The 56,845-nt window shown below is 71.1% G+C and carries 48 protein-coding genes and 3 pseudogenes; 23 read left to right on the forward strand and 28 right to left on the reverse strand.

Annotated features, from left to right (window positions below; translation table 11 throughout):
* Positions 1-1,755, reverse strand: a 1,755-nt coding sequence (locus ACWC1K_RS37080) for a DUF1996 domain-containing protein (RefSeq protein WP_450837298.1), incomplete at its 3' end; no start/stop codon positions are given.
* A gap of 171 nt (positions 1,756-1,926) precedes the next feature.
* On the opposite strand from ACWC1K_RS37080, the gene ACWC1K_RS37085 reads away from it, so the two are divergent.
* Positions 1,927-2,781 carry a class I SAM-dependent methyltransferase gene (locus ACWC1K_RS37085; RefSeq protein ID WP_450837299.1) on the forward strand — a complete coding sequence of 285 codons (855 nt, stop codon included), beginning with the start codon at positions 1,927-1,929 and terminating at the stop codon, positions 2,779-2,781.
* 124 nt (positions 2,782-2,905) lie between these two features.
* On the opposite strand, the gene ACWC1K_RS37090 is transcribed toward ACWC1K_RS37085, so the two are convergent.
* Both ACWC1K_RS37090 and ACWC1K_RS37095 read right to left on the reverse strand, forming a co-directional pair.
* Positions 2,906-4,267, reverse strand: a complete 1,362-nt coding sequence (locus ACWC1K_RS37090) for a cytochrome P450 (RefSeq protein ID WP_450837300.1) — start codon at positions 4,265-4,267, stop codon at positions 2,906-2,908.
* Between the two features lie 140 nt (positions 4,268-4,407).
* Complete coding sequence (locus ACWC1K_RS37095) at positions 4,408-5,187, reverse strand: maleylpyruvate isomerase N-terminal domain-containing protein (RefSeq protein ID WP_450837301.1); 780 nt, start codon at positions 5,185-5,187, stop codon at positions 4,408-4,410.
* A gap of 345 nt (positions 5,188-5,532) precedes the next feature.
* On the opposite strand from ACWC1K_RS37095, the pseudogene ACWC1K_RS37100 reads away from it, so the two are divergent.
* From ACWC1K_RS37100 to ACWC1K_RS37110, 3 genes and pseudogenes are all read left to right on the forward strand, one after another.
* Positions 5,533-6,411 (forward strand): annotated as a pseudogene (locus ACWC1K_RS37100) (chitinase); the annotation flags it as partial.
* A gap of 76 nt (positions 6,412-6,487) precedes the next feature.
* A pseudogene (locus ACWC1K_RS37105) lies at positions 6,488-7,309 on the forward strand (ThuA domain-containing protein); the annotation flags it as partial.
* A gap of 134 nt (positions 7,310-7,443) precedes the next feature.
* Positions 7,444-9,174: a dolichyl-phosphate-mannose--protein mannosyltransferase gene (locus ACWC1K_RS37110; protein WP_450837302.1), complete on the forward strand. Its 1,731-nt coding sequence runs from the start codon at positions 7,444-7,446 to the stop codon at positions 9,172-9,174.
* Positions 9,175-9,198: 24 nt separating this feature from the next.
* On the opposite strand, the gene ACWC1K_RS37115 is transcribed toward ACWC1K_RS37110, so the two are convergent.
* Positions 9,199-9,831, reverse strand: coding sequence for a GNAT family N-acetyltransferase (locus ACWC1K_RS37115; RefSeq protein WP_450837303.1), 633 nt, complete (start codon positions 9,829-9,831; stop codon positions 9,199-9,201).
* 217 nt (positions 9,832-10,048) lie between these two features.
* On the opposite strand from ACWC1K_RS37115, the gene ACWC1K_RS37120 reads away from it, so the two are divergent.
* The 3 genes from ACWC1K_RS37120 (at position 10,049) to ACWC1K_RS37130 (ending at position 16,494) form a co-directional block, all read left to right on the forward strand.
* Positions 10,049-12,586, forward strand: coding sequence for a SpoIIE family protein phosphatase (locus ACWC1K_RS37120; RefSeq protein ID WP_450837304.1), 2,538 nt, complete (start codon positions 10,049-10,051; stop codon positions 12,584-12,586).
* A 104-nt stretch (positions 12,587-12,690) separates the two neighbouring features.
* Positions 12,691-15,495, forward strand: coding sequence for a SpoIIE family protein phosphatase (locus ACWC1K_RS37125; protein WP_450837305.1), 2,805 nt, complete (start codon positions 12,691-12,693; stop codon positions 15,493-15,495).
* 150 nt (positions 15,496-15,645) lie between these two features.
* Positions 15,646-16,494 (forward strand): chitosanase, encoded by an 849-nt coding sequence (locus tag ACWC1K_RS37130; RefSeq protein WP_450837306.1) that lies wholly within the window; start codon positions 15,646-15,648, stop codon positions 16,492-16,494.
* Positions 16,495-16,548: 54 nt separating this feature from the next.
* Here ACWC1K_RS37130 and ACWC1K_RS37135 read toward each other — a convergent pair whose 3' ends face one another.
* The gene (locus ACWC1K_RS37135; RefSeq protein WP_450837307.1) at positions 16,549-17,481 is read right to left on the reverse strand and encodes a CU044_5270 family protein; all 933 of its coding nucleotides are present in this window, start codon (positions 17,479-17,481) and stop codon (positions 16,549-16,551) included.
* Positions 17,474-18,100, reverse strand: a complete 627-nt coding sequence (locus ACWC1K_RS37140) for an RNA polymerase sigma factor (RefSeq protein WP_450837379.1) — start codon at positions 18,098-18,100, stop codon at positions 17,474-17,476. The genes ACWC1K_RS37135 and ACWC1K_RS37140 overlap by 8 nt, the downstream gene beginning before the upstream one ends.
* Positions 18,101-18,322: 222 nt before the next feature.
* Here ACWC1K_RS37140 and ACWC1K_RS37145 point away from each other — a divergent pair, with 222 nt between their 5' ends.
* The 4 genes from ACWC1K_RS37145 (at position 18,323) to ACWC1K_RS37160 (ending at position 22,649) form a co-directional block, all read left to right on the forward strand.
* Positions 18,323-19,687, forward strand: coding sequence for an FAD-dependent oxidoreductase (locus ACWC1K_RS37145; RefSeq protein WP_450837308.1), 1,365 nt, complete (start codon positions 18,323-18,325; stop codon positions 19,685-19,687).
* A 141-nt stretch (positions 19,688-19,828) separates the two neighbouring features.
* A complete protein-coding gene (locus tag ACWC1K_RS37150; RefSeq protein ID WP_450837309.1) occupies positions 19,829-21,007 on the forward strand; it encodes an FAD-dependent oxidoreductase in 1,179 nt (392 codons plus the stop codon).
* A 72-nt stretch (positions 21,008-21,079) separates the two neighbouring features.
* On the forward strand, positions 21,080-22,045 hold the full coding sequence (locus tag ACWC1K_RS37155) for a DUF1152 domain-containing protein (protein ID WP_450837310.1): 966 nt from the start codon (positions 21,080-21,082) through the stop codon (positions 22,043-22,045).
* A 112-nt stretch (positions 22,046-22,157) separates the two neighbouring features.
* Positions 22,158-22,649, forward strand: coding sequence for a lamin tail domain-containing protein (locus ACWC1K_RS37160; RefSeq protein ID WP_450837311.1), 492 nt, complete (start codon positions 22,158-22,160; stop codon positions 22,647-22,649).
* Between the two features lie 43 nt (positions 22,650-22,692).
* Here the strand turns inward: ACWC1K_RS37160 and ACWC1K_RS37165 are convergent, their stop codons facing one another.
* Positions 22,693-23,694 carry a hypothetical protein gene (locus ACWC1K_RS37165; protein ID WP_450837312.1) on the reverse strand — a complete coding sequence of 334 codons (1,002 nt, stop codon included), beginning with the start codon at positions 23,692-23,694 and terminating at the stop codon, positions 22,693-22,695.
* Positions 23,691-24,059 carry a PadR family transcriptional regulator gene (locus ACWC1K_RS37170; protein ID WP_450837380.1) on the reverse strand — a complete coding sequence of 123 codons (369 nt, stop codon included), beginning with the start codon at positions 24,057-24,059 and terminating at the stop codon, positions 23,691-23,693. The genes ACWC1K_RS37165 and ACWC1K_RS37170 overlap by 4 nt, the downstream gene beginning before the upstream one ends.
* A 304-nt stretch (positions 24,060-24,363) precedes the next feature.
* Here ACWC1K_RS37170 and ACWC1K_RS37175 point away from each other — a divergent pair, with 304 nt between their 5' ends.
* Positions 24,364-25,533 (forward strand): hypothetical protein, encoded by a 1,170-nt coding sequence (locus ACWC1K_RS37175; RefSeq protein ID WP_450837313.1) that lies wholly within the window; start codon positions 24,364-24,366, stop codon positions 25,531-25,533.
* A gap of 119 nt (positions 25,534-25,652) precedes the next feature.
* On the opposite strand, the gene ACWC1K_RS37180 is transcribed toward ACWC1K_RS37175, so the two are convergent.
* Positions 25,653-26,690, reverse strand: a complete 1,038-nt coding sequence (locus ACWC1K_RS37180) for a hypothetical protein (protein WP_450837314.1) — start codon at positions 26,688-26,690, stop codon at positions 25,653-25,655.
* Between the two features lie 240 nt (positions 26,691-26,930).
* Between ACWC1K_RS37180 and ACWC1K_RS37185 the strand changes: the two genes are divergently transcribed.
* The 3 genes from ACWC1K_RS37185 to tgmB all read left to right on the forward strand — a co-directional run bounded on the left by ACWC1K_RS37185 (position 26,931) and on the right by tgmB (position 28,555).
* On the forward strand, positions 26,931-27,221 hold the full coding sequence (locus ACWC1K_RS37185; protein WP_351482550.1) for a YkvA family protein: 291 nt from the start codon (positions 26,931-26,933) through the stop codon (positions 27,219-27,221).
* 132 nt (positions 27,222-27,353) lie between these two features.
* Positions 27,354-27,545: a putative ATP-grasp-modified RiPP gene (gene tgmA / locus ACWC1K_RS37190; protein WP_450837315.1), complete on the forward strand. Its 192-nt coding sequence runs from the start codon at positions 27,354-27,356 to the stop codon at positions 27,543-27,545.
* A gap of 17 nt (positions 27,546-27,562) precedes the next feature.
* Positions 27,563-28,555, forward strand: a complete 993-nt coding sequence (tgmB, locus tag ACWC1K_RS37195) for an ATP-grasp ribosomal peptide maturase (RefSeq protein WP_450837316.1) — start codon at positions 27,563-27,565, stop codon at positions 28,553-28,555.
* Positions 28,556-28,564: 9 nt separating this feature from the next.
* On the opposite strand, the gene ACWC1K_RS37200 is transcribed toward tgmB, so the two are convergent.
* Positions 28,565-28,783 (reverse strand): hypothetical protein, encoded by a 219-nt coding sequence (locus ACWC1K_RS37200; RefSeq protein WP_450837381.1) that lies wholly within the window; start codon positions 28,781-28,783, stop codon positions 28,565-28,567.
* A 151-nt stretch (positions 28,784-28,934) separates the two neighbouring features.
* Positions 28,935-29,174: a DUF5133 domain-containing protein gene (locus tag ACWC1K_RS37205; protein WP_450837317.1), complete on the reverse strand. Its 240-nt coding sequence runs from the start codon at positions 29,172-29,174 to the stop codon at positions 28,935-28,937.
* Positions 29,175-29,344: 170 nt separating this feature from the next.
* On the opposite strand from ACWC1K_RS37205, the gene ACWC1K_RS37210 reads away from it, so the two are divergent.
* Positions 29,345-29,680, forward strand: a complete 336-nt coding sequence (locus tag ACWC1K_RS37210) for a hypothetical protein (RefSeq protein ID WP_351482556.1) — start codon at positions 29,345-29,347, stop codon at positions 29,678-29,680.
* A 31-nt stretch (positions 29,681-29,711) separates the two neighbouring features.
* Here the strand turns inward: ACWC1K_RS37210 and ACWC1K_RS37215 are convergent, their stop codons facing one another.
* Together ACWC1K_RS37215 and ACWC1K_RS37220 are read right to left on the reverse strand one after the other, a co-directional pair.
* Positions 29,712-30,083: a hypothetical protein gene (locus ACWC1K_RS37215; protein ID WP_450837385.1), complete on the reverse strand. Its 372-nt coding sequence runs from the start codon at positions 30,081-30,083 to the stop codon at positions 29,712-29,714.
* Positions 30,084-30,121: 38 nt separating this feature from the next.
* Positions 30,122-30,979, reverse strand: coding sequence for an aldo/keto reductase (locus ACWC1K_RS37220; RefSeq protein WP_450837318.1), 858 nt, complete (start codon positions 30,977-30,979; stop codon positions 30,122-30,124).
* Positions 30,980-31,238: 259 nt separating this feature from the next.
* On the opposite strand from ACWC1K_RS37220, the gene ACWC1K_RS37225 reads away from it, so the two are divergent.
* The gene (locus tag ACWC1K_RS37225) at positions 31,239-32,132 is read left to right on the forward strand and encodes a Gfo/Idh/MocA family protein (RefSeq protein ID WP_450837319.1); all 894 of its coding nucleotides are present in this window, start codon (positions 31,239-31,241) and stop codon (positions 32,130-32,132) included.
* A gap of 648 nt (positions 32,133-32,780) precedes the next feature.
* Here ACWC1K_RS37225 and ACWC1K_RS37230 read toward each other — a convergent pair.
* Positions 32,781-33,425, reverse strand: coding sequence for an AAA family ATPase (locus ACWC1K_RS37230; protein WP_450837320.1), 645 nt, complete (start codon positions 33,423-33,425; stop codon positions 32,781-32,783).
* Complete coding sequence (locus tag ACWC1K_RS37235) at positions 33,418-33,747, reverse strand: hypothetical protein (protein ID WP_450837321.1); 330 nt, start codon at positions 33,745-33,747, stop codon at positions 33,418-33,420. Before ACWC1K_RS37235 ends, ACWC1K_RS37230 begins: the two co-directional genes overlap by 8 nt.
* A gap of 110 nt (positions 33,748-33,857) precedes the next feature.
* On the opposite strand from ACWC1K_RS37235, the gene ACWC1K_RS37240 reads away from it, so the two are divergent.
* On the forward strand, positions 33,858-34,970 hold the full coding sequence (locus tag ACWC1K_RS37240) for a PP2C family protein-serine/threonine phosphatase (RefSeq protein WP_450837322.1): 1,113 nt from the start codon (positions 33,858-33,860) through the stop codon (positions 34,968-34,970).
* On the opposite strand, the gene ACWC1K_RS37245 is transcribed toward ACWC1K_RS37240, so the two are convergent.
* Positions 34,942-37,212 (reverse strand): MMPL family transporter, encoded by a 2,271-nt coding sequence (locus ACWC1K_RS37245; protein WP_450837323.1) that lies wholly within the window; start codon positions 37,210-37,212, stop codon positions 34,942-34,944. The two genes, ACWC1K_RS37240 and ACWC1K_RS37245, sit on opposite strands and share 29 nt — an antisense overlap.
* A gap of 120 nt (positions 37,213-37,332) precedes the next feature.
* On the opposite strand from ACWC1K_RS37245, the gene ACWC1K_RS37250 reads away from it, so the two are divergent.
* Positions 37,333-37,539, forward strand: coding sequence for a hypothetical protein (locus ACWC1K_RS37250; protein ID WP_115911539.1), 207 nt, complete (start codon positions 37,333-37,335; stop codon positions 37,537-37,539).
* Between the two features lie 10 nt (positions 37,540-37,549).
* Here the strand turns inward: ACWC1K_RS37250 and ACWC1K_RS37255 are convergent, their stop codons facing one another.
* The gene (locus ACWC1K_RS37255) at positions 37,550-38,680 is read right to left on the reverse strand and encodes a sulfite oxidase (protein WP_450837324.1); all 1,131 of its coding nucleotides are present in this window, start codon (positions 38,678-38,680) and stop codon (positions 37,550-37,552) included.
* A 268-nt stretch (positions 38,681-38,948) separates the two neighbouring features.
* Between ACWC1K_RS37255 and sthA the strand changes: the two genes are divergently transcribed.
* Positions 38,949-40,352: a Si-specific NAD(P)(+) transhydrogenase gene (sthA, locus tag ACWC1K_RS37260; RefSeq protein WP_450837325.1), complete on the forward strand. Its 1,404-nt coding sequence runs from the start codon at positions 38,949-38,951 to the stop codon at positions 40,350-40,352.
* 10 nt (positions 40,353-40,362) lie between these two features.
* Here the strand turns inward: sthA and ACWC1K_RS37265 are convergent, their stop codons facing one another.
* A complete protein-coding gene (locus ACWC1K_RS37265; RefSeq protein WP_450837326.1) occupies positions 40,363-40,866 on the reverse strand; it encodes a DUF5709 domain-containing protein in 504 nt (167 codons plus the stop codon).
* A 347-nt stretch (positions 40,867-41,213) separates the two neighbouring features.
* Between ACWC1K_RS37265 and ACWC1K_RS37270 the strand changes: the two genes are divergently transcribed.
* Together ACWC1K_RS37270 and ACWC1K_RS37275 are read left to right on the forward strand one after the other, a co-directional pair.
* A complete protein-coding gene (locus tag ACWC1K_RS37270; RefSeq protein ID WP_450837327.1) occupies positions 41,214-42,686 on the forward strand; it encodes an APC family permease in 1,473 nt (490 codons plus the stop codon).
* Positions 42,687-42,697: 11 nt separating this feature from the next.
* Positions 42,698-43,657, forward strand: coding sequence for a hypothetical protein (locus ACWC1K_RS37275; protein ID WP_450837328.1), 960 nt, complete (start codon positions 42,698-42,700; stop codon positions 43,655-43,657).
* A gap of 21 nt (positions 43,658-43,678) precedes the next feature.
* Here ACWC1K_RS37275 and ACWC1K_RS37280 read toward each other — a convergent pair.
* From ACWC1K_RS37280 to ACWC1K_RS37300, 5 genes and pseudogenes are all read right to left on the reverse strand, one after another.
* A pseudogene (locus ACWC1K_RS37280) lies at positions 43,679-44,020 on the reverse strand (HoxN/HupN/NixA family nickel/cobalt transporter); the annotation flags it as partial.
* 147 nt (positions 44,021-44,167) lie between these two features.
* The gene (prcB, locus tag ACWC1K_RS37285; protein ID WP_450837329.1) at positions 44,168-45,022 is read right to left on the reverse strand and encodes a proteasome subunit beta; all 855 of its coding nucleotides are present in this window, start codon (positions 45,020-45,022) and stop codon (positions 44,168-44,170) included.
* A gap of 706 nt (positions 45,023-45,728) precedes the next feature.
* A complete protein-coding gene (locus ACWC1K_RS37290) occupies positions 45,729-48,065 on the reverse strand; it encodes a glycoside hydrolase family 65 protein (RefSeq protein WP_450837330.1) in 2,337 nt (778 codons plus the stop codon).
* Complete coding sequence (locus tag ACWC1K_RS37295; protein ID WP_450837331.1) at positions 48,062-48,814, reverse strand: HAD family hydrolase; 753 nt, start codon at positions 48,812-48,814, stop codon at positions 48,062-48,064. Before ACWC1K_RS37295 ends, ACWC1K_RS37290 begins: the two co-directional genes overlap by 4 nt.
* A 54-nt stretch (positions 48,815-48,868) precedes the next feature.
* Entirely contained in the window at positions 48,869-49,264 is a 396-nt protein-coding gene (locus tag ACWC1K_RS37300; protein ID WP_450837332.1) for a YybH family protein, read from the reverse strand.
* Between the two features lie 106 nt (positions 49,265-49,370).
* On the opposite strand from ACWC1K_RS37300, the gene ACWC1K_RS37305 reads away from it, so the two are divergent.
* On the forward strand, positions 49,371-50,024 hold the full coding sequence (locus ACWC1K_RS37305) for a nucleoside/nucleotide kinase family protein (RefSeq protein WP_450837333.1): 654 nt from the start codon (positions 49,371-49,373) through the stop codon (positions 50,022-50,024).
* Here ACWC1K_RS37305 and ACWC1K_RS37310 read toward each other — a convergent pair.
* The 5 genes from ACWC1K_RS37310 to ACWC1K_RS37330 all read right to left on the reverse strand — a co-directional run bounded on the left by ACWC1K_RS37310 (position 50,014) and on the right by ACWC1K_RS37330 (position 56,826).
* The gene (locus ACWC1K_RS37310) at positions 50,014-51,846 is read right to left on the reverse strand and encodes a hypothetical protein (RefSeq protein ID WP_450837334.1); all 1,833 of its coding nucleotides are present in this window, start codon (positions 51,844-51,846) and stop codon (positions 50,014-50,016) included. The genes ACWC1K_RS37305 and ACWC1K_RS37310 overlap by 11 nt on opposite strands.
* Before the next feature lie 13 nt (positions 51,847-51,859).
* On the reverse strand, positions 51,860-53,566 hold the full coding sequence (locus ACWC1K_RS37315) for a hypothetical protein (RefSeq protein ID WP_450837335.1): 1,707 nt from the start codon (positions 53,564-53,566) through the stop codon (positions 51,860-51,862).
* Positions 53,567-53,568: 2 nt separating this feature from the next.
* Positions 53,569-54,471 (reverse strand): carbohydrate ABC transporter permease, encoded by a 903-nt coding sequence (locus tag ACWC1K_RS37320; protein WP_450837336.1) that lies wholly within the window; start codon positions 54,469-54,471, stop codon positions 53,569-53,571.
* Positions 54,468-55,379: a carbohydrate ABC transporter permease gene (locus ACWC1K_RS37325; RefSeq protein WP_450837337.1), complete on the reverse strand. Its 912-nt coding sequence runs from the start codon at positions 55,377-55,379 to the stop codon at positions 54,468-54,470. Before ACWC1K_RS37325 ends, ACWC1K_RS37320 begins: the two co-directional genes overlap by 4 nt.
* 115 nt (positions 55,380-55,494) lie before the next feature.
* A complete protein-coding gene (locus ACWC1K_RS37330) occupies positions 55,495-56,826 on the reverse strand; it encodes an ABC transporter substrate-binding protein (RefSeq protein ID WP_450837338.1) in 1,332 nt (443 codons plus the stop codon).
* Positions 56,827-56,845 lie beyond the last annotated feature (19 nt).

Here is a 56,845-nt window from a genome sequence, read left to right on the forward strand (position 1 = left end):
GGTGGTCGTGGGCTGCGCGTTCTGGTCGCCGGATCCGCTGCCGGAGTTCCCCTTGCCGGACCCGTCGCCCGAATGCCCCTTGCCGGACCCGTCGCCCGAGTTGCCGTTGTCGTCGTCGGCGGGCGGCGTGGTCGGAGCGTCGGTGGGCTGGGCGGTCGGCTGCTGGGTGGGCTGGTCAGTGGCCGTGGGCTGTTCGGTGGGCTGTTCGCTCGGCTGGTCCGTCGGCTTCTCGGTCGGCTGCTGGGTCGCTCCCCCGCCGGAGCCCGGGTCCTCGCCGGTGCCCGCGCCGCACTCACGGCCGCCGTTGATGCAGGACACGACCTCCTTCATGAGGCCCTCGTCGAAGACGTTGATGAAGTCGCCGTGGTCGGTGACCGGCTTGTGCAGCTGCTCGGGGAAGGAGTCCACCGCGAACAGCGGGGTCGTACGGCCGCCGTCCTGAAGGCTCGGCGCCTTCACGTCGTAGACGATGCGCTGCACCAGCTGCGGGATGGCCTTGAAGCCGTTCTGGCAGTTGCCGGAGGCGTCGGCGAAGGCCACGTGGGTGCGGTGGTTGGCGCTGTCGATGTTGCGTCCGTCCCAGCAGCTCTGGAACCGGAAGGTGCGCACCACGTCGCTGCCCTGCGGGCACAGCGGGTACTTGTCCTTGAGCTGCCGGTCCTCGAAACCGGTGCAGCTCCAGGAGGCGTTGGCGTTGGCCGGCCCGTTCACGAACGCTTTCGCGTCACCGGTGATGATGCGCAGCAGACGGGGCATCTCCGTGACCTGGCTGCGCGGGCTGCCGATGAACGTCATCGTGACCTGCTTGGGCGTCACGATCTGGCCGGCGTTGCCCTCGATGCCGCCGCCGGGCGAGTTCGCGTCCTTGTCCTGGCTGCCGTTCTGCAACCGCAGCACCGGCCAGTAGTACGTGGACTTGTCGCCCGGGTTCTCGCAGCTGGTCTGGGCGTTCGCGAGGTCGTCGTCGCTGGCGAAGGCATTGTTGGACTGGTTGCCCACGTAGTCGTGGAAGTGGTGGGCGCCATTGGTGACGCCCGGGGCGACGATCACGTTGTCGGAGTTGCGCAGGCCGTTCTCGTTCACACCGCAGCTGGTGGTGAAGGTGCCCTTGGAGGCGAAGGACTTGAGGTCCGGCGCCGGGGCATTGGGCTGCACCGTGTTGATGTCCTGGTAGTCCCCGACGACCGGCCCGTTGCCGGCCTGGCCTCCGTTGCCGCCCTGCTGACCGCCGCCGTTCTGCTGACCGCCGCCGTTCTGCTGGTCGCCTTCCGAACCCTGGCCGCCGTTCTGGTCGTTCCAGGTGCGCATCGAACAGTCCGCCATGGAGCCGAGACCGTCGGGACGCCCGCCGGCCTGGTCCATGGCGTTGCCGATGCGGTCGAGGGACTCGCTCCGCTGCTCCTTGAGCGGCTTCATGACCTGGTCGTCGGTGTAGTCGCTGTCCTGGCGCTGTTCCGGCGTCGCCGCCTGCAGCCGCTGGTAGGCCTCCGCTATCTGCTGGTCCATCGAGGCGAGTTCCTTGTCGACGTCGCCCCGCGCCTGGTCCGGCACCTGGGTCAACTTGCTGCCGACGTCCGGGCAGTCGATCGTGCCTGCGGCGGCACTGCGCGTCTGTGCGTCCGTGCCCGAACCGCCCTCCGTCGCGGAGGCGTAGACATTGACCGCCACCAGCCCGCCTCCGCCCAGCATCAGCGCGAATGCCGCAAAGGTTGCGCGGCGCGGGCCTGTTGGGCGTCTGCGCGTGTTGCGTCCCACGAGAGTTCTCCTACGGATCACGGCGGTCGGGCATGGAAATCCCTCGCCACATACGGACGGCGGAACCGGCGTGTTCAAGCACCCCACAGATTCATACGAACCTCTCAGAAAGCGCGTGCCCCCACATCCCCACACGTGGCGCAAACCGGGACAGCACGGCACAGTGGAAGCGTGGCCGGACAGGAATTCGACGTGTGGACCGCCGGGGACGCGTACGAGCGGTACATGGGGCGGTGGAGCCGTCTGGTGGCGGAAGAGTTCGTGGCCTGGCTGGCGTGTGCGCCCGGGGCTCAGTGGCTGGACGTGGGCTGCGGTTCGGGAGCGTTGACGTCGGCCGTGGCGCGCCGGTGCGGGCCCCGGACGCTGCTCGGGGTGGAGCGGTCCGCCGGGTTCGTGGCCGCGGCGCGGGCGCACGGGTCCCCTCCCGCGCTCTTCGCCCGGGCCGACGCCCAGGCCCTTCCCGTGGGCGAGGCCGCGGTGGACGTGGTCGTCAGCGGGCTGGTCCTCAACTTCCTCCCCGAGCCCGCTGCCGCGGTCGCCGAAGCCGCGCGTGTGGTGGCGCCCGGCGGGCTGGTCGCCGCGTATGTGTGGGACTACGCCGAAGGCATGGGGTTTCTACGGCACTTCTGGGAGGCCGTGACCGTCGTCGATCCGACGTCGGCGGCCGAGTTGGACGAGGGCCGCCGTTTCCCGCTGTGCCGACCGGCCCCCCTGCGGCGGCTGTGGAGCGAGGCCACGCTGGTCGAGGTGGAGGTCACGCCTCTCGAAATCCCCACCCGCTTCATCGACTTCGCCGACCTGTGGGATCCGTTCCTGTCGGGGCAGGGCCCCGCCCCCGGTTACGTCGCCTCGCTCGCTCCGGCCGCCGAGGAGCAACTGCGGGAAACGCTGCGGGAGCGAGTGCCGACTCGCCCGGACGGCTCGATCGGGCTCCGGGCACGCGCCTGGGGCGTGCGTGGCCGCAAGGCGGGAGCCGCCGGCCGGCGGTCGGCCCGCGATGCCGCTGTTCGCCGCGCGGCTCAGTGACCCGCACGCCGTGGCCCCGCATCTCCCCGATGAAGGGTGCGGCCACGGCGGCGGATCGGCGACGCGTGCACCGCGCGTTCCGGCACCGCAAAGGGGGAAGGCCTGTCCGCGGTGGTCCGTCGTGTCAGCCGGCCGCGAACTCCCCGCGCTCCCGCACGGTCATCACCATCTTCCCGGGCCGTGCGGTGGCCCGGCCGACGGGGCGGACGATCTGGCCCGGCGCCAGCTCCAGCCGCACCCGGCGAAGAATCGTGGCCAGGCTCGTGGTGAGCTCGGTCATCGCGAACCTGTCCCCCATGCACTTGTGCTTGCCCGCGCCAAAGGGGAGGAAGCCGCCCGGCGGGGGCTTCTGCTTGTCGTCCAGCCACCGGTCCGGATCGAACTTCAGTGGTTCCGGGTAGTACTCCGGGTCACGGTGCAGGGCGTGCTGGCAGTACGCGAGCTCGGTGTCGGCGGGCAGGGTCCACTCCCCGAGCCGGGTCTCGGTGAGCGTGCGCCGGGTCACGATCCACCCCATGTGATGCAGCCTCAGGACCTCCGTGATGACCCGGTTCAGGTACGGCAGGCCGGTGATGTCGTCGAAGGTGATGGGCCGGTCGCCGAGCACCTCGTGGAGTTCGGCGAGGACACGGGCCTCGATGTCCGGGTTCCTGGCGAGTTCGTACATGGCCCAGGCCAGGACGGTGGCCGTGGTCTCCGTGCCGGCCACCGCGAGAGTGAGGATCTCGGAGCAGATCTGCTGGTCGGTCAGCGGAAGGCCGGTGTTCTCGTCCTTCGCCTCCATCAGCATGGAGAGCATGTCGCCGGTGTTGTGCCCGCCGGCGCGCAGGTCGGCGACCGCCCTGCTGACGGTGGTGTGCACGGCGTCACGCGCCCGCATGAAGCGGCGGTTGTACGGCAGCGGCAGGCGCTCGACCCAGTCGGGCAGGACGAGGCGCACGCCCACGCCGTCCATCACCACGACGATGTTCTGCTGCAGCCGGCGGAAGGTGTCGGCGTCGAGGCTGCCCGAGAAGATGGTCTGGGTGAGCATGTCCAGCGACAGTTTGACCATCGTCTCGCGGACTTCGAGGCGTTGCCCCGGCTGCCAGCTGTCGACGGCCTCGGTCGCCTGCCCACGCATCACGTCGACGTAGCCGGCGATCTCGGCGCGGCCCAGGGCGGGTTGGAGCTGACGGCGCTTGCGGACGTGTTCCTGCCCGGCGACCGTGATCACCGATTCGCCCAGGAGCTGGCCCATCTTGTCGAACAAACGGCCCTTGTCGAGTGTGGGGGCGAGCTCGGTGAGCATCGTCCTGATGAGGGCGGGCTCCTGCACGACCAGCGTGCGGGTGCCCGGTTGCAGGGTGATCTCGACGAGCGGGCCGTAACGCCGGCGAAGCGAGGTGGTGAAGGCGAGGTTGTCGTGCAAGAGCTGTATCGCGTGACCGAGCAACGGGAGTGATCCCGCCGCACGCGGTATGGGGGGAGGCGCTACAAGCGTCACGAGGCGTCATGCTCCCTTCAAGGTAAACAATTCGCCTTCATGCTGCCCAGCCGCGCACCTGGGGCAATCCGACGTGCCGCGTGTCCTCCGCCACGCCCCTGCGGCCTGCCCCTTCTTGTGCCTCCAGCCAGTACCCGGTCCTATGCCTCCAGCCAGAACCCGGTGCGCTTCAGCCACCGTTCGAGCAGTTCCTCGTCACCTCCGGTGACCACGGCGGGCGAGGGGCGGCGGTAGAGGAACAGGAGCAGGTCCGTCACGGGCCCCTTCGCGGTCGCCGCGGCCGCCGCGCGCCCGCTGTGCCACACGGGCCGGTCGCCGCCGAGGTCGACGTGCCACTGCCCGGCTCCGGTGGCTTCGAACTGGAGCGTACGACCGGGGCCGAGCAGGCCGGCTGCTCCCGCCCGGGGCTCGTACGCCTCGGGGACCGTCGCGAACTCCATCCACTCCTGCACCGCGTCCACGGCCAGATCGTCGTCGAGCGTGAATGCGGCGCCGGTCGCCAGCGCGGCATCGGCGCGGTGCACGACGGTCTCGTGCGTCATCCTCCTGGCCCAGAAGAACGAGGTGTTCCGCTCGTGGGCCGGCGTCCACACCCGCGCGTCGGGGCCGGCATCGCGCAGGGTGGCACCGAGTCGCGCGGCCCCCTCGGCGAGCCAGCCGTCCAGTGCGCCGTCGTCCAGTTGGGCGTATGCGGCCGGGTCGTCGACGGGGTCGGCGGGAACGGGTGCGGCGGCTCGCGTCCGGACCACCTCCTCCGCCCAGCGGTGATCCCCGCCCACGTGCCGCAGCAGCCGGCCGAGATCCCAGCCGGGACAAGTGGAGACGGGGGTGCTGGTGTCGGCTCCTTTGATCTGTGCTCTGAGCAGGTCGGTCTGAGTGACGATTTCGCGACAGCAACGGTCGAAGGTCAGCGAAGTCATCCGCTCATGATGGGCGAACCGGCCCCTTCGTCGCACTCGGATTCCGCGTGCACTCATTTCTTGAAGAGACAAAGAGGACTCGTGTCACCGGGACTTCACCTCTTGACGTGTTTGGTTCAGACCTTTAGGTTCCCGGTCACACAGCTTCACGAGTACGCCCAGCGTTCATCCATGTGAACCCCTGTGCTGCTTCCACACCCCCCTCCCTTGTCGGCGAAAGGCTGTGACCCCCCACCCATGAACCCCCAACCCCCCACCCACGGCGCCGCGTTGCGCGCCTGTCTCGCCATAGCCCTGACTGCCGTGTCCGCCGGAGCCCTCACCGCCGCCCCCGCCGGCGCCGCCCCGGTCGCCGCTCCCATGGCCGTCGCGCCGTACCTCTACAACGGCTGGGGCAGCCCGCCCGACCCGGCCACCATCAGCAGCGCCACTGGCGTCAAGTGGTTCACCCTCGCCTTCGTCCTCAGCAACGGGCACTGCAATCCGCAGTGGGACGGCAGCCGCCCGCTCACCGGTGGCGTCGACCAGCGGACCGTCACCACCGTGCGCGCCGGCGGCGGTGACGTCATCCCCTCCTTCGGCGGGTACAGCGGCAACAAGCTGGAGAGCTCCTGTTCCAGCGCCGGGGAGCTGGCAGCCGCGTACCAGAAGGTCATCAGCGCCTACCGGCTCAAGGCGATCGACATCGACATCGAAGCCGACGCCTACAGCAACCCGACCGTGCAGCAGCGCACGGTGGACGCGTTGAAGACCGTGAAGGCGAACAACCCGGGCCTGAAGGTCTACGTCACCATCGGCACCGACCAGAGCGGGCCCGACACCAGCCTGATCAAACGGGCGGCCGCGTCCCGTCTGTCCGTGGACGCCTGGGCCATCATGCCGTTCGACTTCGGCGGCGCCGGCAAGAACATGGGGACGCTGACCCTGAAGGCGGCCGAGGGCCTCAAGTCCGCGCTCAAGAGCGCCTACGGCTACGGCGACGACCAGGCCTACCGGACCATGGGCATCTCCTCCATGAACGGGATCACGGACCAGAACGAGAAGGTCACCGTCGCCGACTTCCGCACCATCCTCGGCTACGCCCGGCAGCACCACCTCGCCCGGCTCACCTTCTGGTCCGCCAACCGCGACCGTCCCTGCACCGGCGGCGGCGCGGACAGCTGCTCCGGCGTCGCCCAGCAGGCCTGGGACTACACGCGTGTCTTCGCCCAGTACACCGGCTGAACTCCCCTGCCCCCACACAGAGCCACCGACGTGGCCCGCCTCCTCGACCACCCCTGACTGGAGGGGAGTTCATCCGATGCATGCCATCCGAACCGGTGCCGTACGCATCCTCGTGCTTCTTGCGATCCTGCTGACGGCCCTGTCCGCGCCGCGCGCCCAGGCGGCCTCCCAGCCGTTCAAGGTGCTCGCCCTCTACAACGGCACCTGGGACGCTGCCCACATCAGCTTCGTCCACGAGGCCAACGACTGGTTCCCGAAGCGGGCCGCACAGAACGGCTTCACCTACACGGCGAGCAACAACTGGGATCTGCTCGCAGGCGGCAAAGTCAGCGGCTACCAGGTCGTGCTGTTCCTCGACGACCTCCCGCAGTCCGCCGCCCAACGCACCGGATTCGAGCGCTACATGCGGGACGGGGGCGCCTGGATGGGCTTCCACGTCTCGGCCTTCACCACCGACGCGCGAAGCTGGCCCTGGTATCACGACCAGTTCCTCGGCAGCGGCACCTTCAAGTCCAACACCTGGGGGCCGACGACCGCGGTCCTGCGCGTCGAGGACCGTACGCACCCGTCGACCAGGAACCTGCCCGCGACCTTCACCTCGTCCGTCAGCGAGTGGTACAGCTGGTCGAACGACCTGCGCCGCAACCCCGACATCAAGATCCTCGCCTCGGTCGACCCGAGCAGCTTCCCGCTCGGCACCGACCCGGACCAGAGCTGGTACAGCGGCTATTACCCGATCCTGTGGACGAACACCAAGTACCGGATGCTGTACGCCAACTTCGGCCACAACGCGATGAACTACGAGACCAACACCACCCTGTCGTCGACGTTCGCGAGCGAGACACAGAACCGCTTCCTGCTCGACGGACTGAAGTGGCTGGGCGGTAGCGCGAGTTCGCACCTGCACGCGCACTCCTGAGCCGGTGCGCGAGGGGCCCCGACCGCCGCGCGGGTGCGGTCGGGGCCCTGCACCACGCCGCACCCCCCCGGGGGCCGAACCTGAACCGCACTGGCGTTCCCTACGATGACCCGGTGACGAGTGACACCCCCACACGGTCCGACGTCGACGAAGACGCCCCCGCGACCGCCCCACCCGAGGCGACCCCCTGGGCACAGCGGCTGCGGCGGTTCGGGTACGCGGCAGCCCCCCGGACCGACACCCGGACCCGGCTGGTGCCGCCCTTCCCCGAACCGGCCACGAGAGTCTGGGAGTTGGTGGGGCTCGGCCCTCGAACAGCCCGCCGTCTCGCGCACTCCCTGCACTGGCTGGGACCGGTTCTCGTCGCCGTGCTGGCGGGCGCGCTCCGGTTCTGGCAGCTGGGCCGGCCACGGGCCGTCGTCTTCGACGAGACGTACTACGCCAAGGACGCCTGGGCGATGCTGCGGCTCGGCTACGAGGGCAGCTGGCCGGACCGCAAGATCGCCGACCCGCAGATCCTGGCGCACCCCCAGGTGATCCCGCTCTCCGACACCGGCAGCTTCGTCGCGCACCCGCCGATGGGCAAGTGGGTGATCGCCCTCGGCGAGGGGATGTTCGGACTCGACCCGTTCGGCTGGCGGTTCATGACGGCGGCGCTGGGCACCCTGTCCGTGCTCATGCTGTGCCGCATAGGGCGCCGGCTGTTCCGTTCGACGCTGCTCGGCTGTCTCGCCGGTGCGCTGCTGGCGGTGGACGGCCTGCACCTCGTGATGAGCCGCACCGCCCTGCTCGACCTTGTTGTGATGTTCTTCGCGCTGGCGGCGTTCGGCTGCCTGCTGGTCGACCGGGACAAGGCACGGGCCCGCCTGGCCGCGGCCCTGCCCGTCGGCGACGACGGCTTCGCACGTCCCGACGCGTACACGGGCGAGCAGGTCGGCATGGGCGTGCGCCCGTGGCGGCTCGCGGCCGGCGTTCTCCTGGGACTGGCCGCCGCGAGCAAGTGGAACGGCCTCTACTTCCTCGTCTTCTTCACGGCCCTGACTCTCCTGTGGGACGTCGGCGCCCGCCGCGTGGCCGGGGCGGGCCACCCGTACCGGGCGGTGCTGCGCAAGGACCTCGGCTTCTCGGCGCTCTCCCTGGTGCCGGTCGCCGTGGTGACGTATCTGGCGACCTGGACCGGATGGTTCCTGTCCGACGACGGTTACAACCGGCACTGGGCGGACGGCCGCGGCGGCACCTGGTCCTGGATACCGGCTCCGCTGCGCAGCCTGTGGCACTACGAACACGCCGTGTACGAGTTCAACATCGGCCTCCACGCCCCGCACCGCTACCAGTCCAATCCGTGGAGCTGGCTGGTCCAGGGGCGCCCCGTGGCGTTTTATTACGAGTCGCCCAAGCCCGGGCAGCAGGGCTGTCACGCCGCGACCGGCTGCTCGCAGGAGATCCTGGGGCTGGGCACTCCGCTGCTGTGGTGGGCGGCCTGCGGCGCGCTGCTCTACCTGCTGTTCCGGTGGGCGCTGCGCCGCGACTGGCGCGCGGGCGCGGTCCTGTGCGCGGTCGGCGCCGGATACCTTCCGTGGTTCAACTACCAGGACCGTACGGCCTTTTCCTTCTACGCCGTCGTGTTCGTGCCCTACCTGTGCCTGGCCGTCGCCATGATGGTCGGCGCCCTGCTGGGGCCGTCGGGGGCGAACGAGCGGCGCCGGCTGGTCGGCGCGGTGAGCGCGGGCGTGCTGGTGGTGCTCATCGCATGGAACTTCATCTACTTCTATCCGCTGTACACGGGCACGACGATCCCGTACGGCGACTGGCGGGCCCGGATGTGGCTGGACACCTGGATCTGAAGCCGTGGCTGACGTGCCCGGCCGTCACAGCGTGTCCAACTCGCCTGTCGAGCGGCCGAGATACGTGACCGGTCCCGGGTCCGGCACGTCGATCCGGTGGAAGCCCAGTCGGTCGTAGAAGGCTCTGGCCGGGGTGTTGGCCGTGACCATGGAGAGGTGCACGGCGGCGACGCCCCGGTCGTGCAGGGCCCGCAGGAAGGTCCGCATCAGCTCGCGGCCATGACCACGGCCCTGCCATGCGGGGAGCAGGTCGATGTGCAGATGGGCGGGGTGGTCGGCGGCCTCGGGGACGATCATCCGTTCCGGGTGGTGCAGCAGGGGGATCATGTGTTCGTCCGGGGTTCTCGGCGGTCCGGAGGGCTCCGGGTGACGGTCGGCGACCAGCGGCAGCCACTTCGTGCGGAAGGCCTCGACGAAGCGGGGCGTGTCCGCGGTGCCGAGGATGTAGCCGACCGCCCGGCCGTGCCCGTCGTCCAGGACGAAGGCCAGCTCCGGCTCCAGGACGACGTAGGGGGCCGCGAAGATCGCCGGGAAGATGGCGGGGTCCGCGTAGACGGGGCGGCTGTCCTGGCCGTTGTGCGCGGTCCGGATGCAGATGTCGTCGAGGGCTTCGCGGTCCTCGCAGCGGTAGGGGCGGATGGCGGGCGTCGCAGTCACCGCAGCATCCTGCACGCCTGGGAGCGCTCCCACAAGGTCCTGTACGGCTCCGCGCCGCTCTCGCAGGCGCCGAGGCAGCGAATGGCCGTCGTGCATGCGGCACCCGGGAGTCGTGATTCGTGCGCGAAGACTGGGACCGCCCAGGTGCGCCACACGTCGGTCGTGGCGCATTCTTGCTGTGTCGCCCGCTGGACGGCGTACGGACGAGGTAGGGCCGATGACTCGCGCGGAGTACGCACACCGGACGCCCGGGCAGCTGGCCGCACTGCTGATCGACGCCTCGACGGAGGCGATCGGCGCGGCCGGCGGGCACTCGGGCGCGGTCTATCTGCGCTCCGGCACGCCCGGGCTGCTGCGGCTGGCGGTGCTCGCCGGGCTGCCCGGCCCGCTGTTCCGGCCCTGGTGGCGGCTGCATGTGGACCGCCCGTTCCCGGTGGCCGACGCCTACCGGCTGGGCGTGCAGGTGGTCCTGCCGAACGCGGCGGAGACGATGCGCCGCTATCCCCAGTTCGCGGCCGGGCTGCCGTTCCAGTTCGGGTCGATGCACGTACCGATCGGCTGCGGATCGACGACCTTCGGTGTGCTGAGCGTGCTGCGGCCCTCCACCACGGACGCCACCGAGCTGCTCCACCACCGCGACCGCATGGTGCGGCTGGCCGAGGACCTGGGCAGGGCCCTGCGCCGGCTGGAGGACGGCGGCAGGTCGTCGGTCGCCTGGGACGGGGAGCCCGTGAGCGTACGGCCGCCCGGCGCGCGCCCGCCCGCGGGGCGTGCCGGGGGCTTCGCCTGGGATCCGGTGACGGACGTCGTGACCGTGGACGAGCGGCTGCCCGCCCTGCTGGGGGTGCCGATCGACGCGTTCGCCACCTCCGTGGAGGCGCTGGCGGACGCCGTGGCCCCGGCCGAGACCCACCGTGTGCTGGCCGCGCTGCGGGAGACGGCAGCGGGAAGACCGCCGCCCCTGCCGCTGTATGTGCGGGCCGAGGACGGCGCACTGCGCCTGGTGGAGCTGTGGAGCCCGTACGCGGCCCCCGCCCCGCCCGGCACTCCGTCCGGCGCGCATCCGGTCCGTGGTTTCATCGTCGATCCCGGTCCCGGTGCGGCGGCCGACGCCGCCGCCGATCTGCTGCCCGACGGGGTGCTCTGCCTGGACCGGCTGGGGCTGGTCCTCTACGCCAACCCGCGCGCCGGACAGCTGCTGCACGCCTCCCGGACGCAGCTGCTCAGCCGCCCCCTGTGGGAGGCCGTTTCGTGGCTGAACAACCAGCCCGCGTTCGAGGACCATCTGCGCAGCGCGCTGCTCTCGCCGGACCCGGTGCGCTTCCATGTCGCGCGGCCCGCCACGGACGACGCGCAGGAGGAGGGCCCGTCGTACGAGGGCGCCTGGCTCGACGTCTGTGTATACCCCGGCCCGGAAGTGCTGGCCTGCACCTTCCGCCCGGCGAACCGGGTGGCGGACGCGGCCGCCGACCTCACCCGGTCCCCGGCCGCCGCCACCTCGGCCGGGGTCCCGTCGATGGCCCCGCTGTATCGCCCCATCGTGCTCGCCATCGCGCTGACGGAGGCGGTCACCGCGCGGCAGGTGGCCGCCGTGGTCATGCGGGAACTGCTGCCCGCGTTCGGCGGCCGCCGCCTCGCCATCTATCTGCTCCAGGACCGGCACCTGTACCTGGCCTGGGAGAACGGCTTCCCCAAAGGGTTCCTCGCCCCCTTCGAGGGCGTGAGCCTGGACGCCCATCTGCCCGGGGTCGAGACGCTGACCAGCGGCCGGCCGATCTTCTTCGATTCGATGGAGCAGCTGGCCGCCGCCTATCCGGGCATTGCGCTGGACGCGGACGAAGGGGCCCGCGCCTTCCTGCCGCTGATCGCCTCCGGGCGTCCGGTGGGCTCCTGCATCCTGGGCTTCGACGGTTCACGCAGCTTCAGCACCGAGGAGCGCACGGCACTCACCGCGCTCGCCGGTCTGATCGCCCACGCCATGGAGAAGGCCAAGCGCTACGAGAGCGAGGCGGCGCTCGCCCGCGGACTGCAGCAGGCCCTGCTCCCCCGCCGGCTCTCGGCCCACCCGCAGGTGGAGACCACCGGCCGGTATCTGCCCGGCACCCAGGGCATGGAGGTGGGCGGTGACTGGTACGACGTCGTGGAGGCGGGGGACGGTCTGGCGCTGGTCATCGGCGATGTGCAGGGGCACGGCGTGCAGGCAGCCGCCACCATGGGTCAACTGCGCAGTGCGGTCAGGGCGTTCGCGCTCGGTGACCGGCCTCCCGACGAGGTGATGAGCGGCACCAACCATCTGCTGATCGACCTGGATCCCGGACAGTTCGCGAGCTGCTGCTACATCCGGCTGGACCCGGCCTCGGGCCTGGCGCGGGCGGCCCGCGCGGGACATCCGCCGCCGCTGCTGCGTCACCCGGACGGCCACACCGAGGTGCTGGACCTGCCCGGCGGGGTGGTGCTCGGGGTGGATCCGCACGCCCAGTACCCCGTCGCCGAGCTTCGGATCGAGCCCGGCGCCGTCCTCGCGCTGTACACGGACGGGCTGGTCGAGCGGCCCGGTGTCGACATCGACGAGGGCATCACGGCCCTGCGGGTGGCCCTGGCGAAGTTCGGCGCGCCTGCCGTCCGTCCGGGCCGCCGTCCGCTGGCCGGGGTCGCCGACCGCCTCACCGCGACGGCCCGGCACTCCGCGGACCGTCCCGACGACATCGCGCTGCTTCTCGCCACGCGCCGTGCGGCGCACGGGAACCGGCAGTGAAACCGTCCACCGCCCGTGACATCGGCATGCGGACAGGGGGCGATCTCCGTCACCCGCTGTGACGCCTCTCGCCTCACGCGGCCCGGCAGTGTAGACATGGGCACATGGTCCGACTTCCGGACCGCTCCGGGACCCGGTCGCACCGCCGTCCCGGCGGTCCCCGTGCCCGCCGCGCGGCCGATCGCGCCCACGCAGCGCACGGGCGGCGCACGACACGGACGCCGCACAGTGCGCCCACCCGCCGAAGTGGACGCCCGGGCGAGCCGGAACCGGGCCGCATCACGGCGTTGCGCTCCGCGCTGACCGGGCGCAGCATCGCCCGGCAGGTGTTCGTCCTCCAGGTGGTGATCGTGCTGCTGCTGGTGGTCGCCGCGGTGGTGGCGCTGTATCTGCAGGTCCGCCACGACAGCACGCAGGAGGCCCGCAACCGGTCGGTCGCCGTCGCCCAGGCGTTCGCCAATGCGCCGGGCACCCGTGAGGCGCTCGACAGCCCGCACCCCACGGCGATTCTGCAGCCGCGGGCGGAGGCCGCCCGCAAGGCGACCGGCGTCGATTTCATCGTCGTCATGAACACCGACGGCATCCGCTACACGCACCCCAAACCGAACCGCATCGGCAAGAAGTTCGTGGGGACGATCGGGCCCGCGCTGGCCGGCGGGACCGTGGTCGAGGAGATCAACGGGACGATCGGGCGGCTGGTGCAGGCGGTCGTGCCGATCAAGGCGGACGACGGCAAGGTCGTGGGCCTGGTGTCGGCTGGCATCACGACCGCGACCGTGGGCGGCACCGCCAACCGGCAGCTGCCGCTGGTCCTGTTCGCCGCTGCCGGAGGACTCGCCCTGGCCACCGGGGGCACCGCGCTGGTGAGCAGACGGCTGCTGCGCCAGACGCACGGCCTCGGCCCGCACGAGATGACCCGCATGTACGAGCACCACGACGCGGTGCTGCACGCCGTGCGCGAGGGCGTGCTCATCGTCAGCGGTGACGGCCGGCTGCTGCTCGCCAACGACGAGGCGCACCGGCTGCTCGACCTGCCCGCGGACGCCGAGGGCCGGCACGTCCTCGACCTGGGCCTCCCCCCGGACACGGCCGAGCTGCTGGCCTCCGGGCGCGTCGCCACCGACGAGGTGCACCTGGTCAAGGACCGGCTCCTGGCGGTCAACCAGCGGCCCACGGACGTCCAGGGCGGCCCGCCGGGCAGCGTCGCCACGCTGCGTGACTCGACCGAGCTGCGCGCCCTGTCCGGCCGGGCGGAGACCGCGCGGGAACGCCTCAACATGCTGTACGACGCCGGGGTGGGCATCGGCACCAGTCTGGACGTCGCCCGCACCGCGGAGGAGCTGGCGGAGCTCGCCGTGCCGCGGTTCGCCGATTTCGCCACGGTCGACCTGTTCGACGCGGTGCTGGACGGGGGCCAGCCGGAGGGGGTGACCGCCTTGCGCCGTACCGCGTCGAGCGGGGTCCGCGAGGACGTCCCGCTGTACAAGGTGGGCCGGCAGATCAAGTTCGTCGACTCCTCGCCGCAGGCTCGCAGCCTGCACTCCGGGCAGGCCGTGCTGGAGCCGGACCTCGGCGCGGCGCCGGGCTGGCACGCGCAGGATCTGGAGCGCACCGCGCAGATCATCGAGTACGGCATCCACTCGCTGATCACCGTGCCGCTGCGCGCCGGCTCGCTGGTGCTCGGGGTGGTCAGCTTCTGGCGATCGGAGAAGCCCGAGCCCTTCGACGCGGACGACCTGGCCCTCGCCGAGGAACTGGTGGCCCGCGCCGCGGTCTCCATCGACAACGCCCGCCGCTACACGCGCGAGCACAGCATGGCCGTGACCCTGCAGCGCAGCCTGCTGCCGCGCCGACTGCCCGAGCAGAGTGCCCTGGACATCGCCTACCGGTATCTGCCCGCGCAGGCCGGGGTCGGCGGGGACTGGTTCGACGTACTGCCGCTGTCGGGAGCCCGTGTCGCCCTGGTGGTCGGCGACGTCGTCGGGCACGGGCTGCACGCCGCGGCCACCATGGGGCGGCTGCGCACGGCGGTCCACAACTTCTCCGCCCTGGACCTGCCGCCCGACGAACTCCTCGCGCTGCTGGACGAGTTGGTCGGCCGTATCGACCAGGACGAGACGGCGGACGGCGGCAGCGCCCCGGTCACCGGCGCCACCTGCCTGTACGCGATCTACGACCCGGTCTCGCGGACGTGCACCATCGCCCGCGCCGGGCATCCGCCGCCGGCCCTCATCCGGCCCGACGGCGAGGTGGAGTTCCCCGACGTGCCCGCCGGTCCCCCGCTCGGCCTCGGCGGACTGCCGTTCGAGACGGCCGACCTCGTGCTGGAGGAGGGCAGCCGTCTCGTCCTGTACACGGACGGGCTGGTCGAGGACCGGGAGCGGGACATCGACGAGGGGCTCGCGCTTCTGCGGGGTGCGCTGGAACGCGCGGGTGAGTCGCCGGAGGAGACCTGCCAGGTCGTGCTCGACTCGCAGCTGCCGGCCCGGCCGAGCGACGACGTCGCCCTGATCGTGGCCCGTACCCGCGGACTCGACGCCGGCCGGATCGCCGACTGGCAGGTGCGCAACGACCCGGCGGCCGTCGGGGAGGTACGTGCCTCCGTCAGCCGCAGGCTCACCGAGTGGGGGCTCGACGAGCTGACGTTCACCACGGAGCTGATTTTGAGCGAGCTGGTGACCAACGCGATCCGCTACGGCGCCGACCCGATCCACGTGCGCGTGCTGTTCGACCGCACCCTGATCTGCGAGGTCTTCGACAGCAGCAGCACATCGCCGCACCTTCGGTATGCGGCGATGACGGACGAGGGTGGCCGCGGGCTGTTCCTGGTGGCGCAGCTCGCCGATCGCTGGGGCACCCGGTACACCCCCGAGGGCAAGGTCATCTGGGCGGAACAGCCACTGCCCTGACTCACCCCCTTTTGGTCCGTACCTGCTTCGTACGTCCCTACGAACTTCTTCCGCGACGGGTGTGCGTCACGCTCCTCCTCTGATAGGAAACCTTCCTATCAGTGTCAGACGCCGTCAACTCGCCACCCCCCACCACCACTTGGAGCCCCCGTGAGGCACCTCTCCAACGACCCCGCACATCCCCACCGCATCGCACGTCGCACCGTCCTCGTGGCGGCCGGCGCATCCCTGGCGGCAGCGCCGTTCCTGCGGCCCTCGCACGCCTCGGCCACCCCGGCCGCGGCGGGCTGCGTGGGCCTCGACGACCCGGCGAAGAAGGAGATCGCCATGAAGCTGGTGTCGAGCGCGGAGAACTCCTCGCTCGACTGGAAGGCGCAGTACAAGTACATCGAGGACATCGGCGACGGCCGCGGCTACACCGCCGGGATCATCGGCTTCTGCTCCGGCACCGGCGACATGCTCGACCTCGTCCAGCTCTACACCGACCGCAAGCCCGGCAACGTTCTTGCCAAATACCTTCCTGCGCTGCGCCAGGTGAACGGCTCCGACTCGCACGAGGGGCTGGACCCCAACTTCCCCCGCGACTGGCGCAGGGCGGCCCAGGACACCGCGTTCCAGCAGGCCCAGAACGACGAGCGCGACCGCGTGTACTTCAACCCGGCCGTCCGGCAGGGCAAGGCGGACCGGATCGGGACGCTGGGCCAGTTCGCGTACTACGACGCCATCGTCATGCACGGCGACGGCGACGACCCCACCAGCTTCCGCAACATACGCAAGCGCGCGCTCAACAAAGCGAAGCCGCCGGCGCAGGGCGGCGACGAGGTGGCGTACCTGAACGCCTTCCTCGACGCCCGGGTGTGGGCCATGAAGCAGGAGGAGGCACACAGCGACACCAGCCGCGTCGACACGGAACAGCGGGTCTTCCTGCGCAACGGCAACCTGTGCCTCGACACCCCGCTGAACTGGAAGGTCTACGGGGACAGTTACCACATCGGCTGACCGGTACGCGGGGCTGCCGTACCGCCCCCCGCGCGGTACGGCAGCCCGGCGGCGCTAGGGGCGCTGGCCGATGCGGTCGACGACGGCCACCTGCTGCAGCCCCCGCATCTCGTAGTACCAGTTGGCCTGCCGCCACTCGCCGTCCACCTTCTTCGGGCTGCTTCCCTTCAACCGCAGGCCCAGGTAGGCATAGGTCTTGGGGTCGAAGACGAACGAGAAGGTGATCTTCGGGTAGGAGACCCCGATGCCGCGCCGGCCGAGAGCGTCCACGTCGTGGTAGTCGAGCCGGATGCCGGGAATCTTCGCGACGGCCTCGAAGGTGGCGGCCTCCAGGCCGGGCGGCATGACGCGCGGCCCCTCCATCAGCATGCACGCGTTCATGAAGGCCATGCTGTTGGCCTCCGGCGCGTTCTTCCCCGTCCACCTGAGCAACTTGAGCAGCCTGTCCGGGTCCGTCGGCCACTTCGCCAGCTTGGCGTACTCGGTCGGCGGCCACCTCACCTCGTGCCTGCCCAGCGGCGGGTCGTGGTGGATCTTGCCGAACTCCTCGCGCCAGGAGGGCTTGGAGCCGTCCACGGAGAGCCAGCTCTCGTCCGTCCAGGTCTTGGTCCTCGCACCCTTCACATACGTCCGCGTGATGTAGGTCTTCGTGTACAGGTACTGGTCGTTGCGCGGAATCGGCAGACCGGCACCGGCCGAGCGGGACTGCCCCGCGGCCTTGTGCAGCAACTGCGCCGCGCTCAGTGTCGTCATCCGCGGAGCGTCCGTGCCCCCGTCGTCCCGGGCGGCGACGACGATGCCTCCCGTGACGGCTGCCGCGGCGGTTCCGGCGACGGCGACCCTGATCATCAGCCGCCGGGACAACGGCGTGGGGCGGCGCTCTGCCTCGACGGCGCGCCGGAGCCGGGCGCGGGCGGCCGCGCGGGCCTCGTCGGTCAACGCAGGCACGTCGGCCTGCAGCTCGCGCACTGCGGTGAGGTCATCCACGATCGGTCTCCTCGGTCTCCTCGTGCAGGGCTGTGGGATCCGAACCGCCCAGTTCCCGGCGCAGTCCGGTCCGCGCCCGGTGCAGCCGTGAGCGCACCGTTCCGACCGGCACGCCCAGGGCCTCGGCGGCCTCCGCGTAGTCGAGATCGCCCCAGGCGATCAGCAGCAGCACGTCCCGGTGCCGGGCGGGCAACGCCGCGAGGGCGCCGGCCAGTCGGCCGCGGGTGCTCTCGGCGCTGACCTTGGCGGCCACCCGGTCCGCGAGCGGCTCACCCTCGGCCGGGGAGGTGGTGGCGACGCGGGAGAGGGCCTTGAGGCGGCGGGCCTCCGCGCGCCGGTGCTGGCCGACGAGGTTGGTGACGATCCCGTACAGCCAGGGGCGTGCCTGCGGCCGCGACACGTCGTAGCGCCGCCGCTGCTGGAAGGCGATCACGAAGGTCTCGGCCATCAGGTCGTCGGCGGCCTCGGTGCCGAGGCGTCTGGCCGCGTACCGGTGGATGTCGTCGGCGTAGCGGTTGAAGAGCACCGCGAACGCGTCGGGCTCGTCCCAGGAGCGCTCGATGACCGAGGCGTCGGAGACGGAGTCGTCGGGCGGGCCAAGGGCGGGATGAACTCCGATGCTCGGCAAGGCGGTCACTGGTCGCCTTTCAGGTTCATGGACTTCCCTCGAGGTCGCGGACATGGTCGACTCTTGTTGGCCGATGCCCGTGTTCGAGTTCCCGTTTCCCGCTCATAAAATTGATTTATGAGCTCATAGAGCGGACCCGCGTACCGACTTAGGCTTGCCTTAGCTTAGGCTTCCCGTTCGAGTCGCCTGTCCTCGCTCGAAGGGAACCTGATCATGCCGCGCCCCCTGCGGGTAGCCATCGTCGGAGCCGGCCCCGCCGGGATCTACGCCGCCGACGCCCTGCTCAAGTCCGAGGTGGCCGCCGACCCCGGTGTCTCCATCGACCTCTTCGAGCGGATGCCCGCCCCGTTCGGCCTGATCCGCTACGGCGTCGCCCCCGACCACCCGCGCATCAAGGGCATCATCACGGCCCTGCACCAGGTGCTCGACAAGCCCCAGATACGCCTCTTCGGCAACGTCGACTACCCGACCGACATCAGCCTGGACGACCTGCGCGCGTTCTACGACGCCGTGATCTTCTCCACGGGTGCGACGGCCGACCGGGCCCTGCCGATCCCCGGCATCGACCTCGACGGTTCGTACGGCGCCGCCGACTTCGTGTCCTGGTACGACGGCCACCCGGACGTGCCGCGCACCTGGCCCCTGGAGGCGGAGAAGGTCGCCGTGCTCGGCGTCGGAAACGTCGCGCTCGACGTCGCCCGCATCCTCGCCAAGACGGCGGACGAGCTGCTGCCGACGGAGATCCCGCCGAACGTCTACGACGGTCTGAAGGCCAACAAGGCGCTGGAGGTCCACGTCTTCGGCCGGCGCGGCCCGGCGCAGGCGAAGTTCTCCCCGATGGAACTGCGCGAGCTGGACCACTCCCCCCACATCGAGGTCATCGTCGACCCCGAGGACATCGACTACGACGCGGGCTCGATCGAGACCCGGCGCGGCAACAAGCAGGCCGACATGGTCGCCAAGACCCTGGAGAACTGGGCGATCCGCGACGTCGGCGACCGCCCGCACAAGCTGTTCCTGCACTTCTTCGAGTCGCCCACCGAGATCCTCGGCGAGGACGGCAAGGTCGTCAGCCTGCGCACCGAGCGCACCGCCCTCGACGGCACCGGCAACGTCAAGGGCACCGGCGAGTTCAAGGACTGGGACGTCACCGCGGTCTACCGCGCGGTCGGCTATCTGTCGGACAAGCTCCCCAAGCTGCCCTGGGACCTCGACTCCGGAACCGTCCCGGACGAGGGCGGACGGGTCGTCCAGGAGTCCGGCGAGCACCTGCGGTCGACGTATGTCACCGGCTGGATCCGGCGCGGTCCGGTGGGCCTGATCGGCCACACCAAGGGCGACGCCAACGAGACGGTGGCCAACCTGCTGGACGACCACGCGAACGGCCGTCTGCAGACGCCGGGTTCACCCGAGCCCGAGGCCGTGGACGCGTTCCTCGCCGAGCGCGGCGTCCGCTTCACCACCTGGGAGGGCTGGTACAAGCTGGACGCCGCGGAGAAGGCGCTGGGCGAGCCGCAGGGCCGTGAGCGCGTGAAGATCGTCGAGCGCGAGGACATGCTCGGGGCGAGCGGCGCCTGACGCGGACGTACGCCGGTCGTGCCACGCCCCGCACGTGGCACGACCGGCGTCGGCTTCGCACGGAACCCCTGCTGTCGCTCATGCGTTCCTCCCTGTGTGCGTGCGACCGCGGGGGCCGCGCGGAGACGAGCGGGGTGGGGCGTGGCACGCGTACTGGTCATCGGCGGCGGCACAGCCGGCACGGCGACGGCTCTGGCCCTGCGCAAAGCGGGCTTCGAGGCGACCGTGCACGAGGCGCACCCCGGCTCGGCAGAGGATCTGGGCGCGTTCCTCACCCTGGCGAGCAACGGCATGCGCGCCCTCGCCCAGCTCGACGCCACCGCCGCGGTCACGGCGCTCGGCTTCCCGCTGACCTCGATGCGGGTCCTGGACGACGCGGGCGCCGAGCTGGCACAAGTACCCCTGGGCGAACCCGCCGACCCCCTGTTGCAGTACCGCTGTCTGCGCCGCGCAGACCTCACTTCGGCCCTGCAGGCGGAGGCCGCACGCCGCGGCATCGTCGTCCGGCACGGCGCCCGCCTCGCCTCCGTCCAGGACGGCGCGGACGGCGTCACCGCCCACTTCACCGACGGCAGCACCGCAACCGGCGACCTGCTGATCGGCGCCGACGGCCTGAACTCCACGCTCCGCCGGCAGATCACCCCGCAAACCCAGCCGTGCCACGCGGGCGAACGGGTCTTCTACGGCTGCACCGGCGCCGCGGACCGGTCCGGACCTCGGGCGCGCATCACCATGGTGCGCGGCAGCACGGCCGCCTTCGGCTACGCCGTCTCGCCCGACGGGGAGACGTACTGGTTCGCGCGCGTGTCCGGCGAGCCCCTGGCGGCCGACGAGATCGCGGACGGCTCACCCGCCGACTGGCGCGAACTGCTCGTCCCGCTGCTGCGCAAGGACGCCACGCCCGCCGCGGACATCGTCGCGGCCACCGGCGACGACCTCCTGGTCACCAACGCCACCGAGATACCCGCCGGCACGCCCTGGCGCTCCGGGCGGCTCCTGCTCATCGGCGACGCCGCCCACGCGGCCTCCCCGGCGACCGGTCAGGGCGCGTCCATGGCGCTGGAGGACGCGGTGATCCTCGCGAAGTGCCTGCGCGACGCACCGGACACGGACACGGCGCTCACCCTGTACGAGGACCTGCGCCGCCCGCGCGTCGAACACAACATCACCGTGAGCGGGAACATCTCCCGGGGCACGCACTCCACGTCTCCCGCCGGGCCTCGGCGCACGCCCCCCGAACGGCCCGGGGAGGACGCACTGATACGTCTGCTGGAGTGGGAGTCCGACATCCGGGAAGGACAGTCGACCCGGAACGCGTGAGCATGCCGGGCATCGCTCGGCAGCCGGAAAATGCACCGCCCCGACGTCCTCCCAGCCTGTTACCGTCCCCCGGTGTTCTCCCTCCCCGAGCCCCCTTTCTTCACCCGTCTCCGCGATACCCGGCGGGTTCTCGTCGCCGGTGCGGGCGGCGGCTTCGACGTGTACGCCGGCCTCCCACTGGCCCTCGCGCTGCGCTCGGCGGGCAAGGAGGTCCATCTGGCCAACCTGTCCTTCGCCGACCTGTACGGGCTGGACCTGGACGTGTGGCTGGAGGCGGACGTCGCGGCCATCGGGCCCGACACCGCGGCGCGGGGCGACTACTTCCCGGAGCGGACGCTCGCCCGCTGGCTGGAAGGGCAGGGCCTGCCGGCCACGGTGTACGCGTTTCCGCAGACCGGGGTGCGGCCGTTGCGCGCCGCGTACCGCGCGCTCGTCGACCACCTCGGCGGCGTGGACGCCGTGGTGCTGGTCGATGGCGGGACCGACATCCTCATGCGGGGTGACGAGCACGGACTGGGCACACCGGAGGAGGACATGGCGAGCCTGGCCGCCGTGAACGGGCTGGAGGAGATACCCCAACGGCTCGTCGCCTGCCTGGGGTTCGGGGTGGACGCCCACCACGGGGTCAACCACTCCCTGGTGCTGGAGAACCTGGCGGCGCTGGACCGGGACGGCGCCTACCTGGGCGCGTTCTCGCTGCCGCGCGAGAGCCGGGAAGGCGCCCTCTACCTCGACGCGGTCGCCCACGCCCAGCGCAGCACGGCCGAGTACCCGAGCATCGTCAACGGCTCCGTGGCGGCAGCGGTGCGCGGTGACTTCGGCGACGTCCGCTTCACGCGCCGGACGAAGGACAGCGAACTGTTCATCAACCCACTGATGGCCCTGTACTTCTGCGTGGACGCCCCCGGCCTGGCCCGCCGCAACCTCTATCTGGACCGGCTGGAGAACACCGCGCTCATGCGCCAGATCAGCTCCGCCATCGAGGAGTTCCGCGCCGGGCCGGCGCGCCGGCGGCCCCCGCGCGCCTACCCGCACTGAGTGCGGGCGGGCAACCGGACGGCACCATTTCGGTCAACTCGCTGCCCGCAGCCACGGAGTTGTATACGCTCCAGATTCTTCACGAAAAATGCACACAGGGGGGACGATCTCCATGCGTATACGTCTTGTCGCCGCCACCGCCGCCGCGGGCACGCTCGCCGTGCTCGCCGCCGTTCCGGCCCACGCCACCGAGTACCGGTCCGCGCTGAAGATCAAGGGCGTTCAGTACGACGCTCCAGGCCGCGACTCCAACAGCTGCACCACCGGGAACACGGACGAGGAGTACCTGACGATCAAGAACTACTCGTCCGGCACCACGGTGAACCTCAAGGGCTACGTGGTGAAGGACAAGGCCGGCAACAAGTTCACCTTCAGCCGCAACCACTACCTGCAGCCCGGTGACTACGTGAAGCTCCGCGGCGGCCACGGCACCGACTCCGACAGGAACAACGTCGTCTACCGCAACAACTGCAACTTCATGTGGAACAACGACAAGGACACGATCTACCTGTACAAGCCGTCCGGCAGCGGCGCCGATTCGCACGCCTACACCAAGAGCGGCAACGACCCCGACGGCAACGGCTACATCACGTTCCACGGCTGACGGAGGAGACCGGGGCCGGCAGGACGTGCCGGCCCCGCGCGGGTCAGGGCCTGGGCAGGTCCCGCCCGGCCACCGCCGTCAGCATCACGGTCAGGAGCGCGAGCGCGGCCGCCTGGCCCAGCGCCGCGCCGATGTAGGCGGCGGGGACGGGAAGGCCCAGCCACGGATACAGCGTGGCGATCCGCACCGCCAGGAGCAGCAGGCCCAGCGCGGCCAGGGACAAGGCGCCGCCGGCAGGACTCACATCCCTACGGCGACGGCGCAGCAGCAGCCAGCCGAGCGCCCCGAGGACGAAGCACGTGGCCGGCGCCCAGACCGCGTCGGGCGCGGCGGGCGGCACGACCTCGGACGCGCCCATCACCACACTGCAGGCCGCGAGGACCAGGCCGGGTGTGCCGACGGGCAGCACGGCCGCGGGGGCGTCCCGGTGGTGGGCCGCGCACAGGGCGAGCGCCGGCAGCCAGGCGAAGAGCGCGCCGGCGGTGGCGAACCACGGGTCCCACGGCACCGTTTCACTCACCAGCGGACCGGCGAACGGCCACAGCGTGGGCAGCGCGGCGAGCAGCGCCGACATCCGGGCGAGGCGCCGGCGCCCGTTCAGCAGGGCGAAGAAGGCGACCGTCCACAGCAGCGGCAGCGTCCATTCGGCGGCCTCGACCGCGCCCAGGAGCGGGCCCCGGCCGGTGAATCCCGACCGGAACATCTCCCACTCGCGCGCTCCGTGCGTCGTGGCCCAGGTCAGCTCCAGGACCCGGTCGACCAGCGCGGCGGCGGCCTGCAGCAGCACGGCGAACAGGGCGAAGTGCCGGACGGCCGACCCGAGCAGGAGGTACGGCCGGGGCGCCCCGGTGGCGGCCAGCCGGCTGCGCACGGCGAGGGCGGCGACGCTCGCCACCTCGCCCAGCGTCGGCCTGCTCTGGTCCTGGGTGTCCTGGTCGAGGTCCCACAGGTAGACCTCGACCATCTCCTCCTCCCTGTTGCGCCGGTAGTAGGCGGGCAGCAGGCGCAGCACCGTGCGGTAGCGCGTCTCGAGCAGCGTCGTCATGCCACGCCTCCTGCGAGGCCGGGACCCGCGGACGGTTTCGCAACCGCGCCGGGGGCCCTGCGCCCCTCGGCGATGCGCGACTTGGCGGCACTGGCGCCGGCCGCCATGCGCTCCGCCTCCGCGTCGAGGGCCTGCGTCCCCTCGTCGGTCAGGCGGTAGTAGCGCCGCAGCCGGCCCTCGTGCACCTCCTCGCGGTCCAGGACGATCAGCCCGTCCGCGGTGAGCCGGTCCAGCACGCCGTACAAGGTGCCGACGCGCAACTGCACGGCGCCGTCGGAGAGTTCCTCGACCTCCCGCAGAATCCCGTAGCCGTGCCGGGGCTGGTCGGCCAGGGCGGTGAGGACGAAGAACGCCGCCTGAGTCATGTTCCTCGATGCCATGCCGCCATGATATCTCGGCTTCCGATATATAGTGCAAGCACGAGTCATGCGGCGCGGCGGGACACGAACAGGACCCGCCCCTAAGCGGATGGTGGGCGGGCCCTGTTCGCGGGCGCCATTGTGGCGGGCCCGGTGCGCCGGGGATACGGGTGAACCAGGTGTCCTGGAGTGCGTTCCTCGCACCCCGAGTGCACCGCGCGCCTCCCGTGCGAGCACCCCCCGGGGGAACCCCGCCGACGCGCGGCGACGATACTGGTGGATACACGTGCCCCCGCCCTCAGATGGACTCATGCGTACTTCGCCCTCCGTCCGACCGACCCCGTCCCCCACCCTGTGGCTGGCCCGCGGCCGCCATACCGGACCCGATGCCGAAGACGTCGTACGCCGGACGCTGCACCGGCTCAAGGACGAGGGGACCATCGACGACCATCTCGAGGTGGCCGTCTCCGAGGCCTCTTCGAGCAGTTCGGACTGCGTCTTCGAGGCGCGGTGGACGGTCGCCGAGTCGGTGACCGTGCGGGCCCGGCTGGCCCTGACGCGCGATGCCGACACCGGCATGGAGTGGGTGCTGGCGGCGGAGGCGGAACGCCCGTGGGAGCAGGGGTGGCCCTCCCCCGCCACCATGTTCTGGCCCGCGGAGCCGGAGACGCCCTGGGACCACCAGCCCGGCACGGGCCTTCGCCTGCGGCAGGCCAACCACCTGCCCGCGGACGACAAGGACATCCGGCGCCTGCTCCGCAACGCCGTGCGCGGAGGCTGGCACATCAACCTCGTCGTGCACGAGGCGATGACACCCGACGAGCGCGGCCGGCTGCCGCTCGGCCCGCTGCTGCCGCCGAGCCTGCGCCATCGTGTGCTGGAGCACCGTGCCGCACCCGACCAGCTGCGCATCGTCAACCGGGTCCTGCGCGAGTTCGGGGTGCAGGTCCCGCGCGGCGGTGCCGTCCTGCTGCCCACCACGCCGGTCCCGGAAGGCTTCGACGCGGACGACTTCTCCGTACGCACCGTCTTCCTCGACGGCTCACGGCCCGGACAACTCGTCGACGCCCTGGTCCGGTTCGCCGCACTGCCGCTTCCGCTGCCGGACGGCGCCGAGGAGGTCGTCACCGCCCTGCGGGACGACTGGCGGCTGATGACGCTCGAGGAGGAGCTCGCCCACGCACGCGGGCTCGTGGCCATGTACGCCGAGGCGCTCGAGGCCATGACCAAGTCGCGGGACCTGTACCGCGAGGCCGCCGAGCGCGCACACGAGGCGCTGGCCGTCTACCGCGAGAACGGCGACGGCCCGCCCGCCCGGCCGCAGCCGCCCGCCACACCCCAGGGCTCCCCCTTCCAGCAGCTGACGCGGACGCTGGAGCGGCTCAAGGACACCGCCAAGGCGCTGCGCCCCGCGTCCGCCCCGGACGGCGGGCGGGAGCCGGACGCCGCAGTCGAGCCGCCGGACTCCTCCGGCCGCTGAGCACCTGCGCCCCGCTCCCGGGGGCGCGGGGTTTCGCCCGCGGGCGCCGAAGCGCCCGCGGTCCGGAGAACCGCGGGCGCGGGACCACGACCCCCTGCGGGTGCCGGGGAAGCGGCGCATCAGTCCAGGCGCCGCGCTGTGGCCAGAGGACGGGCAGGAGCACCCCCCAGGGCGGGAGGGCGCGCTGCCGCGCGCAGGACCAGGGCCGTCACTGCCGTCAGTGCCGCGATCACGGCGACCAGGCCCGCGAGCCAGCCCGGGGCGAGCGTGAGGTCGAGTGCCCGGAACAGCGACCGCGAGCGGAACCCGCGGTACAGCTCGGCCGCGGCAAGAAGCGCCGGCAACACGGCCGCGACCACGAGTACGGCCCGGACGGGCCGCAGGGTCACCAGTACGGCCAGCAGGGCGTACAGGATCGACACCGCGATGCCGGAGGCGTACACGTCGACATGCGTACCCGACTTGTACATCGGGAACCAGAGCAGCGCGCACAGGAAGAGCGCGGCCGCGACCAGCAGGCCCGCCCACGGCGGCTGCTCGGGGGAGCGCCGCGGCGCACCTACGGGCTGCCTCGGCATGGTGTCCCCACCGTAGGAGGGCAGGACCGTGGGGAACGGCGGAAGGCCGCTGCCTGTGCCTTCCGGGCGCCAGTCCGCCTCGCCGGCCTGCGGAAGCGAGGGCTCCGTCTTCGGCGGGGCGGGGTGGGCACCGCGGTCTGTGCTCAGCCGGCCGATGAGTTCCACAAGATCTTCCACGGACCGCGCCGCGGCAACCGCCTTCGCGGCCTCCTGTCCGAAGCGGCGCTCCGTCGACGGCAGGTGCAGCAGCGCCATCAGCCGGGTCACTTCCTCCACCGGACGGTTCTCGGCCGCCGCCCGGATGACCTCGTCCGCACTGGAAGGGTCGCGCGGTGGTTGGGTCAGCAGGGTGACCAGACGGGTGACATCCTCCACGGAGCGGTCCGTACCGACCGCGCGCAGCGCGTCGACGGTGGCTTTCGCATACTCCGGGGACTGCTCCAGCATGGTGATCAGGTTGGCGACTTCCTCCAGTGGCCGGTCCGCGATGGCGGCATGCACCAGGGCGCTGGCCGGGTCGTCGTGCGCGCCGACTATGGAGGGGTCGTAGGGACGGGGTGATGAAGAGCGGATGCTCATGACTCTCCTCCATGGAATAGACGGAACGGTTCACCTGCTCTCGCATCTCCCGGCGCGTTTTCACGACGTTGCGATGCAGTGCCATTACTAAGTGCCGCTTCCGGTCCGTGCCAGTCGGGATGGGCCACAGGTGTGAGGCCCCGCCGCGCTTCTGACGGGGTGACGGAGGACGTACGAACGCCGGAAAGGGGAATCCGAGACAAGGGGCGCGCCGTTCGGCACGCCGAATGGAGGAGGACCGTGAAATGGACCACAACGGCGATCGTGGTCGCCGTTGCCCTCGCGGCGCTCGCCCTCGCCGTGGCCGTCGCCCTGCTGGTGCGGCTGGTGCGGGCCCGGCGAGACCTGAGGCGTGCCGGGCTTCCGACCGGGCGGCGCTGGGTCTTCTGGGGTGCCGTCCTGTACTTCCTGCTGCCGACCGACCTGCTGCCCGACCCTGTCTACCTGGACGACATCGGCGTCCTTCTCCTCGCTCTGCGCAGCCTGCGCGGCCCTCTGGACGGGCCGAATCGTCACGAATCCTCCCTGTGACTACGCAGAGTAAGGAAACCAATCACTCGTTCGATTCGTATAAGTGACTGGAAGGGCAATGCAGTCGGCGGGCCGGGCGGCCCCGCGGGGAGCGGACCGCCGGGTCGGTGCTGCACTGACGAGGGAGACACGATGCAACCGTTCGCGCTCAACTACGCACGTCCGGCGGTGGAGTTGGAAGCCACGACTCCGTACGTCTACGACACCGGGCTGCAGTTGAACGTGCTCATGGACGGCCGGGTCGCCGCCGGTGACCTCGCGCTGCTCAGAGAGTTGGGGACCACCACGTCCACCGCGGGTTCCAAGACTCACTTCGACGACTGAACGCGGAACCGCCCACTATGACCGTGCTGATCCTGACCTGTGAAGAAGACGTGACCGCCGACATGGTGGTCGTGCACCTGAACGCGTCCGGGGTCCCGGTGGTCCGCCTGGACCCCGCCGACCTCCCCGGCGGTGTCGCGCTGTCCGGCGAGTACGTGCACGGCCGCTTCCGCGGCCACCTCCAGTCCGCGGGCCGCCTGGTGAGCATCGCCGGGCTGCGGTCGGTCTGGGTGCGCAGGCCGGGGGATGCGGCCGCACGGGCGACCCAGCCCTCCGCATGGCTGACCGAGGAGTCCGCCCAGGCGCTCTACGGCATGCTGCGCGGCTCGGACGCCCGCTGGATGAACCACCCCGACGCGGCCCGCCGGGCCCGGCACAAGCCGTGGCAGCTGCGGCTGGCCCAGCGCTGCGGACTACCCGTGCCGGCCACCTTGATCACGACGTTTCCGCAGGCTGCCCGGGAGTTCGCCGACCGCTATCCGGATCTGGTGGTCAAGCCCGTCTCCGGTGCGCATCCGCAGGATCCGCCCCGGGCGGTGCCGACCAGCCGGGTGGCGCCGGACACGGACTTCTCCGCCGTCGCGTTCGGACCGACCCTGCTGCAGCGGCGGGTCGGCAAGCGGGCCGACATCCGGCTGACCGCGGTGGGCGAGCGGCTGCTGGCGGCCCGCAAGGCGACTGCCGACGACCCGGACCCGGACGATCCCGGTGCGGTGGACGTGCGCTTCGCCTCGGCCGACATACCGTGGCGGGCGACCGATGTGCCGCCGCGCATCGCCGACGCCGTCCGCTCGTATCTGCGTGAGGCCGAACTGGCCTACGGCGCCTTCGACTTCGCCGAGGACGCCGACGGCACCTGGTGGTTCCTGGAGTGCAATCAGTCGGGGCAGTTCGGCTTCGTCGAGGTGGAGACGGGGCTGCCGATCGCCCGGACGATAGCCGAGTGGCTGGCCCTTCCCGCGCCGGAGCCGCAGACACGAGTCAACGGCTCCAGCAGCACCGTGTGTTGAGGGCGGCGGTCAGTGGGGCAGCGAGCCGGGCAGCAGCGCGGACCGCTGCCACCCGGCTCCCGGGGAGGCCTGGCGCTCGGGGGCGGCGGGCATGGCGCCGAAGGACTGCAGCGGCCGCATGGCGTACTCCAGTTCCCGGCTCACGCGCTCGGCCTCCCGGCGAGCCTGAGTGGGGACGTCGCCGCGCTCGGCAACGAGTCGGTCGTAGATCGGGGAATCCTGGAACACCGACGCGCCTTTCGTGTGGTGGCCCATGCACTTGGGCACGGCTGTCGAGTGTATGCGCCCCAGGATACCTGGGTGTGAATTCTCCAGGAGCACTTGACGTCGGCAGGGCGTTGTGACCGGCCCGATGTGCGTCATCCCGGCCCTCGTTGCGTCAGACGGCCAGCGACAGGCCGCCATCCCCGCCCGCGGTCCTGCGCGAGGCGAGCAGCAGGGCGTCCGCCTTCGCGATCGCGTCCTCGACGCTCGAGGCTCCCATGGTGGCGCACAGCGCGCGGCTGACGTCCGCCAACTCCCGTGCCGTCTGCGCCTTCTCACGCTCCGCCTGCGCGATGCGCAGCGACGCGTATGCGGTGAGCAACGTTCTGACGACCTTCGGGTCCGGAACGAGCACGAAGTGCCCCTCTCTGTGGTTTTCGCCTCGCCTTCCCGGTCAGGCCCGGACCAATCGCATCTTCCGCGCTGCGAGCCTCAATTGACGCAAAACCGCCGTCCGACCCGATTCCCAGCGCGCCGCGAGGCGTTGAACAGAGGGTAACCCCCTCAGCACGAACGGTGAAGCACATGAACCGCTCCGGCCGCCTCCTCTGCACCCTCTACCTCACCACCAGCGCCGAACTCGCCTGGACCACGGTCCTCGAATTCCTCCACGGTCCGCGGTGGGCCGCATGTCTGTTCGCCGCGGCGAGCCTGGTCCCGGTCATCGCCGTCGTCCGCGAGACCCTGATCCGCGACCTGCGCAGGGCCGCGGTCGTGGCGCGCCACCCGGCACGCACGGCCACCGACGAGATCGTGCGCGGTGAGCTGGACGCCGCGTGTTGCGAGCGGTGGTGGACGAGCCTCGGCATCCACCACGACTCGACCTGCCCGCACGGCATGCGCCGCAGCAGCGCCGCCTGAGGAGGCGGCCACGGGGCGCACGCACGGCGGCTCAGGCGACCCGTCCGCCGTGCAGCTGCGTGTACGCCCCGCCGCCGCGCAGGGCTTGGGATCCGTGATCAGGGCGCGGGCGACGGCCGGCCTCCCCCGGTGCCTCAAGGGCCTGGGGGCACCCCCAGGCGCTGCCCGCCCGAGAGGCGGGCGCCGCGCTCGCCGACCACGGCGTCCGGGCCGTGCGGCAGCCGGTCGACGAACTCCCGTGCGTTGGCGTCGCGCAGGCCACCAGTGCGGCGCCGGTCAGGACGAGCACGCCGACCGCCGCGATCAGGTGGCGGCGGTCGGCGCGGAACAGGTACCCGAGGGTGCGGACCGGGTGTTCGTTGCGGTAGCGGTGGTCGAGGGGCCTTTCCGACGACGACACCATCGGCGGGGTCCCCCGTGGTGACCGGGTGGCTGGCCCTGTCAGACGGCGTCGAGCTGCGCGAGTTCCTCGGCGTCCAGGGTGAGTTCCGTGGCGGCGAGGGAGTCGAGGATGGTCTCCGGGCGGCTGGCGCCGGGGATGGGAACGACCACCGGCGACTTGGCGAGCATCCAGGCCAGGCACACGCGCTGCGGGCTGACCCCGTGGGCCTCGGCGATCCGTGCGAACGGCGCGTAGGCGGAGCCCAGTTCACGGGCCCGGGAGATGCCGCCGAGCGGGCTCCAGGGCAGGAAGGCGATGCCGAGCTCGTCGCACAGTTCCAGCTCCGGCTCGCTGGAGCGGAAGGCCGGGGAGAACTGGTTCTGTACGGAGACCAGCCGGCCGCCGAGGATGTCGTTCGCCTGCCTGATCTGGTCGGGGTTGGCGTTGGAGATCCCCGCCAGCCGGATCTTGCCCTCGTCCAGGAGGTCCCGGATCGCACCCACGGATTCGGCGTACGGCACCCTCGGGTCGGGGCGGTGGAACTGGTAGAGCCCGATGGCCTCCACGCCGAGCCGGCGCAGGGACGCCTCGCACGCCTCCTTGAGGTGGCGGGGGCTGCCGTCGAGGGTCCAGCTGCCGTCGCCGGGACGCAGATGGCCGCCCTTGGTCGCGACCAGGACGTCGCTGCCACGGTCGTGGGAGGACAGGGCCTTGGCGATCAGGGTTTCGTTGTGGCCGACCTCGTGGGCGTCCCGGTGATAGGCGTCCGCGGTGTCGATGAGGGTCACGCCGGCGTCGAGGGCGGCGTGGATGGTGGCGAGGGAACGGGCCTCGTCCGGCCGTCCCTCGATCGACATGGGCATCCCGCCCAGGCCGATCGCGCTGACTTCGACGTCACCGATGCGGCGGGTCTGCATGTGCTCGTGCCCTCTTCCGGTTGTCGCGCGGTACCGAATGTCGTTCGGCCCACCGCACAGGGGGTGCGGGAAGCCGCAACGCATTCCAGCCTGACCCGCCCACGGGCCGCAGGTCCAATAGAGGAAAGAGAACGCATTCAGCAGCCGCACCGCTGAATCGCCGCCTCCGCAGGATCTGCTTGCGCAGTCGGCCGGTCGGTGTGCGACGCTCGCTGGCGACCAGTCGCCACATCGGGCGACCCAGTGGAGAGGCGGCGGCATGCGCATAGGACTTCTCGGTACCGGTCCCTGGGCGGAGATGGCGCACGCCCCCGCCCTGCACGAGCACCCGGAGCTGGAGTTCGTGGGGGTGTGGGGCCGCCGTACGGAGGCCGCGAAGCAAGTCGCCGACCGGTTCGCCGCGCGTGCCTACGACGACGTCGACGCGCTGTTCTCCGACGTGGACGCGGTCGCGGTCGCCCTGCCGCCTGCCGTGCAGGCGGAGCTCGCGGTACGGGCGGCGCGTGCGGGGTGCCATCTGCTGCTGGACAAGCCACTCGCCACGACGGTCGCGCAGGGGCGAGCCGTCGTCGACGCGGCCCAGGAGGCCGGCGTCGCCTCGGTCGTCTTCTTCACCAGCCGCTTCCTGCCCGAGACCGAGGCATGGATCACCGAACAGGCGGGAGTGGGGGGCTGGTTCACGGCTCACGCCCAGTGGCTGGGGGCGCTGTTCGGCGGTGACAGCGACAGCCCGTTCGCGAACTCGCCGTGGCGTCGGGAGAAGGGCGCGCTGTGGGACGTGGGCCCGCATGCCCTGTCCGTGCTGCTGCCGGTCCTCGGTGACGCCCGGCGGGTGATGGCCGCGGCACCCGGGCCCGGCGACACGGTCCACCTGGTCCTCGACCATGCCGGCGGCGCGTCCAGCACCCTGACGCTCAGCCTGTCGGCCCCGTCGGCAGCGGCGGGTGCCGCTCTGGAACTCCGGGGTGCGGCAGGGGTGTCGGTGCTGCCGCAGAGCGCCGAGGGGGCCGTCGCCGCGCTCGGGCACGCCGCCGACGCGCTGCTCGCCGCCGCCCGCACCGGGCGACCGCACGCCTGCGACGCCGCGTTCGGCCAGCGGGTCACCGAGATCCTCGTCGAGGCCGAGACCCTGTTGGACGGTGCCGCCGACTGACGCGGCGTCACGGACCGTCCACCACAGACTGTTTCGCCACAGCGGCGAGGACCCGCGTGCCGGCGATCGATGCGGTCGATCCGCCGGACCCTGTGGCAAATTGCCCTCGGCTGACGCGGCGTCACGGTCCGTCCGCCGCAGCGAGTTCCGCCAAGACGGCGAGGACCGGCGCGGCCGACGGCCCGCCCCCCTCCGGCAATCGGCACAAGGCCCAAGCCCTGCCGGAAAGTTGCCGCCGACCGACACGCGTCACGGACCGCCCGCCGCACCCTGCTCCGCCACCGAGGCAAGGACCGAGCCGACCAACTCACCGACGGCCGGCCCCCTCCCGCCTCGACGCGAGGCCCAAGCCCCACCGGACAGTGCCGCCGACCGACACGCCTCACGGACCGCCGGGGGCATTCTGCTTCGTCACCGTGGCAAGGACCGCGTCGACCAACTCACCGACGGCCGGCCCCCTCCCGCCTCGACGCGAGGCCCAAGCCCCACCGGACAGTGCCGCCGACCGACACGCCTCACGGACCGCCGGGGGCATTCTGCTTCGTCACCGTGGCAAGGACCGCGTCGACCAGCTCGTCGACGGCCGGCCCCCTCCCGCCTCGACGCGAGGCCCAAGCCCTACCGGACAGTGCCGCCGACCGACACGCGTCACGGACCGCCGGGGGCATTCTGCTTCGTCACCGTGGCAAGGACCGCGTCGACCAGCTCGTCGACGGTTCGCCCGGCTCCGGCATCGATGCGGTCGAGGCCCAACTTGTCGAGGGCCTCGACCATCAGGTGCTGATAGCGCTCCGTGCGGGCCAGGAAGCGGTCCATCAGCGTCCGTTCCTCGTCCGTTGCCGTCTCGTACCGGCCGCCCGCGTGCACCCGGGCGCGCAGCACGGCTTCGTCGGCCGTCAGCCACGCGGCGGCCGTGTGCGGGACGTCCAGTCCGGCGACGCGGACGGGCCACAGGGCCGAGCCCTCCAGGACGAGGCCCGCGCCGGGTCCGTCCGGGGCCGCGTGGGTCGCGATCAGTGTGCGGATGCGGGGCCACAGCCGCTCGTAGTGGGCAAGAACGGAGGTGATCAGTTCGTCGACCGTGAGCGAGCCATAGTGTTCGGCCACATGCGGGGGCACCTCCCGCTCCGGGGTTCTCCAGGGCCGACCGGGGTGACGGGCCAGCAGGTCCGTCGCCCGGTACTCGAACCCGAGACGCTCCGCCACCGCTCGTGCGACCGTCGACTTGCCCACGTTCGACGTGCCGCCGATCAGCACCACCCGCACGCCGGGCACCCCCGCGCCGCTACTCATGCTCGAACGGTTCGTCGCTCCAGCGGAACCAGGCCCGGTCGCCCTCGATGTGCAGCAGGAACTCGGGAACGGGTCCGTCCGGCGACGACAGGGTCACCCGTCTGGTGATCTCCTCGTAGGCCGTTTCCCACTCCCCCAGGTGCTCCTCGTCGTCCCGCTCGATCAGGGCGAGTTCACGGGCGAACAGATCCCGGACCTCCGCAAAGGCCGGGCCGGCGGTGAAACGGCCGGACAGCCACGGAAAGTCGGCGTCGTCGATCAGTATCTCCCCGACCGGTTCCGCGCCCGTGCGCACCCGCCAGACCTCGCCCTCGAACCCCACGCCGCGTCCCCCTCCGGCCGCCGTCGATCACCGCTGTCGACCAGCATGCCACCCGGCACCGACAGCGGGCCCGGCGTGCGGGCGGCGCCCCGCCGTAGGAGCGTGGTGCTGTGGGAAAGGTGCACCTCCTGTCACCGCGCCGGCAGGACCACGACCGGCGGGGCTGGCTGCGGGGCGCGCCACCGCCGCGGCTGGTGCGGCTGCTCCCGCTGGGCCTGATCGTGGGCGTCTGCGCGGTCACGCTGGCCAGCAGCGAACCCCTCGACATCGGTTTTCTGCTGGGCGCCATCCCGCCGCTCGCCGTCCTCTCGTACGGGCCGCTGGCGACCGCGCTCCTCGGCGGTGTCGTCGTCGCCGTGCTCAACACCCCGGCCTTCCAGCTCGACCACCCGGGCAACACGGACCTGTTGACCATCTCCTTCGTCTCCGTGCTGAGCGTGTTCGTGTCCTATGTGCGCAGCCGCCGCGACGCCCAGCTGGACCTGGAGCGCACCGTCGCCGAGGCCGCGCAGCGCGCCGTCGTCCCTCCGCTGCCCGAGCGGGTCGGCCCGGTCCGCTGTGTCGGCCTCTACCGGGCCGCGCAGCGCGGCACGCTGGTGGGCGGCGACTTCTTCGACGTACGGCAGGGACCGCACGGGGTGCGGGCCGTGATGGGCGACGTCCAGGGGCACGGACTGGCGGCGGTCGCCACGGTCGCCTCCCTGCTGGGGGCCTTCCGGGAGGCGGTGCTGGACCAGCCGGACCTGGAGTCGGTCGCCGCCCGGCTCGACCGCAGGCTGGAGCTGGACTCGGCGTCGTCCCGGTACGCGGAGCTGTTCGCGACCGCCGTACTGCTGGAGTTCTCGCCCGACGCCCGGTCGGTGCGGATGGTGTCCTGCGGGCACCCTGCGCCCGTGCTGCTGTGCGGCCGGAAGGCGACCGAGATTCAGCTCTCCGCGTGGCCGCCGCTCGGTCTCGGCCTGTCCGACGGCGGCCCGCACACCGGGCTCACCCTGCGGCTGGAACCCGGCCACAGCCTGTTCCTGGCCTCGGACGGTGTGAGCGAGGCCCGCGACCCCTCCGGCATCTTCTACCCGCTGACCGACCGCCTGGCCGCGCTGGCCGACGACGACCCTGCCGTACTCGCGGACCGGGTGTGGGCGGATCTCGTACGGTACTGCCCTGCCGTCGACGACGACGTGACGATGCTCGTCCTCACGCCCGCGTCGCCGGACGCCGGCTGACGTCCGCGGCGGGGCCTGCCACCTGGTCGCCCTCCGCGTCGATGTGCGGCATGATGCGGTCGAGCCAGCGGGGCGTCCACCAGGCGTGCGGCCCCAGCAGCGTCATCACGGCCGGAACCATCAGCAGCCGTACGACGGTCGCGTCGATCAGCACGCTCACCGCGAGCCCCAGACCGAGCATCTTGACCACGATGTTGTCGCTGACGATGAAGGCCGCGAACACGCTCACCATGATCAGGGCGGCGCAGGTGATGACCCGGGCCGTGATCTCCAGCGCGTGGGCGACCGAGGCCTTGGCGTCGCCGGTGCGCAGCCAGGCCTCGTGGACGCGGGAGAGCAGGAAGATCTCGTAGTCCATGCTCAGGCCGAAGATGATCGCGAACATCATCATCGGCACATAGCTCTCGATGGGCACCTTGCCGTGGACGCCCAGCGCGGGTCCGCCCCAGCCCCACTGGAAGACGGCCACCACCACGCCGTACGAGGCACCGATCGACAGCACGTTGAGGACGGCCGCCTTGACCGCGACCAGCAGACCGCGGAAGACCGCCAGGATGATCAGGAAGGCGAGGCCGACCACTACGCCGATGATCAGGGGCAGCCGACTGGCGACGATGTCGCGGAAGTCGACCTGGGCGGCGGTGGTACCGGTGACGTAACCCTTGGCGGACGTGCCGGAGACCGCGTCCGGAAGGGTGTGGTGGACCAGCCGGTTGGTCAGGTCCGTGGTGGTGGCGCTCTGCGGGGACTGCTTCGAGTAGACCGTGCCGACCAGGACGTCGCCGTCCTTGGTGGGTGTCAGCGGTGTGACGGTCGAGGCGCCCGCCACCGCGTTCAGCGTCTTCTGGGCCTGGGAGGAGAGGGCGGAGCGCTGGGAGGACGGTACGGAGGTCTGGTCGATGACGACGGTGAGCGGGCCGTTGGAGCCGGGGCCGAACGCGTTCGTCATCAGGTCGAAGGCGCGGCGGTCGGTGAAGGAGGTGGGGTCGGCGCCGTCTCCGATGTGGCCGAGCTGGATGGAGAACAACGGGATGGCGAGGATGACGACGGTCGTGACGCCTGCCGCGAGGAACTGCCAGGGCCTGCGCTCCACGCGTTGGGCGTAGCGGTGCCATGTGCCGGTCGGCTCGGTTCCGGGCTCGGCGTCGGTCTCGGCGACGGGACGCCGGACGTGGTAGCGGTCGATGCGTCTGCCGATCAGCCCGAGCATGGCCGGGAGCAGCGTCAGTGCGCCGATGACCGCCGAGACGACCGTCGTGGCGGCGGCCAGGCCGAGTTTCCCGATGAAGCTCACCCCGGACGCGTACAGGCCCGCGAGCGCGATGATCACCGTGCAGCCGGAGACGAGCACGGCTCGGCCGCTGGTGGCGGTGGCATGGCCCGCGGCATGAACGGGATTCGCCCCGTTCATGAGGTTCTGGCGGTGCCGGGTGATCTGGAACAGGGCGTAGTCGATGCCGACACCGATGCCGATCATGGTCGCCAGGGTCGGCGAGACGGTCGCGAACGTGAACGCCGCCGCGAGCAGCCCGAGGATCGCGAGCCCGCCGACGGCGCTGACCAGTGCCGTGAACAGGGGCAGACCGGCGGCGATCACGCTGCCGAAGCCGATCAGCAGAACCACGATGGCGACAGCGAAGCCGATCAGTTCACTCACCCGGTCGTCGGGGGCCGGCCGGCCCAGTTCGCCGAGCGGTCCGCCGTACTCGACCTGGGCGCCGGCCGAGCGCAGCGGCTGCACCGCCTTGTCCACGCCGTTCAGGTAGTTGTCGCCCAGGGTGGAGGGCTGGACGTCGAAGCGGACGGTGATGTAGGCGGTCTTTCCGTCGGAGGCGAGGGGGCCGACCTTCGAGGCCGGGGCGGACAGCGGATTCTGGGCCGACAGGACGTGCGGCAGTTTCTGCACGTCGCCGATCGTGGTGGACATCTGCGAGCTGAGCGCGGTGAGGGACTTCTGTCCGTCGTGCAGGACGATCTGGCTGCTGTAGCCGCCCGCCGCGGGGTCGTGCTTCTTCAGGACGTCCAGGCCCTGCTGGGACTGCACACCCGGCAGGGAGAAATTGTCGGAGTACTCCCCGCCGAAGGACCGGTTGAGGGTCTGCAGCGCCACGAGCGCCACCAGCCAGGCCAGAATGACGATCACGAAGTGCCTGGCGCACCACTCCCCCAGCCGTCGCAGCACCCCTCCGCTGACGGCCCCCGCGCCCCCCTTGTCAGTACGGGCAGATGACACGTCTCTCATTAGACGCCCGTCCTGTCACTCCGGCATCTCGTGGCACTTGTGTGCGCTTCCGGATGCACGCAGCGCTCCCGCGATGAATGGTGTTAGCAGTAGCGATCCTGACCCGAGGGAGCAGAGATCATGCCGACGTTGCAGCCCGACGCGTCCAGGCCGTCCGAGGACCGCGTCACCCCGGACGACCTGCTCCACACCCGTACCGGAACCGAGGTGTCCCCGGAGGACCTCGTCCTTGCAACGGGCAGGGACATCACCCCCCACAACCTCGAATGGGCCCGGCGCAAGCTGGAGACGGAAGGCCCCGCCGCCATGGAAAAACTGCTGCCGTAGCCGGCGCGGTTCAGTCCGCCTCGCCGGGCTCCAGGCACAGCACCGGCACCCGCTGGACGAGGTTGTTGGTGAAGCCGCCGCGGTTCCAGTGCTGCTCCAGCGGCTGGGTGTGTCCTGCGGCATCGGTGGCCCGCGCGCTCAGCACATGCTCGCCGGGGGTCGCCGTCCAGTCGAGGTGCCAGCGGCGCCACGCCCACCGGCGGCCGCCGTCGGGCTCCAGTTCGGCCTCGTGCCAGGTGCGCCCGGCGTCCCAGCTCACCTCGGCCCGTGCGAGCGGTGCCCGCCCCGACCAGGCGCGGCCCTCCAACGTCACCGGGCCCGGCCGCACCACACGGGAGCGGGACATGAAGTCCGGGAACCCGGGCGGGATCACCAGGGCGCGCGGCTCGATGCGGGTGACCGGCCGGCCCTCGTCGGCGGAGTCCTGCCGCAGCCGGTAGGCCACGGCCTGCTGGAAGCCCGTGAACGGCGCGTCGGTGACGGTGATCTCGCGCAGCCACTTCACATGGGCCATGCCGTACCAGCCGGGCACGATCAGGCGCAGCGGGCGGCCGTGCTGGGGCAGCAGTGGGGCGCCGTTCATCGCGTACGCCACCAGCACCTCGGGCTCGCTGCCCGTGGCCACCTCCACCGGCAGGGAACGCTGGTAGTCCTGCTCGACGCCGCGTTCCACGCCGTGGTCGGCGCCGGTGAACACCACCTCGACGGCGCCGGGTTCCACGCCGGCCTCGGCGAGCAGCAGCCGCAGCGGTACGCCCGTCCACTCGGCCGTGCCGACCGCCTCGACGAGCCAGGGCTGGCTGACCGGACGGGGCGTCAGCAGGGCCCGGCCGTTGCCCGCGCACTCCATGGTCACACGCGTGGTGACCTGAGGGAGGGCGCGCAGTTCGTCCAGGTCCAGCCGCAGCGGACGGCGGACCCGGCCCCCGACGCCCAGCGGCCAGGGCGTGTCGTCGGGGACGTAGGGGATGTCGTAGTGCGTCAGCAGGTAGTGCAGGCCCGGCGGGGTGACGTCGTAGCGCAGCGCCTCGAGCGGGAGGCCGTGGTTGCGGGTGGCGAGCGCCAGTTCGTCACGGCCGATGCCCTCGTCGGGGGCGGCCAGCCGGGCGGGGGTGCTCGCGTCGGCGAGTCGGTGGCCCATGTCGGCATTATCGCTCGGCCGGGTTGTGCGGCGATGGGGTGTGCCGCGATGGGCCGTCGGTTGTCTGCGGGTTCGTCGTGGTTGATCGCTCCCCCACTCTCGGCTTCGCTCGAGCGGGGGGACCCCCATCGCAGCGGAGCCGCATATCGATGCGGCCCCGCGCCCCTCACGGGGCTCGGCAACTGCCGGGTCCGCCCCGTCACTTCGTGGGCGATCGTTGTCCGTTCAGTCTTTCGAAGCGGGGCCCCGGGCTGACAGACTCCGGAGGGTGCCCGACTTCGACATGCTTGTCATCGGATCCGGCCCGGGTGGCCAGAAGGCCGCCATCGCCGCGGCCAAGCTCGGCCGCCGGGTCGCCGTCGTCGACCGCCCCGACATGGTCGGCGGGGTCTCCATCCATACCGGCACCATCCCCTCCAAGACCCTGCGCGAGGCGGTGCTGTACCTGACCGGTCTCACCCAGCGGGATCTGTACGGGCAGAGCTACCGGCTGAAGGAGGACATCACCGTCTCCGACCTGACCTCGCGCACCCAGCACGTGGTCGGACGGGAGGTCGACGTCATCCGCAACCAGCTCTCCCGCAACCACGTCTCCCTCTTCGCCGGCACCGGCAGTTTCGTCGACCCGCACACCATCGCGCTGCGCGAGGTCACCGGCAACGAACGGCTGCTCAGCGCGGAGCACATCGTCATCGCCACCGGTACCCGGCCGGCCCGGCCCGGCAGCGTCGAGTTCGACGGCCGTACGATCATGGACTCCGACAACGTGCTGGCGCTGGAACGCGTCCCGCGCTCCATGGTCATCGTGGGCGCCGGGGTCATCGGCATGGAGTACGCCTCCATGTTCGCCGCGCTCGGCAGCAAGGTGACGGTCGTCGAGAAGCGTGCCGGGATGCTCGACATGTGCGACGTCGAGGTCATCGAGTCGCTCAAGTACCACCTGCGGGACCTCGCCGTCACTTTCCGCTTCGGCGAGACCGTCGCCGCCGTGGAGCGGCATCCGCGGGGCACGCTGACCATCCTGGAGAGCGGAAAGAAGATACCGGCCGACGCCGTGATGTACTCGGCGGGCCGGCAGGGCCTGACCGACGAACTCGACCTGGACAAGGCCGGACTGTCCGCGGACAGGCGCGGGCGGATCACCGTGGACGAGCACTACCGCACCGAGGTGCCGCACATCTACGCCGTCGGCGACGTGATCGGCTTCCCGGCGCTGGCCGCGACCTCGATGGAGCAGGGGCGGGCGGCCGCCTACCATGCCTACGGCGAGCCGGTCGGGCAGATGCACAACCTGCAGCCCATCGGCATCTACACCATCCCGGAGATCAGCTTCGTCGGCCGGACCGAGGACCAACTCACCGAGGAGTGCGTGCCGTTCGAGGTCGGCATCTCCCGCTACCGCGAGCTGGCCCGCGGCCAGATCATCGGCGACTCGCACGGCATGCTGAAGCTGCTGGTCTCCCCCGAGGACCGCACCCTGCTCGGCGTGCACTGCTTCGGCACCGGCGCCACCGAGCTCATCCACATCGGCCAGTCAGTGATGGGCTGCGGCGGCACCGTCGACTACCTCGTCGACGCGGTCTTCAACTACCCGACGCTGGCGGAGTCCTACAAGGTCGCCGCCCTCGACGCCACGAACAAGCTCCGGCAGATCGACCGCATCGGCGACTGACCGGCCGGCGTCAGCGGTCCTGCTCGGCGTCGGGCAGCCGCGTCTCGTCCTCGACGACGTGGACGGCGGCCTCCTCGGCGCCGGCGGCACCGCCGTCGATGCCCACGTCGGCGGCGATGGTCTCCTTGGTCCTGTCGGGGTGGGCGCCCTCGTCCGGAGCGACCAGTCGGCCCGCGCGTTCCGTTCCGGCCTCGGGGTCGACGGGTTCACCCTCGCCCCCGGGGAGGTCGCCGACCTCGTCGCCGGCCGGTACGGCGGCGTCCGGGACCTCCTCGGCGAGCCGTTCGTCGAGGCTCTCGCCCGTGCGCTGCTCCGCTGCCGTCGTGCCGTGCTTGGTGACGCCGAGCGGCTTCTCCGGCGGGGAGTAGCCCTCGTCGAGAATGTCGTCGTAGGTGCGTTCGTCGACGGCGTCCTGCAGGTCGAGCGGCGCCGCGTCCTCCTGCTCCTCGTTCGTCGCGGTGGGCTGGTAGGCGTCGTCGGCCATCGGTTCGGGGCTCGTGCGTTCGCTGCCCATGAGTGCCTCCCTCGCGCGCTGCGGCGGGTCGTTTCCGTACGGTGTCCCGATCCGCGTTTCCCGTTGCGCGCCGTCCAACCACGGCAGTCCCCGGTGGCGCAGGAGGTTACCCCTTGGTCATCTTGAAAGGTCAAGGAGTAGGGCTATCATCACTCGCACACACGGTGTGACCGAACGACAACGCAGGAGCCGTGCGCTCTCCACCACCCCTTTGTGTTTTTCGCTGCCCTTGATCTGCTCCGAGGCCAACCCTCGGTGGTCCGGGGCGGGTTCACCACCCCCCACCTCCCCCTACGCCGTCGGGGCGGGTCGCCCTCGCGTCGTGCAAGACGGAAAGCAGCGCAACCATGAGCAACAGCAGGGGCAGAGGGCTGCAGGCCAATGCCCTCGGTACGTTCGACACCGTGGTGATGGCCGTCGCGGGCAGCGCTCCGGCGTACTCGATCGCCGCGACCACCGCGGTCCTCGTCGGCGCGGTGGGCCTGGCCAGCCCGGCCGCGCTGCTGTACTGCGCGATACCCATGCTGGGCATCGCGCTGGCGTTCAGCTATCTCGGCCGTATCGACGTGAACGCGGGGGCCAGCTACTCCTGGGTGGGGCGCACCCTCCATCCCTTTCTCGGGTTCATCAGCGGCTGGGCGCTGGTCATCTCGGCGACCATCTTCATGGTGGCCGGCTCGCTGCCCGCGGGGTCGATGACGCTGGCCCTGTTCGACGACGGCCTCGCCGACAGCACCGCGCTGTCGACGGTGGTCGGCGCGGCCTGGTTCATCATCATGCTGCTGGTGGTGCTCGGCGGCGCCCGGCTCACGGTCCGGGCCCAGCTCGTCATGTCCGGCGTGGAGCTGGCGATACTGGCGCTGTTCGCGGTCCTCGCCGTCTTCCACACCGGCAACGCCCGCGTGTTCGACTGGTCCTGGCTCGGCTTCTCCCACTTCGACGGGGTGTCCGGCTTCGCCTCGGGCGCACTCGTCGCCGCCTTCTACTACTGGGGCTGGGACGTCACCAGCAACCTGAGCGAGGAGACCCGCAACAGCCGCCGTACGACGGGACTGGCCGGTCTCATCGGGGTGGGTATCGTCTTCCTGCTCTTCGAGGTGTTCACCATCGCGGTGAACGTCATCCTGACCTCGAAGCAGATCGAGGCGAACGACGCGAACGTACTGGGTGCGCTCGGTGCGGAGATCTGGCCGGGCTGGGGCGGCAAGCTGCTGATCGTGGCGGTGATGCTGTCGACCATCGCCACCCTGGAGACCACCCTCATCCAGGTCACGCGCTCGCTGTTCGCGATGGGCCGTGACCGTACGATGCCCTCCGCGCTCGGCCGGGTGCACCGCACCTGGAACACCCCGTGGGTGGCCATCACGGTGGTCGGCGCGGTGGCGCTGGCGATGTTCATCGCCTCCAACGCGCTCGGCTCGGTGGGCGAGATCCTCTCCGACGCGATCTCGGCGATCGGCCTGCAGATCGCCGTCTACTACGGCCTCGCGGGCCTCGCGGTGGTCGTGGCGTACCGCAGGATGCTGCTGAAGTCGCCCGCCAACTTCCTGCTCGGCGGGCTGTGGCCGCTGTTCGGCGCCCTGTTCATGTTCTGGATCTTCGCCGAGTCGCTGAGCGAGCTCGACAGCGCGGCGATCGCGATCGGCATCGGCGGGCTCGCCGTCGGGCTGGTCCCGATGTTCTGGTACTGGCGGCAGGGCAGCGACTACTACCGGCCCGCCCGCCTGGACGCCAGCCGCACCGTCGAGGCGGAGTACGTCCCCGACGAGCTGACCACCGCGAACTCCCGTGTCCACGAAGGTCTCTCCACCGACTTCTGAGGCAGACCCCGATGGCGAGAGACCGATTCACTCCCGACTACGACCCCGACTGCGGGGACGCGGCCCTGACCAACGCACGTCACGACATCATCATCGGCCGCTGGCAGGGCCTCAGGGACCTGCTGCGGGACACCGGCCCGGAGTGGCTCGCGCGCGGCCACCGCGTCCGGATGCTCGCGCAGGCCTGCGCGGGCAGTTCGACCGTGGAGTCGTGGCTGGCGGCCGAGCCCCACAGCGGTGACGCACTGGTGCTGCGGGCGGCGACGGAGACGGCCCGCGCGTTCAACCTCGCCATCGCCGCGGGCCGGGGCGTGCCGATCGACCACCAGCGCATCGACACCGCGGTGACGGCGTGTCTGCAGGCCGCGGAGGCGTACCTGGACGACCCGACGCCGTGGATCTCCCTGATCTCGGTGGCCCGGCTGTACTCCTCGGGGGTGCGCCGGCAGGAACTGTCGCGCTGGTGGGACGAGCTGCACCAGCGCGACCCGTACAGCGTGGAGGGCCACCTGCAGATCCTGCACTACTACTCGGCACGCTGGCACGGCAGTCACGGCCTCATGTACGACTTCGCCCGCGACGCGGCCGGAGTGGCGCCCACGGGCTGCGCCCTGCCGGTCCTGGTGCAGTACGCGCACGTGGAGGAGTACCGCTACGCCCTCGACACGGCACAGGGCAGCCAGTCCGCGGTGGGTCTCGGGCAGCACTGGAACCACGACGGCGCGGTCAGCGACGTCCGCCGCACCTGGCAGCGGTGGATCATGGGCCGCACGGACAGCGGCATCGCCCCCGGCGAACTGCGCGACCTCAACTACCTGACACACGCCGCCTGCAACGCACGTGTCCCGGATATCGCCGCCACCCTGATGCGGATGCTGGGCCGCCGGGCCACACGGACTCCCTGGTCGTACACGGGAGATCCGGACCAGCAGTTCGTCAAGTGGCGCAAGGAGCTGAAGCTGCGGGGCTGAGGGCTGGACGGGACGGCGGGTCTAGTCGCCGGGCTGCTCTGCGGGCCGGGACAGACCCTCCGTCCACTTCTCCTCGACGCGGCCCAGCTTCCACACCAGCAGCGCCACGATCCAGGTGGCGAGGAACAGACCGACGATGGCGAAGCCCACGGTGTTGAGGTCGAGGCCGGCGATCCACTCCCAGAACGCGCCGTGCAGAGGGGGCTTCTCGGCGAGCAGGCCGAGGAGTTCGACCGTGCCGATGAGCAGGGCGACGGCGACCGAGAGGCCGGTGATGGTGAGGTTGTAGTAGACCTTGCGGACCGGTTTGGAGAAGGCCCAGTCGTAGGCGAAGTTCATGAACGAGCCGTCCATGGTGCCGAGGTGCAGGGCGAGGACGAAGGCGGCCGTCCCGCCGACCCTGGTCCACTCCTCCCGTGTCATTTGCGCCAACATCACGCACTTGCAAGTCATGTGCAGTAAAGGGCTGAACAGCTCTTCGCCATGGAGGAGAAAAGGCGGGGCCGCCGCTCAGGGAGTGGCGGTCGGCCCGTCCGGCCGGCTGCGGCGCTGCTCGACCATCTCGCGGCTCAACGCCTCCGTCTCGGGCTCCGACAGCCGCTCGAAGCCGTCCTCGGTGATCACCGAGACGATGGGGAAGATACGGCGGCTGATGTCAGGGCCGCCGGTCGCCGAGTCGTCGTCGGCCGCGTCGTACAGCGCCTGCAGGGCGGCCAGGGCCGCCTCCCGCCGGTCCATGCCCTTGCGGAACAGCTTCTTGAGCGCGCCCCGGGCGTACGGCGATCCGGAGCCCTCGGCGTGGAAGTCCGTCTTCTCGTACAGGCCGCCGGCGACGTCGAAGCTGAAGATGCGGCCCTTCTCTCCCTCCGGGGCCGCCTCGTCGTAGCCCGTGAGAAGCGGTACGACGGCGAGGCCCTGCATGGCCTGGCCGAGGTTCTGCCGGATCATGCCGGCCAGGCGCCTCGCCTTCGCGTTGAGGGTCATCGGGATGCCCTCGATCTTCTCGAAGTGCGTCAGCTCGACCTGGTACAGCTTCACCATGTCCAGGGCGAGTCCGACGGAGCCGGCGAAGGCCACGGCCGTGTAGTCGTCCGCGGGGTGCACCTTCTCCAGGTCCCGCTGTGCGATGAGGTTGCCCATCGTGGCGCGGCGGTCGCCGGCGATCAGCACGCCGTCGCGGTAGGCGAGGGCCAGGACGGTGGTGCCGTGCGGGAACCTGCCGGGTTCGGCGCGGACACCGTCGGGGAAGGGGGGACGGGTGGGCAGCAGTCCGGGGCGGTGGGCGGCCAGGAACTCGGTGAAGGACGCGGTTCCCGGAGTGAAGAACTCCTCCCCCAGCTGACCGCCGGTGTCGCTCGCTGTCATGCCACTCCCCCATCTCGTCGGCCGGACATCCGACTCCTACCTGAACCAGGGCCCCGGGAAACGCCCGTCCCGCTGTCCGCCACCACCGCGGCGACCACCTGCCGCCCGGAATGCGGCCGGATGTCTGACGTCCCAGTGCCGCGGCAGGCACCGTTCGCCTTCTGTAGGCTCTCGTCGCCGAACGGGAGGTTCGACTTGGGTACTCGTCCGCACGGAGCCTGGCCGATCGCCGCGCTCGTCGTGGGAGTTCTGAGTGCTTGCGATCCGGCGACCACGGATCCCACGGACCCCGCCAACTTCAGTTCCGTCGCCTTCGTCAATGACACCGGCTCCCCGGCTGTCCTGTTCGAGTGCGGTGACAGCCGTGGACGTGACTGCCATGACATGAGCGGCCCACTCGCCCCCGGAGAACGCAGCGACCAGCAGGTGTACTGGGGGTCCGGTCTCGATCCCTGGCAAGTTCGCGGCGCACGGGGGCAGATCGTGGGCCGGCTGCTCGTGAGCACACGGCGCCGTGAAGCCGGAGCTGTCTACTACCTCGGCGATGCCGAGTCCGAGCCCGGCAAGCCGACGACTCCGCGTGTCTCGCCGCACGCCGACCCGACGCGGTCATGCGGTTCCCCTGGGTCCCACCGGCCCGGCCGCACGCCGCGGACGAACGGCTACCTGAGGTGGTCGACAGGGGCGAACCCTGCCCGATGCGGCACTAGCGCGGGCTGCGGTGCGGTGGCTGTTCCGGGGCCGGGCGGGCCGGGAGTTGCGGGATCGCTCGGACGACGGGGCCGTCGTCGCGCAGGGTCAGGGGGCTGTCGTGGTGGCGGATGGTCAGGGGCGGGCCGGACAGCAGGGTGTACGTGGCCTTGTCGGGGCCGACCTCCACGCGCAGGCGGCGGCCGAGGAGTTGCAGGGAGAAGGCCAGCCGGCTGAACCTGTCGGGCAGGCGCGGGGCGAGGCGCAGCGTGTCGCCCTCGCGGCGCAGTCCGCCGAAACCGGCCACCAGGGCCGTCCAGGTGCCGGCGAGGGACGCGATGTGCAACCCGTCGCGGGTGTTGTGCTGCAGGTCCGCCAGATCCATCAGTGCCGACTCGGCCGTGTAGGCGTAGGCGAGGTCCAGATGGCCGGCCTGGGCGGCGATCACGGCCTGGACGCTCGCCGACAGCGAGGAGTCCCGGACGGTGAGGGGCTCGTAGTAGGCGAAGTTGCGGGCTATGTGCTCCTCGTCGAAGTGGCTGCCGCAGGTGTACATCGCGAGCACCAGGTCGGCCTGTTTGACGACCTGTTTGCGGTAGAGGTCGAAATAGGGGAAGTGCAGCATCAGCGGGTACTGGTCCGGCCGGGTGCGGTCGAAGTCCCAGCGCTGGTAGCGGGTGAAGCCGGCGTGCTGCTCGTGCACGCCGAGTTCGTGGTTGTACGGGATGTGCATGGCCTCGGCCGCGTCCCGCCAGGCCGCGCTCTCCTCGTCGTCGACACCCAGCTGCGCGGCCCGCTCCGGGTGCCGCTTGCAGGCGTCCGCGGCCTCCAGCAGGTTCGCACGTGCCATGAGGTTGGTGTACGTGTTGTCGTCGGCGACCGCGCTGTACTCGTCGGGGCCTGTGACGCCGTCGATGTGGAAGGCGCCCTCGTGGTCGTGATGGCCCAGCGAGCGCCACAGCCGGGCCGTCTCCACCAGCAGCTCGATCCCGGCGTCCCGCTCGAACTGCTCGTCCCCGCTCGCCGCCGCGTACCGCACGACGGCGTCGGCGACGGCGGCGTTCACATGGAAGGCGGCGGTGCCGGCCGGCCAGTACGCCGAGCCTTCCGAGCCCTCGATGGTGCGCCAGGGGAACGCGGCGCCGTTGAGACCGAGCTGGGCCGCGCGTTCCCGGGCGGCGGGCAGGGTGCTGTGCCGCCAGCGCAGCGCCTCGGCCACGGCCTCGGGCGCGGTGTAGGTGAGCAGGGGCAGCACGAAGGCCTCGGTGTCCCAGAAGGCGTGGCCGTCGTAGCCGGAGCCGGTCAGCCCCTTGGCGGGGATCGCGCGCTGTTCGGCGCGGGCGCCGGCCTGCAGGACGTGGAAGAGGGCGAAGCGGACGGCCTGCTGGATCTCCTCGTCGCCGTCGACCTCGACGTCGGCGCGCGCCCAGAAGTCGTCGAGATACGCGCGCTGTTCCTCCACGAGGCCCGCCCAGCCGCCGACCGCGGCGGCCGCGAGGGCCGCGTCGACCTGGTCGCTCATCGCCGGCTTGGAGCGGGTGGCGGACCAGCCGTGGGCGACGAGCTTCTCCACGCGCAGCCGCTCGCCCGGTTCGAGGACGGAGGTGACGGTGAGGCGGGCGACGTCCTCGTTGCTCTCGCTGCCGGTGCTGGTCGCGTCCGGGCCGCAGACGACGTGGTCGGCGCCCACGGCCACGCGCTGACCGGTGCGCCGGGTGCGGTGCACGAGGCGCAGCCGGGATCCCTCGGCGAAGGCCTCCTCCGCCTCCAGGGGCGACTGCAGGGCCATGGCCGCCCGTGGGTCGCCCTTGCGCTCGGGCAGTTGCTCGTTGGCGACGAGTTCCGACTGGACGACCACCCGCGTGCGCGTGCCGACGGCCTCCACCTCGTAGGCCACGGCGGCGATCGCCCGCTGGGTGAGGGAGACGAGCCGGGTCGAGCGGACGCGGACCGTCGTACCGGCCGGCGAGACCCACTCGCAGACCCGCTCCAGCACTCCCCCGCGCAGGTCGAGGGTGCGCTCGTGGGAGACGAGGCGGCCGTAGCGCAGGTCGAAGGGCTCGTCGTCGACCAGCAGCCGCAGGACCTTGCCGTTGGTGACGTTGATGACGGTCTGGCCGGACTCCGGGTAGCCGTAGCCGGCCTCCGCGTAGGGCAGCGGGTGCAGTTCGTGGACGCCGCCGAGGTAGGAGCCGGGCAGGCCGTGCGGTTCGCCCTCGTCGAGGTTGCCGCGCCAGCCGACGTGGCCGTTGGACAGCGCGAAGACGGACTCGCTCTGCGCCAGGACGTCGAGGCCCAGCTCCGTCTCGCGCACGGCCCAGGGTTCGACGGTGTACGACCGGTGGGTGATCACGCCCGGCCTCCCAGTTCCGCGAGATCCTTCACGACCACGTCCGCGCCGTGTGCGTACAGCGCGTCGGTCTGGCCCACGCGGTCCACGCCGACGACGTATCCGAAGTGGCCGGAGCGGCCGGCGTCCATGCCGGCGAGGGCGTCCTCGAAGACGGCCGCTCGCGACGGCTCGATCCCGAGGTCCCGGGCGGCTTCGAGGAAGGTGTCGGGGCGTGGTTTGCCGGGCAGTTTGCGTTCGGCCGCCACGACACCGTCGATGCGGACCTCGAAGAGGTCCTCGGCGTGGATCGAGCGCAGCACGTCACGGGTGTTGGCGCTGGAGGAGACGATCGCGGTGCGCAGACCATGGGCCCGTACGGCCTCGATGTAGCGCAGGGTGCCCTCGTAGGCCTCGACGCCCTGGGTGCGGATCCTCTCCAGGAGCAGGACGTTCTTGCGGTTGCCGAGCCCGTGGACGGTCGCCTTCTCGGGCGGGTCGTCGGGGGATCCCTCGGGCAGTTCGATGCCCCGGGAGGCGAGGAAGGTGCGGACGCCGTCGGCGCGCGGGCGTCCGTCGACGTACTCGTCGTAGTCGGCCACGGCGTCGAAGGGCCGGAAGCCCTCGCCGTCCCGGCCACGCAGGAAGGCGTCGAAGGTCTCCTTCCAGGCGGCGGCGTGCACGACGGCCGTCCGGGTCACCACCCCGTCGAGGTCGAAGAGGCAGGCCTGGATGTCTTCGGGAAGGCCGAGGGGAGGACCGAGCTGCGTCATACGGGTCCGGTTCCCCGTTCGGGGACGTCCAGCTTGTGGCGCACGCCACACAGGTCAGTCGTGCGGGAACGAGTGGTGCTCGTGGGCGACCAGCCAGCGGTCGCCTTCCTTGCGCAGGCCGAGCGTCAACCGCAGCCGGAGGGTGGGGCGTTCCGCCAGTTCCTCGGGTGTGCCGCAGCGCAGCAGCGCGTGGGCGTAGGCGACGTCGGTGCCGGCGGTGACGTCCAGGGACTCGATGTCGAAGCACGCGCCCTGCGCCTGCCACTCGAAGAACGGCGGCCAGGTCGCCCGATAGGCGGCAAGCCCGTGCAGGCCCTGGTGCGGCGGCGGGACGTCGTACATCACGATGTCCTCGGCGTGGTCGGCCAGGACGCCGTCGAGGTCGCCGCGGTGGACGGCCTCGGCCCACTTCTCGATCAGCATGCGGATCTGCGCTGCGTCGTCGGCCACGGCACCGGCTCCCTTCCTCGTCACGGACGTGTCCCCCGTACTGAGAGAGGACTCCCCGCGCCGCCGTAGTTCATCGCACCGCCGCCCGGGTGACAGACTCTGCCGTGTGCCGCTGACTTTCGACGACCTCCTGACCCGTGCCCGCGCCCTCCCGCGCGGTGGGCGTCGCGCCGTCCTGGGCATCACCGGCAGCCCGGGGGCGGGCAAGTCGACCCTCGCGGAGAACCTGGTACGGGAGCTGAACGGCACCGGGGAGCCCTGGGTCGCGCACGTCCCCATGGACGGCTTCCACCTCGCCGACGTCGAGCTGGAGCGGCTGGGCCGCCGGGACCGCAAGGGAGCGCCCGACACCTTCGACGCGGCCGGCTACGCGGCGCTGCTGGCCCGCCTGCGGGAGAGCGAAGAGGCCGACGTGGTGTACGCGCCCGGGTTCGAGCGGGTGCTGGAGCAGCCCGTCGCGGGCGCCGTACCGGTACCGCCGACGGCCCGGCTGGTGGTGACCGAGGGCAACTACCTGCTGCTGGAGACGGGGGCCTGGCCGCGCGTGCGCAGCCGGCTCGACGAGGTGTGGTACTGCGAACTGGACGAGGAAGAGCGGCTCCGCAGGCTGATCGCCCGGCACGAGGAGTTCGGCAAGGGGCACGAGGAAGCGGTGCAGTGGGTGCTGCGCAGCGACCAGCACAATGCGGAGCTGGTCGCCGCGACCCGCGACCGGGCGGACTTGGTGGTGCCGGTGGGCGAACTCGCCCTCAAGAACTGACGGCGCGCAGCGTCAGCTCCGGCTCCCCCCGCTCGTCGTCTGCACCGATCACCGCGGTGAAGCCGGAAGTCGCGATGCGCAGCCCGTCCCCGTCGCGTTCGACCGACACCGTGAGCGGCGCCGCGGAGCCGTACCGTACGGCGAACACGTGCAGGTCGTCCGGTGCGTCCGGGACCGGGCCCGCCTCCAGGGCGGTGGAGCTCACCAGGTGGCGCCAGCCGTCGTCGGGGTTGCCGTAGCCGCGCGGGTCGGCGGCGAGCGCGAACGCCGCCTGTTCCTGGGTGAGTTCCGCGCGGGCGTCGAAGTGCTCCGCGCCCTGCGCCTCTGGATGGGTCAGACGGAGGGTACCGGCCGACGCCACCGCGCCCTCGGCCGTCCGGCGCACCCGGTCCCCGTCGTCTGCCGCGTACGGCAGGCCGGCGAGCAGATACGGCTCACCGGGCAGGCGTTCCACGGCGACGGTCGTCCACAGGCTCGTGCCGTCGGTGACGTACAGGGACCGCACGTGCCGCAGGACGTGATCGCGCCCGACGACGGGCTTGGTGACCAGCTTGGCCGTGAGGCCGTCGGTGCGCAGGTCGCGGACGCGGACCTCGCCCATCGGCCGGCACAGCAGGAAGCCGTCGACGACCGGGCCGAAGCCGTGCTGGCGGTTGACGGCGGCGGGGAGGTAGTAGGTGCCCGCGGCCTCGACCACCGCCGGGGTCATGCGGTCGTCGAAGGCCACCGAGACCGTGCCGGCGCGCAGTTGGTGCCGTGCGGGGGTGGTCGACGGCTTCCGGTGCCAGCGTGTGGTGTCCTGGATCTGCCAGACCAGCATCCACGCGAAGTGGCCGTCGACGCCTCCGTCGTCGTTGACCGCGTGCCGGGCCCAGCGGCTGTCGCCCCGGTAGCGGCCGAGGTCGGAGCCGATGCGGGCGCCGAAGTAGCGCAGCCCCAGGACCGATTCGAAGGCGGAGTGCTGCTCGCTGTAGCGCGGGCCGCCGTTGTCGAAGCCGCCGTTCGTCAGGCGGGCGTCGATGTAGCGGGCGAGCGCCTCGCCGTCCTCGGCGAAGATCTCCGCGCCGCTGACCCGATGGGCCTGGGCGAGGAAGGAGAGGGAGATCGGGCCGTAGTTGTTGTCGTAGGCGCCGCCGTGCTCGGGCGGCAGCAGCGCGCCCCGGTCGGCGACCCGGTGGTCGCGGATCTTCTCGACGTACAGCGCGATCGCGCGGGCGTGGACCGACTCGCCTTCCTCCGGGGGGAGATGGCGGGCGAGCATCAGGCCGCCGACGACACAGCCGATCGCCTGGTTGCCGGCCTCCTGCGGGTTGAAGAAGGTCGCCTCGGTCAGCCAGCGCCAGTATCCGTGGGCCACGTCGAGGAGTTCGGCGCGCTGGGCGTCGTCGACCAGACCGTCGGCCGCGTCGAGGAGGTTCACCGCCTGGAGCAGCGCCCACACGGTGCTGGGCCAGTCGCCGATGGGGTGGGCGCCGGCGGCGAGGGTGTAACGGGCGTACGGCAGACCGGAGTTGCGGACCTTGAGGTTGGGGTAGCCGGGGTTGTCGTCGGCGTAGACGCGCTCACGCAGATGGAAGGCGAGGCTGCGGCGGACCGCCTCCGGCAGCCGGTCGTCCTTGGTGCGCTGCCAGGCGAAGGCGAGCAGGGAGGTGATGCCGAGGGAGGTGTCGCCGATGTCGTCGTCGCAGTCGGGGTGTTCGAGGTTGCCCTCGGGGGTGAGGCGGGCGAGGGCCTGCTCGGTGATGTCCGCGAGCACGGCGTCGTACGCCTCGGGGGTGTCCGGCAGGTCGTGCAGCGGGCCGAGCTGGCGTGGGAGGTGCAAGGAGGTCAGCCCTTCATGCCTGAGAGGTGGCGCGCAGTGTGAGGGTCAGTGTCTGCGGTCCGTGTCCGCCGAGGTAGACGCGGTTCCCGGTCGTCGCGTCGGTGCCGCCGACCACGGTGTAGTCCTGCCCCGGGTCGTAGCGCAGTACGTCGCTCCGGTCCGGTCCGGCGAGCGGTTCGCCCGTCTCGACGGCGGCCTCGACCCGGATCTCGTCGTCGCCCACGCGGTAGGTCACGGGCTCGGTCGTCATGCACCAGCGTCCGTCGCCGAGCGGTACGGCGCCCTGCGGCTCGCCGCCGGGCCGGAAGGTCAGTTCGAGGGCCCAGGGCACCGTGGGGCCGCTGATGTCGATGCGCAGGTCAGCCCCGTCGTCCCGCAGGTCGACCTCGACCCGGGTGGTGTGGGAGACCTCGTCCTGGGGGCGGTCGGGGAAGGCCATCGCCGCGGAGAAGCGGCCCTCGTCCACCAGGCGGTAGGCGCCGTCGTCGCGCCTGTGGTCCTTCGGGAGCGGCTGGTAGTAGGCGGTGGTGAGGGTCTGGGTGAGCCGGTACCGGTGGTCGGCGAGCCGTTCCATGTCGGCGGCGCGGAACGGGCCCAGGTCGAAGAACACCCGCGAGAGGCGGACCGCGTCGAGGACGGCGGCACCGGCGAACAGGCGCAGGAAGGTGGGGTTGCAGGCGAGGCCCGAGCGAATGCGCCGGTGTTCGGGCACGTCGGAGCCGCCGTACACCACGGTGTGCGCGGTGGCCGAGGCATGGACGGCGAGGCGTGCTGTGGGGAGGTACCGGTCGCGCGGGAGCTTCTCCGGGTCCGGGGCCGGCAGGGCGCGGCACAGATCCGGGGTGAGGAGGGTCTGGGCGAGCAGGTCGGGGTCGTGGATGCCGTCGGCGGCCGCCAGGCGGGCCGCGCGGGCGAAGTCGCCCCGGCCGGTGCGGATCGCGAGCAGCCGGTAGTGCGGCAGGTAGGGCCACAGCGCGAACGGCTGCCTCTGGTCCTGGCGGCGCGAGTGGACGGTCTCCACCGTGCCGTCCGGCCTGATCAGGTCCAGGGTCGCGGTGAGGTTGCGTTCGACGGCGTCCACCAGGTCGGTACGCCCGAGCACCTCGGCCAGCAACAGCAGCGCCGGGTTCGTGACGATGGCGGCGTAGACGGCGCTGCGTTCCGAGTACAGGCCGTCCGCGTCGATGTCGACGCCCTCGGCGAGCCACTCCTCGGCGCGGGCGAGCAGCCGGGCGTCGGGGAGCGACCGGTGCAGCCGGGCCAGCGCCGCGGACAGCTCCCAGCGGTGGTTCGGGGTGTGCACCCCGCCGGTCAGGAGGGGGCCGGTGGCGGCGCCGGCGATCTCGGCGAGCGCCGCCGTGACGTCGTCCAGTTCCGGCCCCGCGCCCGCAGCCAGGACGTGCGCGTCGCACACGTCGTTGACGGTGAACGCGGAGTCCGGCGGCGACTGCACGTTGTCGCCGCCCGCGAAGAGCCCGGAGGCCGTCTGCAGGGACCGAAGGGCACGGAGGTGGATCAGCGCGGCGGCGACGGCACGCTCGCTGCCGTGCAGGGCCGACTCCGGCGAACGGTACGCCGCGACCAGGGTCTTCACCCGCCGGGCCAGGGCGCGGTGCGGCCCGATGAATTCCGCCGACGGGTCGGCCGTGAGCAGGGCGGCCGACCCGTCGGCGGCGACCGCCGCTGCGCGGACGAACTCGTGGTCGAGCGGGGTGGGCAAGGTCAGTCCTTCAGTCCGGCATTGATGTCGGCGCCCATGACGTAGCGCTGGAAGACCAGGAAGATCACGATCAGCGGGATCATGGAGATGACCGAGGCGCCGAGCAGGACCGACCAGTTGATGTTCTGCGCGCCGACGATGCTCTGGATACCGATCTGCACCGTGAACTTGTTGGGGTCGTTCAGCATCAGCAGCGGCCAGATGTAGTCGTTCCACCGCCACTGGAAGGACAGGATGGCGAGGGTCAGCATGATGGGCCGGGAGAGCGGCACCATGATCCGCAGGAAGATCGACAGTTCGCGGGCGCCGTCGATGCGGGCGGCTTCCACGAGTTCGTCGGGGACCGTCAGGAAGAACTGACGGAACATGAAGCATCCGGTCGCGGTGAGCACCGCCGGGAAGATGATGCCGGCGAAGGAGTTGTAGAGGCCGAGGTTGCGGACCACCAGGAACTCCGGGGCGAGCATGACCTCGCCCGGCAGCATCGTGGTCGCCAGGATGCAGATGAAGAAGGCCTTGAGCCATTTGTTGTCGTACTTGGCCAGCGCGTACCCGGTGCAGCAGCTGACGCCCACGGTGAGGATCGTCGTGATCACGCACACGATGGTCGTGTTGATGAAGTACTGCGAGAAGTTGGCGCTGCGCCACGCCTCCAGGTAGCCCGACAGGGTGGGGTGGTGCGGAACCAGCGTCAGCGGATAGGAGAACAGGTCGCTGGCCGGCTTGAGGGAACTGAGGATGAACCACAGCACCGGCAGCCCGTAGAGGCACGCGAGGATCCACAGCAGGGTCGTCGCGGACACCGCCTGCCGGATCCCACCGCTCGCCGCGCCGCGGGTCCGCTTCTTGGAAACAGTCCGTCCGGGACCGGCGTCGACCTTGCGAGGCATGTCTGTGGTTGTCATCGGTTCTCCACCCGCCGGTTGACGATCAGCTGGATGATCGCGACGGCCATCAGGATGAGCATGAGCACGAATGACGCGGCGCTCGCGTAGCCGATCTGGCCCCGTTGGAAGCCGGTCTGGTAGATGTACTGGACAAGGAGGTTGTTCGACGTTCCGGGTCCGCCGTTGTTGAGGGAGACGAACACCGGGTATTCCTTCATCGCGTTGATCGTGTTGAGCAGGATGACGATGAAGGAGGTCGGTGCGATGCTCGGCAGCGTGATGCTGAAGAACTGGCGCCATGGTCCGGCACCGTCGAGCGATGCCGCCTCGTAGTACGACACCGGTACGTTCTTGATCGCTGCGATGAACAGCAGCATCGTGAAACCGGTCCAGGTCCAGGACGCCGCCATCACCACCACGAGCAACGACAGGTCCGCGTTCGACTGCCACGGAACGGCACTTCCGCCGAGCTTCTCGATGACGTAGTTGACCAGGCCGAAGTTCTCGCCGAACAGCCACCGCCACAGGACACCCACGACGATGGGCGACAGCAGCCACGGGATGAAGAAGATGACGCGGGCGACCGACGTGCCCTTGGCGTGCTTGCTCACCACCAGGTTGGCGGCGAGCAGCGAGAGCGCGAAGTTCAGCGGTACGAAGAGCACCGCATACAGCAGGGTCCGGGTCAGCGCGTCGTAGAACGTGGAGTCCCCGAACAGGTTGTGGTAGTTGTCCAGTCCGATGAACTGGAACGCACCCACACCCGTGTAGTTCGTGAAGGAGTAGACGAACCCGATCACCGCCGGCCAGACGAAGAACAGCGCGAAGAGCACGACATTGGCGGCGATGAGGACGAGCGGCGCAAGGATGTACTTACTGCGTCTCCTGGGCGGGCTCGGGGACACGTCCGAGGCGCGTTTTGTCATCTTCCTGACTCCGTGCTGGTGGAATGGATTGCGGTGGGTTCACGCCGTGAGCCCGGCATCGAGTGGGCTTCAGGGCCGGGGGCGGCGTCTGGCCACCGCCCCCGGCCCCGGGGTTCTACGAACCGCCGCCGACCTGCTGGTTGTAGCCGGCCACGATGTTCTCCAACGCCTTGTCGGACGACTGCTGGCCGTTGACCGCCTTGCCGAGCTCCGCCTTGGTCGGGTCGGTGGTGATGCTCTTGCCCTTCAGCGCCCATTCCGTCTGCGCGCCGTTGAAGTAGCCGGAGATCGGGGCGTAGAGCGGGATCTCCTCGTTGTACAGCTTGAACGCCGACTGCGCCGCGTCGGACTTGAAGGGGTAGTTCGGGGTCAGACCGCTCTCGACCGGGAGGAACCCGGAGCTCTCGACCAGTTCGGTGTACTGCTTCGGGTCGTACACCCACGTCATGAACTTCTTCGCGGCGGTGGCCGCGGCGCCGTTGTTGTTGAAGCCCACCATCAGGCCGCCGGCGTTGACGTCGCTGGCCTGCACGGGCTGGGCGGGGGTCGGGACGCTCGCCCAGTCGAACTTCTTGATGCTGTCCGAGAAGGCGGCGACCTGCCACACGCCGGACCAGTAGGCGACCACGTCACCGCTCTGGAACATCGCGGACGGGTCGGCGCCGCTGGTCCACACCGACTTCGGCATGGTCTTGTCGTCGTTCCATCCGACGAAGGTCTTCACGGCCTTCTTGGTCGCGGCGTCCACCGAGAACTTGCCGGAGGAGTCCGCGTGGACGTACTTCCCGCCCATCTCGTAGACCATGGCGCGCAGTCGCGAGGGTGACTGGTCGAAGGTCAGGGAGTACTTGGCGCCGGTCTTCTCGCGGACCTTGTTCGCGGCCGCGATGAAGTCCGTCCAGGTCCAGGTCTTCTGGGGCGAGGTCGGGAAGGAGACGCCCGCCTTCTTGAACAGCGTCTTGTTGATGAACAGGCCGGACGCGGTGACGTCCGAGGGGATGGCCAGCACCTTCCCGGACGAGTCCTTCGCCAGGAAGTTGGCGTTGATGTTGTAGCTCTTGTCGCCGGCGATGGAGCTCAGGTCGATCAGCTTGTTCGACCAGATCGGGTCCAGCGCCGGCACGGCCGCCACGTCGGGCAGAGCATTCGCTTGCGCGGAGTTGTGCAGCTTCGTCGTGTAGCCGTCGTAGGGGATGTTGACGAGCTTGACGTCGACGCCGGCTTCCTTCTTGTACTGCGCCACCAGCTTCTTCCAGCCCGCGTCCTGTCCCGGAACCGTGGAGATCCAGAAGGTCAGCGACTTGGAGTTCCCACCAGAGCCGGATCCCGACCCGCCGCAGGCGGTGAGCAGAAGGGCACCTGCCGTGGCCACGGCAGCGAGGGGTACCACACGGCGTATGCCGCCGCGGCCGAGTCGGCGGGAGCGCCGCACACCCACACTGGTCATTTTCTTCCCTTTTCGTCGT

It is taken from the genome of Streptomyces sp. NPDC001492, from assembly GCF_053597275.1.

Excerpts from the sequence above, each read along its gene's own strand:
- ACWC1K_RS37160 (WP_450837311.1), top strand. The coding sequence starts at position 22,158 with ATGCGTATACGTCTTGTCGCCGCCACCGCCGCCGCGGGCACGCTCGCC.
- ACWC1K_RS37145 (WP_450837308.1), top strand. The coding sequence starts at position 18,323 with ATGCCGCGCCCCCTGCGGGTAGCCATCGTCGGAGCCGGCCCCGCCGGG.
- ACWC1K_RS37275 (WP_450837328.1), top strand. The coding sequence starts at position 42,698 with ATGGCGAGAGACCGATTCACTCCCGACTACGACCCCGACTGCGGGGAC.
- ACWC1K_RS37220 (WP_450837318.1), bottom strand. The coding sequence starts at position 30,979 with ATGCAGACCCGCCGCATCGGTGACGTCGAAGTCAGCGCGATCGGCCTG.
- prcB (WP_450837329.1), bottom strand. The coding sequence starts at position 45,022 with ATGACAGCGAGCGACACCGGCGGTCAGCTGGGGGAGGAGTTCTTCACT.
- ACWC1K_RS37180 (WP_450837314.1), bottom strand. The coding sequence starts at position 26,690 with ATGAGCATCCGCTCTTCATCACCCCGTCCCTACGACCCCTCCATAGTC.
- tgmB (WP_450837316.1), top strand. The coding sequence starts at position 27,563 with ATGACCGTGCTGATCCTGACCTGTGAAGAAGACGTGACCGCCGACATG.
- ACWC1K_RS37170 (WP_450837380.1), bottom strand. The coding sequence starts at position 24,059 with ATGACTCAGGCGGCGTTCTTCGTCCTCACCGCCCTGGCCGACCAGCCC.
- ACWC1K_RS37230 (WP_450837320.1), bottom strand. The coding sequence starts at position 33,425 with ATGAGTAGCGGCGCGGGGGTGCCCGGCGTGCGGGTGGTGCTGATCGGC.
- ACWC1K_RS37245 (WP_450837323.1), bottom strand. The coding sequence starts at position 37,212 with ATGAGAGACGTGTCATCTGCCCGTACTGACAAGGGGGGCGCGGGGGCC.
- ACWC1K_RS37325 (WP_450837337.1), bottom strand. The coding sequence starts at position 55,379 with ATGACAAAACGCGCCTCGGACGTGTCCCCGAGCCCGCCCAGGAGACGC.
- ACWC1K_RS37255 (WP_450837324.1), bottom strand. The coding sequence starts at position 38,680 with ATGGGCCACCGACTCGCCGACGCGAGCACCCCCGCCCGGCTGGCCGCC.
- ACWC1K_RS37295 (WP_450837331.1), bottom strand. The coding sequence starts at position 48,814 with ATGACGCAGCTCGGTCCTCCCCTCGGCCTTCCCGAAGACATCCAGGCC.
- ACWC1K_RS37120 (WP_450837304.1), top strand. The coding sequence starts at position 10,049 with ATGACTCGCGCGGAGTACGCACACCGGACGCCCGGGCAGCTGGCCGCA.
- ACWC1K_RS37175 (WP_450837313.1), top strand. The coding sequence starts at position 24,364 with ATGCGTACTTCGCCCTCCGTCCGACCGACCCCGTCCCCCACCCTGTGG.
- ACWC1K_RS37095 (WP_450837301.1), bottom strand. The coding sequence starts at position 5,187 with ATGACTTCGCTGACCTTCGACCGTTGCTGTCGCGAAATCGTCACTCAG.
- ACWC1K_RS37125 (WP_450837305.1), top strand. The coding sequence starts at position 12,691 with ATGGTCCGACTTCCGGACCGCTCCGGGACCCGGTCGCACCGCCGTCCC.
- ACWC1K_RS37165 (WP_450837312.1), bottom strand. The coding sequence starts at position 23,694 with ATGACGACGCTGCTCGAGACGCGCTACCGCACGGTGCTGCGCCTGCTG.
- ACWC1K_RS37265 (WP_450837326.1), bottom strand. The coding sequence starts at position 40,866 with ATGGGCAGCGAACGCACGAGCCCCGAACCGATGGCCGACGACGCCTAC.
- ACWC1K_RS37210 (WP_351482556.1), top strand. The coding sequence starts at position 29,345 with ATGAACCGCTCCGGCCGCCTCCTCTGCACCCTCTACCTCACCACCAGC.
- ACWC1K_RS37215 (WP_450837385.1), bottom strand. The coding sequence starts at position 30,083 with ATGGTGTCGTCGTCGGAAAGGCCCCTCGACCACCGCTACCGCAACGAA.
- ACWC1K_RS37270 (WP_450837327.1), top strand. The coding sequence starts at position 41,214 with ATGAGCAACAGCAGGGGCAGAGGGCTGCAGGCCAATGCCCTCGGTACG.
- tgmA (WP_450837315.1), top strand. The coding sequence starts at position 27,354 with ATGCAACCGTTCGCGCTCAACTACGCACGTCCGGCGGTGGAGTTGGAA.
- ACWC1K_RS37330 (WP_450837338.1), bottom strand. The coding sequence starts at position 56,826 with ATGACCAGTGTGGGTGTGCGGCGCTCCCGCCGACTCGGCCGCGGCGGC.
- ACWC1K_RS37250 (WP_115911539.1), top strand. The coding sequence starts at position 37,333 with ATGCCGACGTTGCAGCCCGACGCGTCCAGGCCGTCCGAGGACCGCGTC.
- ACWC1K_RS37320 (WP_450837336.1), bottom strand. The coding sequence starts at position 54,471 with ATGACAACCACAGACATGCCTCGCAAGGTCGACGCCGGTCCCGGACGG.
- ACWC1K_RS37225 (WP_450837319.1), top strand. The coding sequence starts at position 31,239 with ATGCGCATAGGACTTCTCGGTACCGGTCCCTGGGCGGAGATGGCGCAC.